This window comes from Olsenella sp. An290 (genome assembly GCF_002159535.1).
Lineage (GTDB): Bacteria > Actinomycetota > Coriobacteriia > Coriobacteriales > Atopobiaceae > Thermophilibacter.
Map to the genome: position 1 here is coordinate 1 of NZ_NFIU01000013.1, position 53,513 is coordinate 53,513.

Annotated in this window: 42 protein-coding genes; 18 read left to right on the top strand and 24 right to left on the bottom strand. The window is 68.1% G+C overall.

The window, feature by feature from the left end; all coding sequences use genetic code 11:
• Nucleotides 1–1,928: DUF2207 domain-containing protein (locus B5F84_RS07440; protein WP_087322363.1), on the bottom strand; the 1,928-nt coding region annotated here is incomplete at its 3' end.
• A 280-nt stretch (nucleotides 1,929–2,208) separates the two neighbouring features.
• On the opposite strand from B5F84_RS07440, the gene B5F84_RS07445 reads away from it, so the two are divergent.
• The 3 genes from B5F84_RS07445 to B5F84_RS07455 all read left to right on the top strand — a co-directional run bounded on the left by B5F84_RS07445 (nucleotide 2,209) and on the right by B5F84_RS07455 (nucleotide 4,636).
• Nucleotides 2,209–2,943 (top strand): hypothetical protein, encoded by a 735-nt coding sequence (locus tag B5F84_RS07445; protein ID WP_087322365.1) that lies wholly within the window; start codon nucleotides 2,209–2,211, stop codon nucleotides 2,941–2,943.
• Between the two features lie 18 nt (nucleotides 2,944–2,961).
• Nucleotides 2,962–3,966 carry a GGGtGRT protein gene (locus B5F84_RS07450; RefSeq protein ID WP_087322367.1) on the top strand — a complete coding sequence of 335 codons (1,005 nt, stop codon included), beginning with the start codon at nucleotides 2,962–2,964 and terminating at the stop codon, nucleotides 3,964–3,966.
• 235 nt (nucleotides 3,967–4,201) lie between these two features.
• Entirely contained in the window at nucleotides 4,202–4,636 is a 435-nt protein-coding gene (locus B5F84_RS07455; RefSeq protein WP_087322369.1) for a DUF1893 domain-containing protein, read from the top strand.
• Between the two features lie 429 nt (nucleotides 4,637–5,065).
• Here the strand turns inward: B5F84_RS07455 and B5F84_RS07460 are convergent, their stop codons facing one another.
• The 8 genes from B5F84_RS07460 to B5F84_RS07495 all read right to left on the bottom strand — a co-directional run bounded on the left by B5F84_RS07460 (nucleotide 5,066) and on the right by B5F84_RS07495 (nucleotide 15,290).
• Nucleotides 5,066–5,338: a hypothetical protein gene (locus tag B5F84_RS07460; protein ID WP_087322372.1), complete on the bottom strand. Its 273-nt coding sequence runs from the start codon at nucleotides 5,336–5,338 to the stop codon at nucleotides 5,066–5,068.
• 6 nt (nucleotides 5,339–5,344) lie between these two features.
• The gene (locus B5F84_RS07465) at nucleotides 5,345–6,379 is read right to left on the bottom strand and encodes an oligopeptide/dipeptide ABC transporter ATP-binding protein (RefSeq protein WP_087322374.1); all 1,035 of its coding nucleotides are present in this window, start codon (nucleotides 6,377–6,379) and stop codon (nucleotides 5,345–5,347) included.
• A gap of 1 nt (nucleotide 6,380) precedes the next feature.
• A complete protein-coding gene (locus B5F84_RS07470; protein WP_087322376.1) occupies nucleotides 6,381–7,607 on the bottom strand; it encodes an ABC transporter ATP-binding protein in 1,227 nt (408 codons plus the stop codon).
• Nucleotides 7,608–7,626: 19 nt separating this feature from the next.
• Complete coding sequence (locus tag B5F84_RS07475; protein ID WP_087322378.1) at nucleotides 7,627–9,180, bottom strand: ABC transporter permease; 1,554 nt, start codon at nucleotides 9,178–9,180, stop codon at nucleotides 7,627–7,629.
• Between the two features lie 16 nt (nucleotides 9,181–9,196).
• Nucleotides 9,197–10,183, bottom strand: a complete 987-nt coding sequence (locus B5F84_RS07480) for an ABC transporter permease (protein ID WP_087322379.1) — start codon at nucleotides 10,181–10,183, stop codon at nucleotides 9,197–9,199.
• Nucleotides 10,184–10,382: 199 nt separating this feature from the next.
• Nucleotides 10,383–12,638, bottom strand: a complete 2,256-nt coding sequence (locus tag B5F84_RS07485; RefSeq protein ID WP_087322382.1) for an ABC transporter substrate-binding protein — start codon at nucleotides 12,636–12,638, stop codon at nucleotides 10,383–10,385.
• A gap of 320 nt (nucleotides 12,639–12,958) precedes the next feature.
• Entirely contained in the window at nucleotides 12,959–13,477 is a 519-nt protein-coding gene (locus tag B5F84_RS07490; RefSeq protein ID WP_087322383.1) for a hypothetical protein, read from the bottom strand.
• 97 nt (nucleotides 13,478–13,574) lie between these two features.
• Nucleotides 13,575–15,290, bottom strand: a complete 1,716-nt coding sequence (locus tag B5F84_RS07495) for a M3 family oligoendopeptidase (protein ID WP_087322385.1) — start codon at nucleotides 15,288–15,290, stop codon at nucleotides 13,575–13,577.
• A 120-nt stretch (nucleotides 15,291–15,410) separates the two neighbouring features.
• Here B5F84_RS07495 and B5F84_RS07500 point away from each other — a divergent pair, with 120 nt between their 5' ends.
• Complete coding sequence (locus B5F84_RS07500) at nucleotides 15,411–16,295, top strand: DegV family protein (RefSeq protein WP_087322387.1); 885 nt, start codon at nucleotides 15,411–15,413, stop codon at nucleotides 16,293–16,295.
• Between the two features lie 431 nt (nucleotides 16,296–16,726).
• Here the strand turns inward: B5F84_RS07500 and murI are convergent, their stop codons facing one another.
• Complete coding sequence (murI, locus tag B5F84_RS07505) at nucleotides 16,727–17,506, bottom strand: glutamate racemase (RefSeq protein WP_087322389.1); 780 nt, start codon at nucleotides 17,504–17,506, stop codon at nucleotides 16,727–16,729.
• Nucleotides 17,507–17,679: 173 nt separating this feature from the next.
• Here murI and B5F84_RS07510 point away from each other — a divergent pair, with 173 nt between their 5' ends.
• From B5F84_RS07510 to B5F84_RS07520, 3 genes are all read left to right on the top strand, one after another.
• Nucleotides 17,680–18,030: a PadR family transcriptional regulator gene (locus B5F84_RS07510; protein WP_087322391.1), complete on the top strand. Its 351-nt coding sequence runs from the start codon at nucleotides 17,680–17,682 to the stop codon at nucleotides 18,028–18,030.
• Nucleotides 18,027–19,139 carry a hypothetical protein gene (locus B5F84_RS07515; RefSeq protein WP_087322392.1) on the top strand — a complete coding sequence of 371 codons (1,113 nt, stop codon included), beginning with the start codon at nucleotides 18,027–18,029 and terminating at the stop codon, nucleotides 19,137–19,139. Before B5F84_RS07510 ends, B5F84_RS07515 begins: the two co-directional genes overlap by 4 nt.
• Before the next feature lie 84 nt (nucleotides 19,140–19,223).
• Nucleotides 19,224–19,649: a peptidylprolyl isomerase gene (locus tag B5F84_RS07520; RefSeq protein WP_087322394.1), complete on the top strand. Its 426-nt coding sequence runs from the start codon at nucleotides 19,224–19,226 to the stop codon at nucleotides 19,647–19,649.
• Nucleotides 19,650–19,899: 250 nt separating this feature from the next.
• Here the strand turns inward: B5F84_RS07520 and B5F84_RS07525 are convergent, their stop codons facing one another.
• The 5 genes from B5F84_RS07525 to B5F84_RS07545 all read right to left on the bottom strand — a co-directional run bounded on the left by B5F84_RS07525 (nucleotide 19,900) and on the right by B5F84_RS07545 (nucleotide 27,439).
• On the bottom strand, nucleotides 19,900–21,183 hold the full coding sequence (locus tag B5F84_RS07525) for an O-acetylhomoserine aminocarboxypropyltransferase/cysteine synthase family protein (protein WP_087322396.1): 1,284 nt from the start codon (nucleotides 21,181–21,183) through the stop codon (nucleotides 19,900–19,902).
• Nucleotides 21,184–21,456: 273 nt separating this feature from the next.
• The gene (gene fumC / locus B5F84_RS07530; protein ID WP_239378311.1) at nucleotides 21,457–22,869 is read right to left on the bottom strand and encodes a class II fumarate hydratase; all 1,413 of its coding nucleotides are present in this window, start codon (nucleotides 22,867–22,869) and stop codon (nucleotides 21,457–21,459) included.
• Nucleotides 22,870–22,872: 3 nt separating this feature from the next.
• Entirely contained in the window at nucleotides 22,873–24,294 is a 1,422-nt protein-coding gene (locus B5F84_RS07535) for a CHAD domain-containing protein (RefSeq protein ID WP_158094512.1), read from the bottom strand.
• 145 nt (nucleotides 24,295–24,439) lie between these two features.
• Nucleotides 24,440–26,464: a molecular chaperone HtpG gene (gene htpG / locus B5F84_RS07540; protein ID WP_087322399.1), complete on the bottom strand. Its 2,025-nt coding sequence runs from the start codon at nucleotides 26,462–26,464 to the stop codon at nucleotides 24,440–24,442.
• A gap of 66 nt (nucleotides 26,465–26,530) precedes the next feature.
• Nucleotides 26,531–27,439: a fused MFS/spermidine synthase gene (locus tag B5F84_RS07545; RefSeq protein ID WP_239378312.1), complete on the bottom strand. Its 909-nt coding sequence runs from the start codon at nucleotides 27,437–27,439 to the stop codon at nucleotides 26,531–26,533.
• A gap of 61 nt (nucleotides 27,440–27,500) precedes the next feature.
• Between B5F84_RS07545 and yaaA the strand changes: the two genes are divergently transcribed.
• The 6 genes from yaaA (at nucleotide 27,501) to B5F84_RS07575 (ending at nucleotide 33,123) form a co-directional block, all read left to right on the top strand.
• Nucleotides 27,501–28,256 carry a peroxide stress protein YaaA gene (yaaA, locus tag B5F84_RS07550; protein WP_087322401.1) on the top strand — a complete coding sequence of 252 codons (756 nt, stop codon included), beginning with the start codon at nucleotides 27,501–27,503 and terminating at the stop codon, nucleotides 28,254–28,256.
• 4 nt (nucleotides 28,257–28,260) lie between these two features.
• Nucleotides 28,261–29,838 carry a TerB N-terminal domain-containing protein gene (locus tag B5F84_RS07555; protein WP_087322403.1) on the top strand — a complete coding sequence of 526 codons (1,578 nt, stop codon included), beginning with the start codon at nucleotides 28,261–28,263 and terminating at the stop codon, nucleotides 29,836–29,838.
• Between the two features lie 148 nt (nucleotides 29,839–29,986).
• Complete coding sequence (locus B5F84_RS07560) at nucleotides 29,987–30,805, top strand: LytTR family transcriptional regulator DNA-binding domain-containing protein (protein ID WP_158094513.1); 819 nt, start codon at nucleotides 29,987–29,989, stop codon at nucleotides 30,803–30,805.
• Between the two features lie 157 nt (nucleotides 30,806–30,962).
• Nucleotides 30,963–31,145 (top strand): hypothetical protein, encoded by a 183-nt coding sequence (locus B5F84_RS07565; protein ID WP_087322406.1) that lies wholly within the window; start codon nucleotides 30,963–30,965, stop codon nucleotides 31,143–31,145.
• Between the two features lie 11 nt (nucleotides 31,146–31,156).
• Complete coding sequence (locus tag B5F84_RS07570; protein ID WP_087322408.1) at nucleotides 31,157–31,705, top strand: LytTR family DNA-binding domain-containing protein; 549 nt, start codon at nucleotides 31,157–31,159, stop codon at nucleotides 31,703–31,705.
• A gap of 116 nt (nucleotides 31,706–31,821) precedes the next feature.
• The gene (locus tag B5F84_RS07575; protein WP_239378314.1) at nucleotides 31,822–33,123 is read left to right on the top strand and encodes an ATP-binding protein; all 1,302 of its coding nucleotides are present in this window, start codon (nucleotides 31,822–31,824) and stop codon (nucleotides 33,121–33,123) included.
• Here B5F84_RS07575 and B5F84_RS09590 read toward each other — a convergent pair.
• The gene (locus B5F84_RS09590; RefSeq protein ID WP_158094514.1) at nucleotides 33,120–34,040 is read right to left on the bottom strand and encodes a DUF5104 domain-containing protein; all 921 of its coding nucleotides are present in this window, start codon (nucleotides 34,038–34,040) and stop codon (nucleotides 33,120–33,122) included. The genes B5F84_RS07575 and B5F84_RS09590 overlap by 4 nt on opposite strands.
• Nucleotides 34,041–34,121: 81 nt before the next feature.
• Between B5F84_RS09590 and B5F84_RS09500 the strand changes: the two genes are divergently transcribed.
• The 4 genes from B5F84_RS09500 to B5F84_RS07595 all read left to right on the top strand — a co-directional run bounded on the left by B5F84_RS09500 (nucleotide 34,122) and on the right by B5F84_RS07595 (nucleotide 38,826).
• On the top strand, nucleotides 34,122–34,958 hold the full coding sequence (locus B5F84_RS09500; protein ID WP_158094515.1) for a LytTR family DNA-binding domain-containing protein: 837 nt from the start codon (nucleotides 34,122–34,124) through the stop codon (nucleotides 34,956–34,958).
• A gap of 95 nt (nucleotides 34,959–35,053) precedes the next feature.
• The gene (locus B5F84_RS07585; RefSeq protein WP_087322411.1) at nucleotides 35,054–35,914 is read left to right on the top strand and encodes a hypothetical protein; all 861 of its coding nucleotides are present in this window, start codon (nucleotides 35,054–35,056) and stop codon (nucleotides 35,912–35,914) included.
• A gap of 144 nt (nucleotides 35,915–36,058) precedes the next feature.
• Nucleotides 36,059–36,316 (top strand): hypothetical protein, encoded by a 258-nt coding sequence (locus B5F84_RS07590; RefSeq protein ID WP_087322412.1) that lies wholly within the window; start codon nucleotides 36,059–36,061, stop codon nucleotides 36,314–36,316.
• 131 nt (nucleotides 36,317–36,447) lie between these two features.
• Entirely contained in the window at nucleotides 36,448–38,826 is a 2,379-nt protein-coding gene (locus tag B5F84_RS07595) for a DEAD/DEAH box helicase (RefSeq protein WP_087322414.1), read from the top strand.
• Between the two features lie 196 nt (nucleotides 38,827–39,022).
• Here B5F84_RS07595 and B5F84_RS07600 read toward each other — a convergent pair whose 3' ends face one another.
• From B5F84_RS07600 to B5F84_RS07610, 3 genes are all read right to left on the bottom strand, one after another.
• Nucleotides 39,023–42,517 carry an InlB B-repeat-containing protein gene (locus B5F84_RS07600; RefSeq protein ID WP_087322416.1) on the bottom strand — a complete coding sequence of 1,165 codons (3,495 nt, stop codon included), beginning with the start codon at nucleotides 42,515–42,517 and terminating at the stop codon, nucleotides 39,023–39,025.
• A gap of 236 nt (nucleotides 42,518–42,753) precedes the next feature.
• A complete protein-coding gene (locus tag B5F84_RS07605) occupies nucleotides 42,754–44,466 on the bottom strand; it encodes an NADH-dependent [FeFe] hydrogenase, group A6 (protein WP_087322418.1) in 1,713 nt (570 codons plus the stop codon).
• Nucleotides 44,460–46,286 (bottom strand): NAD(P)-binding protein, encoded by a 1,827-nt coding sequence (locus B5F84_RS07610; protein ID WP_087322420.1) that lies wholly within the window; start codon nucleotides 46,284–46,286, stop codon nucleotides 44,460–44,462. Before B5F84_RS07610 ends, B5F84_RS07605 begins: the two co-directional genes overlap by 7 nt.
• 583 nt (nucleotides 46,287–46,869) lie before the next feature.
• Here B5F84_RS07610 and B5F84_RS07615 point away from each other — a divergent pair.
• Complete coding sequence (locus B5F84_RS07615) at nucleotides 46,870–47,463, top strand: hypothetical protein (RefSeq protein ID WP_087322422.1); 594 nt, start codon at nucleotides 46,870–46,872, stop codon at nucleotides 47,461–47,463.
• A gap of 148 nt (nucleotides 47,464–47,611) precedes the next feature.
• Here B5F84_RS07615 and B5F84_RS07620 read toward each other — a convergent pair whose 3' ends face one another.
• From B5F84_RS07620 to B5F84_RS09595, 5 genes are all read right to left on the bottom strand, one after another.
• The gene (locus B5F84_RS07620) at nucleotides 47,612–50,059 is read right to left on the bottom strand and encodes a homocysteine S-methyltransferase family protein (protein WP_087322423.1); all 2,448 of its coding nucleotides are present in this window, start codon (nucleotides 50,057–50,059) and stop codon (nucleotides 47,612–47,614) included.
• Nucleotides 50,060–50,101: 42 nt separating this feature from the next.
• On the bottom strand, nucleotides 50,102–50,833 hold the full coding sequence (locus B5F84_RS07625; protein WP_143786075.1) for a vitamin B12 dependent-methionine synthase activation domain-containing protein: 732 nt from the start codon (nucleotides 50,831–50,833) through the stop codon (nucleotides 50,102–50,104).
• 3 nt (nucleotides 50,834–50,836) lie between these two features.
• A complete protein-coding gene (locus tag B5F84_RS07630) occupies nucleotides 50,837–51,706 on the bottom strand; it encodes a methylenetetrahydrofolate reductase (RefSeq protein WP_087322426.1) in 870 nt (289 codons plus the stop codon).
• Between the two features lie 450 nt (nucleotides 51,707–52,156).
• Nucleotides 52,157–52,990, bottom strand: coding sequence for an HAD family hydrolase (locus tag B5F84_RS07635; RefSeq protein ID WP_158094516.1), 834 nt, complete (start codon nucleotides 52,988–52,990; stop codon nucleotides 52,157–52,159).
• Nucleotides 52,991–53,211: 221 nt separating this feature from the next.
• On the bottom strand, nucleotides 53,212–53,424 hold the full coding sequence (locus B5F84_RS09595; RefSeq protein ID WP_158094517.1) for a hypothetical protein: 213 nt from the start codon (nucleotides 53,422–53,424) through the stop codon (nucleotides 53,212–53,214).
• Nucleotides 53,425–53,513 lie beyond the last annotated feature (89 nt).

The following is a 53,513-nucleotide window of genomic DNA, read 5'->3' on the forward strand; positions in this document are numbered from 1 at the left end:
CCGCCGGAGAAGCCGCCGCCCCCGCCGCCTCCGGAGCTGAACTCGGAGCCCGCCGCCTCGGCGACCGAGACGCTGTGCGCGGTGTCAAGGTGGCCGGAGAGCGCCGCGACCGGCGCGCGCATCCCGTGACCGCCCCAGTAGAGCCAGGCGTAGGTCGGCATCACGTAGGGGTCCTCGAGCACCTCCGGCAGGGCCAAGCGCAGCTGCTCGACGACCTTGTCGGACACGCCGAGCACCACGGACATGACAAGGAGGCGCCTCCAGAGCACCACGTCGCCCGGGACCGCCTCCTCAAGGCGCGTGAACTCGCGCAGCCAGCGCTCGAGCGCCTCGAGCCGGGCACGGATCTCGACGGCGTCCCGGTTGAGGTCCTTGAGCGAGCCCCGGACCACGCCCGCCACCGCCGCGGCGCCAAGAAGCGCCAGGAAGAGCGCGATGGGCAGCCAGAACGGCGCGCCAAACGAGAAGAGCGCGAACAGCGCGACGAAGGCCGCCGCAACGCACGCGAACGCAAGGCCCGCGAGAAGCCCCCTCCCGCGCACGCGCTCGCCCTTGCCCGAGAAGCGCGTGAGGTAGGCCCCCTCGACGAGGCCCTTCCAGGAGTCGAGCGCTTCGGAGTAGCGCTTGGGGTGCTCCTTGGCACACTCCTCGATCTGCGAGAAGAGCAGCTCGGAGGCCATCTCGCGACCGCCCTTGCCCGCCACTTTCTTGAAGAGGAACGAGAGCGCCTTCTCGTCGACCCTGCGGGCGGCCTTCTCCACCCGGTCCCGAGCCTCGGTCGAGGGGGGAGCCTCGGAGAGCAGGGTGAGGCGATAGTCCTCCTCGTCCTTCTCGCCCAGAAGGCGCTTGTGCGTGGTCGTCACCCGGTCAAGCCGCACGTGGCCCTCCTCCGTGAGGCGCATGAGGGTCGCCGTGAGCTCCTTGCTCTCGACGGAGCCGCCGTTATAGAGCGCCCCGAGCACGGCGGGGTGGTCGGCCGAGGGGACGTCCCGAAAGTATGTGTCCTGGAACTGCGGGGCGAAGTCGCGGCGGTAGCGGCGCCGGCAGGCAATCGCTGTCGCCACGGTGGCCACGGCGAGCGCGACGCCCGCGACAACGGACCCAAAGTACACCGCGCGCGCCGCGGCGCGCCGAGCGTTGGCGTCGTCTGCCCAGGCCGCCTCCTCTGAGAGGATCTGGGGCAGCGCCTCGCCCGCGGTCTCCGGCAGGCCCTGGAGCCAGGCGGCCGGGAAGGTCACGCGCATCTCGGCGAACTCCTCGGTCCCCACGCCGGGCACCTCGTAGACGACGTCGTTGCCGTCAAAGCGCACCGCGGCGTCGAGCGGCCCGTGGCCCCAGGCGCGGACGGTCTCGCCCGCCCTGACGGACTCCCCTGCCGGCACGGGCAGGTGCAGCCTGCAGGTGACGTTCCGGGACTCCACGTCCCAGCCGTCCGAGACGAACTTCCAGTAGAGCTCGCCGGTGTCCTGCCAGCGGGTCGCGATGCCCGTCGCGTCATAGGCAATGGTGAAGGAGGCCGACTCGTCCTCGTGCGCGGAGTAGAGCTTGACCCTGAGCACGTCTCCCTGGGGCTGAAGCTCGTAGGTACCGTCAAGCCCGGCGTCGGACTCCTCGAAGCGCGCGAGGGACTCCCCCGCGCCCTGGCCCGCGTAGCGGACGTCAACCGACACGTCCGCGCCGTTCGAGGCGTTTTTGCCCGTGGGGATCTCCCAGTACACGCCGTTGAAGCTCCCGTCAAAGTCGAAGGTGCGGGTCTCCACCACGTGCAGCACCCCGTCCGGAGAGAGCGTCACGTCCATGTCGACGCGCGAGATCTCATAGTCGCGCGCGAGCGCGGGCGCCGGCAGGGCAAGAAGGACCACGAGCATGACAAGCGGGGCGAGCAGCGCGGCGAGCGGGGCGCGACCGCGCGTCGAACGGGTAAGCATGGCGACCTCCGTGCCTCGGGTTGGTTCGTCTCCCCAGCGTACCATGCGCGAAATGGGAGGCAGCCCCTTTTTGCGTGCAAAGGGGACAGGCACCTTTGCACACCTCGCGCGACGCAAGGGCGCGAGTTTGGGGGTTTCTCGTCCCGAGAAGGCCCCGGGTGCCGTAAACTGTGAGAAGGGCTGCCTCTTTGGGCGCCCTGGCTCTGACCGGCCTGAGGGGGCCGGCAACGGTCGCGTCGGTGCAGGGTGCGCCGGCAAGGAGTTAGGAGAGGAGCACTACATGCAGTATTCCGCAGAAGTCGAGAATATGTGCCCCGTTGCCAAGGGCGCATATCACGGCCCCGCGCCCATCCCCGAGGAGGGCAAGTGGGTCCAGGCCAAGGAGATCAAGGACATCTCCGGCCTCACGCACGGTGTGGGCTGGTGCGCGCCCCAGCAGGGTGCCTGCAAGCTCACCCTTAACGTCAAGGAGGGCGTCATCGAGGAGTGCCTCGTCGAGACCCTCGGCTGCTCCGGCATGACCCACTCTGCCGCCATGGCCTCCGAGATCCTCCCGGGCAAGACCATCCTCGAGGCCCTGAACACCGACCTCGTCTGCGACGCCATCAACGTGGCCATGCGCGAGCTCTTCCTCCAGATCGTCTACGGCCGCTCCCAGACCGCCTTCTCCGAGGATGGCCTGCCCGTGGGCGCCTCCCTCGACGACCTCGGCAAGGGCCTGCGCACGCAGGTCGGCACCATGTTCGGCACCAAGGCCAAGGGCGCCCGCTACCTCGAGCTCGCCCAGGGCTACGTCACCCGCATGGCGCTCAACGACAAGAACGAGATCATCGCCTTCGAGTTCCTGAACCTCGGCAAGTTCACCGAGGCCCTCAAGGCCGGCAAGACCCCCGAGGACGCCATCGCCGGCGCCATGGGCCACTACGGCCAGTGGGAGAACGCCGCCAAGTACATCGACCCCAGGACGGACGAGGAGACCCACACGGTCGCCAACGTCTTCCCCGTTCACGAGTAGAAAGGGAGGGAAAACCAAATGGCAGTTTCGTTTGAGGGCTATGAGCGCCGCATCGACAAGATCAACAAGGTGCTCGCTGAGAACGGCATCTCCTCCCTCGAGGAAGCCGAGCAGATCTGCCTCGACAAGGGCGTGAACCCGCGCGAGATCGTCGAGGGCGTCCAGTCCATCGCGTTCGAGAACGCCAAGTGGGCCTACGTCTGCGGCTGCGCCATCGCCATCAAGAAGGGCGCCAAGAGCGCCTCTGAGGCCGCCTCCATGATCGGCGAGGGCCTTCAGGCCTTCTGCGTCCCCGGCTCCGTCGCCGAGGACCGCAAGGTCGGCAAGGGCCACGGCGACCTCGGCGCCATGCTCCTCGGTGACGACACCGAGTGCTTTGCGTTCCTGGCCGGCCACGAGTCCTTCGCGGCCGCCGAGGGCGCCATCGGCATCGCGCTCAACGCCAACAAGGCCCGCAAGAAGCCGCTGCGCGTCATCCTGAACGGCCTCGGCAAGGACGCCGCCCAGATCATCGCCCGCATCAACGGCTTCACCTACGTGAAGACCCAGTTCGACTACTTCACCGGCGAGCTCAACATCGTCGAGAAGATCGCCTACTCCGACGGCCCGCGCGCCGAGGTCAACTGCTACGGCGCCGACGACGTCCGCGAGGGCGTGGCCATCATGTGGCACGAGAACGTCGACATCTCCATCACCGGCAACTCCACCAACCCGACGCGCTTCCAGCACCCCGTCGCTGGCACCTACTTCAAGGAGCGCGTGCTCGCCGGCAAGAAGTACTTCTCCGTCGCCTCCGGCGGCGGCACCGGCCGCACCCTGCATCCGGACAACATGGCCGCCGGCCCCGCCTCCTACGGCATGACGGACACCATGGGCCGCATGCACTCCAGCGCCCAGTTCGCCGGCTCCTCCTCGGTGCCCGCGCACGTCGACATGATGGGCCTCATCGGCATGGGCAACAACCCCATGGTCGGTGCGACCGTCGCCTGCGCCGTCGCCGTCAACGCCGCGCTCAACGAGTAGTTCTTCTCGGCATCGCGACGCCTTGGGCCGCCACCTCCGGGTGGCGGCCTTTTTGCTGTCAGGGGTCCTTGAGCGCGCTGGGGCGTGCCTCGCGCAAGCATCCCGTACGCGCTCGGGAAGAATCGCGGCACCACCCCGCCACCTTTGTCGTGATTTCACGTGAGGGAACGTTCTCAGGGCGCGTTGTGCTAAAGTGCCCTCTGGCCATGATTGTCTCGTGCGCAGGAGGATACGCATGGATGCCACCGATCTTGACCTTGCACGTGCCCTGCTCATCGCCAACAAGGAGGCGACGCTCGTCGCCGTCCGTGGCGACGAGGTCATCACCTGCACCGAGCGCGGCGTAAAGCCCCTCCTCCGCTGGGTCCGCGAGGGCCGCAGCCTCAGCGGCTTCTCCGTGGCCGACAAGGTCGTGGGCAAGGCGCCCGCGCTGCTCTACGCCATCCTCGGCCCCGACGCGGTGTTCTCCCCCGTCATGTCCTGGACCGGCCGCGCCGTCCTCGTTGCCTCCGGCATTGCGGTGAGCCATGACGCGCTCGTGCCCCGCATCCAGAACCGCGCCAAGAGCGACCAGTGCCCCATGGATGCCTCGGTCTCGAACGTCTGGGAGCCCTACGAGGCCGCCGACGTCCTCACCGAGCGTGCCCGCCAGATGGCGCTGGGCCTCTAGCACTCCCCCTACGTACAGCACGCGGCCGAGAAGAACTGTCTTCTCGGCCGCGTTTTTCTGGCTCGATGACGTAGTTGCTGCCTGCGTCGCGCACAGCGCGCGTGACTTGCGGTGAGTTTTGCTGGCCGGCTCGCTCAAAGTCACGCTTTCGAGGGCAGAAGTGTGACATTAAGCGAGTTGCGCTCACTGGCTCGCTCAAAGTCACGGTTCTAGTGCTTGGAACGTGACTTGCGGTGAGTTTTGCCAGCCGACTCACGCAAAGTCACGCTTTCGGGTCTGAAAGCGTGACTTGCAGTGAGTTCTTCTCGGCAGCTCATTCAAAGTCATGCTTTGGGCGCTTGAAGCGTGACATGCAGTGAGCTTTGCCGGCAAACTCGTCGAAAGTCACGCCTCCGCGCGCGGAAAGCGCCTCGCGCGCCGTCGCTCCCGTCAGCCCTGCAAGAACGTCCAGATACCGAGAAGAACCGCGATCGCGAGGCCGAGCACCACCACGTATATGCAGCCGATCGCGAGGCCGGCCTTGAGGGCGCCAAGGGCGGCCCAGACGCGCTCCTTCGTGGTGAGCTCGACCTTGGGCCGGCGACGCTCCTTGGGGCGGCGCTCGGGCAGATGCCCGACGAGCGACGGCCGCTCCACCGCCGACATGTCGGCGATGACGCGGCCGTCGTCCTCGAAGTCGTCTGTACGGCGCTTCGACGTCATGCGACCCTACTCGTCGTAGAGGTGGCAGGACACGAAGTGGCCCGGCTCCAGCTCGCGCTGCGTGGGGGCCACCTCGCGGCAGCAGTCCTTGGCAAACGGGCAGCGCGTGTGGAACTTGCAGCCCTTGGGCGGGTTCGCCGGGGACGGGATCGAGCCCTCGAGCACGATGCGGTTCTGCTTGGCCTTGGGATCCGGGATGGGAATGGCCGAGAAGAGCGCCTTGGTGTAGGGGTGCAGCGGGTTCTTGAAGATGTCCTCGGTGAAGCCATACTCGACCATGCCGCCAAGGTACATGACGCCCACCGCGTCGGAGATGTGCTCGACGACGGAGAGGTCGTGGCTGATGAAGAGGTACGTGAGCCCGCGGGCCTCCTGGAGGTCGTGCAGGAGGTTGATGATCTGCGCCTGGACGGACACGTCAAGGGCGGAGACCGGCTCGTCACAGACGATGAACTCGGGGTTCAGCGCGAGCGCGCGGGCGATGCAGATGCGCTGGCGCTGGCCGCCGGAGAACTCGTGGGGGTAGCGCATCTTGTGGTAGGGCTGCAGGCCGCAGTCCTCCATGACCTTGTCGATGTAGTCGTCGAACTGGTCCTTGGGCACCAGTCCGTGCTCGCGGACGGCCTCGCCGATGATCTCGCCGATAGGCAGGCGCGGCGAGAGGCTCGAGTACGGGTCCTGGAAGATGATCTGCATCTTGGTGCGCAGCGCACGAAGCTGCTTGTGGTCGAGGTCGTAGACCTCCTGGCCGTTGAAGAGCACCTGGCCGCCGGTCTTCTCGCCGGCAAGGCGCAGGATGGTGCGACCCGTGGTGGACTTGCCGCAGCCGGACTCGCCGACGAGGCCCATCGTGTGACCACGACGGAGCTTGAAGGAGACCCCGTCGACGGCCTTCACGAAGCCCTGCGTGCGGTTGAACATGCCGCCCTTGATGGGAAAGTACTTCTTGAGATCGTTGACCTCGAGGATGATGTCCTCGGTGCCAGGGGCCGCGGGGGCCTTCGTGGACGTGACGTCCACGGCCGTGTTCGTGGAAGCCATGCTACTTGTCCTCCCCCTCGTTGTCAGTGCCGGCGATGAGCTCGTCGAGAACCGCGGCGGTCTCGGTGGCCGCGGACGCGGACGCGTCGTCGTAGTAGCGGTAGCAGCTCACCTCGTGCGTGGGAGAGAGCCGCACCATGTGCGGGTACTCGCCGTCGCAGGCCTTGACGCAGAGCTCGCAGCGATCCTTGAAGTAGCAGTAGTTAGGCATGTCCACCGGGTTGGGAACCTTGCCCGGGATGGAGTAGAGGCGCTTGACCTTCTTGCCCACGACGGGCTTGGAGGCCATGAGGCCAATGGTGTAGGGGTGGGCCGGGTGGTCGAAGATCTCCTCGGCCGTGCCGCGCTCGACGATTCGGCCCGCGTACATGACCACGACGTAGTCGGCCATCTCGGCCACGACGCCGAGGTCGTGGGTGACGAGGATGATCGAGGAGTTGATCTTGTCCTTCAGCGTGCGGAGCAGGTCGAGGATCTGGGCCTGGATCGTCACGTCGAGCGCCGTGGTGGGCTCGTCGGCAATGATGATGCGCGGGTTGCACGCCAGGGCGATGGCGATCATGATGCGCTGGCGCATGCCGCCGGAGAGCTCGTGCGGGTACATCCCGTAGATGCCCTCGGAGTTGGCGATGCCCACGGTCTCGATCATCTCGATCGCACGGGCCTTGATGCGCTCGGCGTCCCAGTCCTTGCCGTCGTGGAGGGCGATGACCTCCTCGATCTGCTCGCCGATCTTGAAGACGGGGTTGAGCGACGTCATGGGCTCCTGGTAGATCATGGAGACCTCAGAGCCACGAATCTTCTGCATGGCCTCCTCGGGGGCCTTGGTCACGTCGATGGCGTGGTCGCCGAGGTTGAGGCGAATCGCGCCACCCGTGACCTGGCCCTGCGGGCGCTGAAGAAGCTGGATGAGCGAGAGGCAGGTGACCGACTTGCCGCAGCCGGACTCGCCCACCACGCCCACGGTCTTGCCCACGGGAACGTCGTAGGTCACGCCGTCCACGGACTTGACGACGCCCGTGTCCGTGAAGAAGTAGGTGTGCACGTCGTCAAACTCGACCGCGTTGTTGGGGTCGCGCATCTCGCAGGCGTACTCGGACGGGTCCACGTTCTTGCGCTTGCGCTTCTTCTCGTAGTCCTGCGTGATCTTGCGGTTCTCCTTGGAGATCCTGCGGGACTCCTTGGCGGAAAGGTAGCCCGCCTCGTCCTTCTTGCTGTTTCCGAACATGTGGCTGTTCCTCTCTGCCTTAGCGGTTCATCTTCGGGTCGAAGGCGTCGCGCAGGCCGTCACCCACGAAGTTGAAGCCAAGGACCGCAAGCAGCAGGCAGATGCCGGCGGGAATCCAGATGAACCAGTAGTTGGTCATGACGTAGGCGTTGTTGACGTCGGAGATGATGTTGCCCCAGGAGGCAAACGGGAACTTGACGCCCAGACCGAGGAAGGAGAGCGTGGCCTCGGTGATGATCGTGGAGCCGAGGCTCATGGTGGAGGACACGATCAGCTGCGGCATGACGTTGGGGATGAGGTGGCGGATGATGCGGTGCGGGATGGAGATGCCCGAGGCCTCGGTGGCCAGCATGAACTCCTGCTCGCGCAGGGAGAGGATCTGGCCACGGACGAGACGGGCGATCGAGGGCCACGAGAGGAAGCCAAGGATGAGCATGAGGTAGATCATGCGGATCCAGGGGTCGAGGCGCATGGCGTCCATCGCGGAGCCCAGGATGATGATGATCGGCATCGAGGGCAGGCAGTAGAAGACGTCGACGATGCGCATGATGAGGTTGTCGACCCAGCCGCCAAAGTAGCCGGAGATGCCGCCCATGATGACGCCCAGTCCCGCGGCGATAAACACGACGATGAAGCCAATGATGAGCGACACGCGGCCGCCGTACATGAGGCGCGTGAGCATGTCCATGCCGTTGCCGTCCGTGCCCAGCCAGTGCTCGGCCGACGGGCTCGCGTAGCGGTCATAGACGCGGTTCAGGGTGGTCTCGGTCACGTTGTAGACGCGGCTGTAGGCGTCGTAGGAGATCGAGTAGGTGCGCTCGGTCCCCTCGGCGTCGGTGTAGGTGACCTTGTCCTTGTCCTCCTCGACGGCCTCGAGCAGGTCGGTCCTCAGGTCGTCGGGAATGACGGTGTTGCCGTCGGAGGCCGACAGCACGAAGGGGCTCACGAGGGCAACGGTCTCGCCGGAGGCGTCGATGATGTCGCCAACCTCGTCGATGGTGAAGGAGGAGCCCTCGGCCTCGAAGCTCGCGGACCCGGTCGCGGCCGCGGTGATGGCGGCAACCTGCATCTCAAAGGAGGGCTGCGCCGCGCCGCTGACCGCGCTCACCACGTTGGTGGAGGCGTAGGCCACGACCTCCCCGCCCTGGCGGAAGAGATAGGCGTTCTCGCCGACCTGCTCGACCTCATAGCTCACGCCGTCGCGCTCGAAGGAGGTCGCGCCGGAGGCGATGGCGCTGTTGGCGCTCGACTGCACGAGCGCGCCGAAGGAGGCGCCGGGGGCCGCGGCGTAACGCAGCGACGTGGTCTCGGTGATGCCGGCGTACTTGGTGTCGAGCTGGGTGTCGGTGTAGAAGGACTCGTCCTGCCCATACGGGCTCACGAGGCCGCCGATGAAGGAGAACGCGAACATGACGATGAGAATGACAAGGCCCACCACGGCCAGACGGTTGCGGAAGAATCGCTTGGCGATAAGGGCGCCGGGCGAGAGGACCTTGACTCGACGGTCGTCGTTCAGGGAGTACTCCTGCTCGTCGTTCTTCTCGACGGGCGCGCTGTTCTTGACGTCGCTCATGTATGCACCCGCCTTTCTAGGAGATACGGACGCGGGGGTCGACCACCGCGTAGAGGATGTCGGTCAGGAGGTTGGAGAGGAGGGTGATGACGGCGATGAAGGTGAGGAAGAACATCGTGTAGGGGATGTCGCCCATCGTCATGGCCTGGTAGGACGTGTAGCCGGTGCCCGGGATCATGAAGAGCGTCTCGGTGATGAGGGCGCCCGAGAACAGGCCCGGCAGAGAGCCGCCGATGATGGTCACGAGCGGGATGAGCGTGTTGCGGAAGGCGTGCTTGTAGATGACCTTGTGCTCGGGGAGGCCCTTGGTGCGCGCCGTGCGGATGTAGTCGGCGTTCAGGACCTCGAGCATGTTGGTGCGGGTGTAGCGCATGAGCGAGCCGATCTGGATCACCGTCAGGGTGACGACGGGCATGACCATGTGCTTGACCATGTCGATTGCCTGACCCACGGCGTCAAGCTGGGCAAAGTCGCGCCCCATGAGGCCGTAGAGGTCGAACCAGCCCAGGTTGACCGAGAAGATCAGCTTGAGGAGCGTGGCGAAGAAGAACGTGGGCAGCGAGATTCCCGCCAGCGCGCAGGCCGAGATGATGTAGTCGGCCTTGGAGTACTGCTTGGTCGCGGCGAGGATGCCGAGCGGCACGGCGATCACCGTGGAGAACACGAAGGCGAGGCCGCCCATGGCAAACGAGATGCCGATGGTGTTCTGGAACTCGGTGATGACGGGCACGTTGAACTTCCAGGAGTCACCGAAGTTGCCGGTCAGGAAGTCGCCGAGCCAGGTGACAAAGCCCGTGAAGATGTCCTTGTCGAGGCCGTAGGTGGCGTTGAGCTGCGCGAGCCACTCCTCGTAGGGCTTGGCGCCGGGCGCCTGGGAGAGCTGCATGGCCATGGTCTCGACGTAGGAGGACGGCAGGGAGCGCATCAGGCAGTAGATGATGAAGGTCACACAGAGCAAGATGATGACCGAGATTCCGATGCGCTTGGCGATGTAGGTTCTCACGTCGCAAACGCTCCTCTCACTTGTGCCCGCTTGCGGGCAGGGCAGAGACCCCTTTTCTGCGCCGGGAGCGGCGAGTCGTGCTCCCGCCGCGGGAAGGAGGTCTCTCGTTTCCTACAGAATCAGCGTCGCCCCATAACGCGCCGTAGGGCGCGGCAGCGAGAGCTGCCGCGCCCGGAACGGTTCTCTGGGACGAAAAAGCCTACTTGAGCTCGAGCTTCTCGATCTCGTCCTTCCAGCCCCAGTACGGGGTCTGGTCCTTGACGACGGAGTCGATGTTCACGCGCGCGGTGCCGAAGAGCGTGCACTCGGAGCGCTGGTAGACGGGAAGCTCGACGCCCCAGTCGAGGATGATGTCCATGGCCTCCTTGTAGATCGTCTTGCGGCTCTCGGTGTCGAGCGTCTGACGACCGGCGACGATGAGCTCGTCGAGGCTGGGGTCGTTGATCTTGTAGTAGTTCGTGGAGCCCTGGCTGTGATAGAGCTGGTACATGTCGGGATCGGCCGTGGACTGCCAGGCGGCGCACCACATCTCGGCCTCACCGGACTGGTAGGAGGCGAAGAGGTCGGCGGAGTTGGCGATGTCGTTCACGATGAAGTTCATGCCGATCTCGGCGAAGGCGTTCTTGGCCTCCTGCAGGATCATGAAGGTGGGGTGGTCGCCCTTGCCACCGCCACCGATGTTGCACTGGTACTCGAGCTTGGCGCCCGCGGGAGCGGCGGTCAGCACGCCGCCCTCGACGGTGTAGCCCGCGGCCTCGAACCAGGTGAGGGCGCCGGCCTTGGCGGCGGCGAGGCGGTCGTCCTCGCTCATGCCCTCGGTGTAGAGCGGGTTGCCGGAGGCGTCGGTGGAGTAGCACACCGCGTAGCCCGGGTCGGTCTCGTTGGGCGAGGCCCAGGAGGACGTGGAGATCGGGTAGTTGAGGACCGAGGCGGTGTCGCCGTAGTAGGACTTCACGCCCGAGTCACGGTAGGCGGCAACAAGGGTGTCGATGGCCTTGCGGAGCGCCTTGGAGGCGTCGGAGCCCGGCTCGCCGCCCACGTTGACCTTGTCGGCGGAGATGGCCATGTAGCCGTAGCCGCGGTAGTCGTGCAGGAAGGTGGTGATGACGTCGCCGTTGACCTCACCGTTGCCGTTGATCTCGGAAATCTGGTCCTCGACCTCCATGGAGTAGGACGGGGCGGCAACGTCGAGGGTGCCGGCCTGGACGCCGGTCACGAGGTCGGCCTCCTGGGACTCCACGTAGTTCAGGTGCGCGACCTTCGGGGCGCCCTTGAAGTAGTCCTCGTTGGCGCTCATGTGAACGGTGCCGGAGGTGAAGTCGTCAAACTTGAAGGCACCGGAGCCCATGGGCTGGCCGTTGAGGCCGCGGGCCTTGGAGAGGTCGCCCTTCTTGAAGCCGAAGGAGTTGTTCTCGTAGTCCCAGAGCGACTCGTCGCCGTAGTACTTCATGGAGCACGGGGCAAAGGAGAGCTGGTAGATCATCGTGGCGTCCACGCCGTTGGTGGTGATGGACATGGAGTAGTCGTCGTTCCTGACGATGCCCGTCACGTTGGCGGCAGCCTCGCCGGTCTCGACGCCCTGGGTGCCCATGGCGTAGACGTCCTCGGGGATGAGCTCGGAGAGGGCGGTGCCGGCGGTCTCGGCCTCGCACGCGGAGAAGTTCCAGTCATAGGCCGCGCCGATGGCCTCGAAGAAGGTCGTCGCGGTGGCGTCGGCGGGAAGGTCGGGATAGTTCCAGGCCGCGGCGGCGTCGGCCACGGTCATGTCCTCGGAGCCACCGTTCTCGGGGTCCTTCACGTAGTCGACGATCTCCTGGGCGAACTTGGTGCCGCCATCGTCGACGGCCGCCCAGAAGGCGTCCTGCTGCTCCTGCGTGAAGTAGGTGAAGTCGGTGTTGTCACGGCCGGCGTTGCCGATGAGGGAGGCCAGCGTGGCCATGCCGGAGCGGTACTCGGCGAGACCCTGGATGTCGTTGGAGTAGAGGGTCGCGGAGCCGTCGTAGGTCGGGTCGAAGTAGGAGTAGAGCGTGAAGATGGCGTCGTCGATGGTGATCGGGGTGCCGTCGTGGAACTTGAGGTCGTCGCGCAGCTTCACGTTGTAGGTGACGGTGCCGTCGTCGTTCTGGACCATCTCGATGTCGGCGGGGCCTGTGTAGGTGTACTCGGTGCCGTTGTACTCCTTGGTCTCGCCCTCGATGCCGTTGTAGACCGGCTCGGCCATGCGGTCGGTGATGAGGAGCGCGATGTTGTTGAAGCTCACGACGTCCTGGTCGGCCGCGGACGCGGTGAACAGCGGGCAGAACTTGCCCTCGAGGCCGTTGGCGGCCACGACGAGGGTGCCGGACTCGCCGCCACCGTTGCTGTTGCCGCCACCGTTGTTGCCGCAGGCAGCAAGGGCCAGCGCACCCATGGTGGCCGCGGAGAGCCCGAGCATCTTCCTTCTGGTAACGAGCATCTTTCCCTACCTTTCCTCCCGTAAGTGGGGACGATATGCGCCGGGCGCCGCTCCCCAGCGGCGCCTCGGCGAAGAGCCGAACGTAAAGCGTGCGTAAGTACCTAGTATTCCACACGTTCTTGATGTTACGGTTTGGAAACGCGCAATTGAGGCCCAAGCGGCGCCCATTCACGCACTGGTTACAAAGCGCCAAGGGAGGCTGTCCCCTCCTGGCGCGCAGGCGCAGGGCCCTGCAGGCCGTACCGCAAGGCCCCGCGCGGGGCGTGCCGCAGGACTCCAGGGCATCAAGCCCTTGCCGACCGACCCTGCCCCAGCCCGGTTTAGCAGGGCTCCCAGGCAATGCCGGCCACGGAACGGCGAAGCGCCAGGAGGGCGACGGCACAGGCGGCCTCGCCGACGAAGAGCGCAAGCTCCACGGGCCCCGGTGCCTCCGACGCGAGCGCCAGCAGGACGATCTCCCCCGCAAAGGTCACGAGCGCGCAGACCGCGCCCGCCACGCAGCGCCCCGGCAGCGAGCCCGCCGTCTCACCGTGCACGTAGGCGCGCACGCGCTCGCCTGCCGCGGTGAGGCGCACGAGCGCCCAGACGACCGAGACGAGCAGCATGAGCTGCGCCACATAGGGTAGCAGCACGTACGGGCAGCCGGCAAAGCCGCGCGGGTTGAGGGCCGCGGGCACCACCGTGGCCACCGCGGCGACGGCAAGCGGCGCCCAGAGCGCGACGAGCACCGCGCGCCGGTCGGTGCCGTCGGCAAGCCGCACGTGCTCGCCGAGATAGGCGAGCTCGCCCCGCTCGTCGGTCCCGAACTTGGAGAGCCGCTCGCGCCTCTTCTTCCTCACGTTCTTCTCGCCTCCCCTCGCACCGGGCCGCGGCGGAGGGTCGGCCCTGACGCCGCGGCCCGAGGACGTGACGGTCTACCCCGCCGCCCCTGCTGCGCTACTCGATGCCGGTAAGGTCGTAGGACTCGAGCCAGGCGGTGGCGCGCTCGCAGATGCCCTTGAGGCACCCCTCGTCAAAGGGCGAGGTCATGCCGGCGTGCGCGAGCAGGTCCGTGAAGGCGCGCGTGCCGCCCTGGCGCGTGTAGGCCATGTAGTGCTCCCAGGCGCCCTTGAAGTCGTCCTGCGACATGGCCCAGAACTCGAGCGAGACCGTCTGCGCGAGGCAGTAGTCGATGTAGTAGAGCGGGTTCTCGTAGATGTGGGCCTGGCGCTGCCAGCCCTCGCCGTCGGCGTAGAAGGGAATCTCGCCGTCGAGGCACATCCAGGGCATGTACTCGCCGAGCAGGCGCTTCCAGGTGGCGTGGCGCTCGGCGGGCGTCATCTCGGGGTGCTCGTAGACCTCGTGCTGGAAGTGGTCGACCATCGTGCCGTACGGGATGAAGGTGATGGCGCCGGCCAGGTGCGCGTAGCGGTACTTGCGCGCGTCGTCGCCGAAGAACTCCTCGACCCAGGGCCAGGCCATGAACTCCATGGACATGGAGTGGACCTCGCAGGCCTCCGTCGAGGGCATGGAGAGGCCGATGGGCGTCTTGTCCGTGTTCATGTAGTAGGAGAACGCGTGGCCGGCCTCGTGCGTGACCACCTCGACGTCGCCCTGCGTGCCGTTGAAGTTGGCAAAGATGAAGGGCACGTCGTAGTCCGGGATCTGCGTCATGTAGCCGCCGCCGGCCTTGCCCTCGGTGGAGAGCACGTCCATGAGGCCGCGGTCGAGCATCATGTCAAAGAAGGCGCCGGTCTCGGGGCTGAGCGCGCGGTAGAAGGTGCGACCGGCCTCGAGCACGTCGTCGGCGCCCCCGCGCGGCGCGGGGTTGCCGGAGCGGAAGGAGAGCGCCTCGTCGGCAAAGGAGAGCGGGTAGGCCACGCCCAGGCGCTCGGCCTGCGCGCGGTAGATCTTGTCGGCCAGCGGCACCACGTAGGTGCGCACGGCCTCGCGGAAGCGCTCCACGTCCTTACGGCCGTAGGAGAGGCGTCCCATGCGGTCATAGCCGAGCGGCAGGTAGTTCTTATAGCCGAGCTTCTTGCCCATGGCGTCGCGCACGTGGGTGAGCTCGTCGTAGATGCGGTCGAGGTCCGCCTGGTGCTCCTTGTACCAGGCGCCCTCGGCCTTCCAGGCGGCCAGGCGCTCGGCGTCGTCGGCGGAGCGCTTGAAGGGCGTGAGCTGGGAGAGCGTGTAGGTGCCGCCCTCGAAGGGAATCTGTGCGGAGGCGATGAGCTTCACGTACTCCTGCGCGAGGGCGTTCTCGCGCTTCATGTCCTCCACAATCTCCGGCTTGATGGTACGGCGCTGCTGCTCTGCCTGGGCAAAGAGGAGCTCGCCGTACTTCTCGGCAAGGCGCGCGCGGAAGGGCGTGGAGAGAAGCGCCGCCTTGAAGGCGTCCTCGGCCTGCTCGAGCTCGGGCATCGCCTCGTCCCAGAAGGCGGACTCGGCATCGTAGAACGCGTCGCGCGTGTCGATGGTGTGACGGATGTAGACAAGCTCGTAGGCCGTCTGCGTGTGGCGGTCCAGCTGGTCCTTCTCGAGAAACGCGGTCTCGGCGGCCTCGAAGGTCTCGGCGTCGGCAAGCCGGGAGGCGAGCTCGGCGTAGCGGGCCTTGACCTCGGCGAGGTCCGGGCGCGCGTAGGGCATGTCCTTGAACGTAACGGGCTCGGTCATAACGTCACCTTTCCATGGGAGAACCGCAGGGCACCGGCCCGGCCATGGGCCCGGCTCTGGCGCACGTCACGGTTACATCAGCTATGATGCAAGGGATTGTACCCCGTTGGAGGAGGTTTCATGCCCGGCTACGTTCTCAGCTGCTGCTCGACCGCCGATCTCACGCGCGACTGGCTTGAGAGCCGCGACATCCAGTACCTCTACTTCAACTACTACCTCGACGGCGAGCCCTGCAAGGACGACTTTGGCGTCACCAACTCCCCCGCCGAGCTCTACGCCAAGATGCTCGCCGGCTCCGACGCCAAGACCTCTCAGGTCAGCGTTGGTGACTACGCCGAGCACTTCGAGCGGTTCCTCGCGGCCGGCCAGGACGTGCTGCACGTGACCCTCTCCTCGGGCATCTCCAGCACCTACAACTCCGCCTGCGTCGCGCGCGACCAGCTCGCCGAGAAGTACCCGGACCGCCGCGTGGTCGTGGTGGACTCGCTCGCCGCCTCCGCCGGCTACGGCCTGCTCATGGACAGGCTCGCCGACCTGCGCGACTCCGGAATGGGCCTGGACGAGCTCGCCGCCTGGGCCGAGGCGCACAAGCTCGAGGTCCAGCACTGGTTCTTCTCGTCCGACCTGACGTTTTTCGTGCGCGGCGGACGCGTCTCCAAGGCGGCCGGCCTCGTGGGCGGCATGCTCAAGATCTGCCCGGTCATGGACGTGGAGCCCGACGGCTCGCTTGCGGTGAAGGAGAAGATCCGCACCAAGGCCAAGGCCGAGAAGCGCGTGGTCGAGAAGATGGTCGAGCTTGCCGAGGGCGGGCTGGACTACTCCGGGAAGTGCTTCATCTCCCAGTCCGAGTGCGCCGACGACGCCCGCGAGGTCGCCCGCCAGATTGAGGCGACCTTCCCCAAGCTGGATGGCCACGTTGAGATCTTCCCCATCGGTGCCACCATCGGCGTCCACACCGGACCCGGCACCGTGGCGACGTTCTTCTGGGGCCACCCCCGCTCCTAGCAGAAGCTGACAAAGCGGCAGGGTGCTGGTACGGCTTGGAGCCGGCAGCGTGGCGTTGGCAGACCCTGGCCGTTAGCTCGCCCGAAGTCACGATGGCGCCTGGAAGCGTGACTTTGGGCGAGTTTTCTTTGCTGGCTCGCTGATTGTCACGCTTTTGGCGGCGAAGGCGTGACTTCGTGTGAGCTTTCTCGCGTGGCTCGCTGATTGTCACGCTCAGACGACAAGAACGTGACTTCGTGTGAGCTTTCGCCGCCAGCTCACTGAATCTCACGCTTTTGGCGACAAGAACGTGACTTTGCGTGAGTCTCCGCCACAAGCTCGCTCAAAGTCACGCTACGGACGCCAAAAGCGTGAGCTTCAGTGAGTCTTCGCCGTCAGCTCGTCGCTTCTCACGTTTTCGGGCCAGCCCCTCAGCGCGCCGCCCGCCCGGCTCATGCCTCCGCGCACTCGAAAAAGCGACGGTACAGCTCCAGCTCGCCCGGCGTGTCAAGACTCGACGCAAACGTCACGCTTCCGCGCCGCGAGCGCTCCGCGAGCAGCCCCTCGTCCGCGAGGCGCGCGCGAAGCTGCCGGGCCGTCCCCTCGCCGCCGTCAAAGAAGCGCACGCCCGGCCCCACCACGCGCGCGATCTGCCGCCTCACAAACGGGTAGTGGGTGCAGCCGAGCACCACCGCGTCGGCCCCGGCCGCGTACGGCCCCACCAGTTTCTGGAGCATCAACGCAAGGTCCGGCGCGTCCAGGTCCCCGCGCTCGATGCGCGCGGCAAGCCCGGGGCAGGGCACGGGAACGACCTCGCACTCCCCCTCCCACGTGCGCGCAAGCTCGTGGTACTTGTCAAGCCTGAGCGTGACCTCCGTGGCCATGACAAGGACGCGCCCGTGCGGAAGCGCGAGCGCCGCGGGCTTGAGCGCCGGCTCGATCCCCACGATCGGCACGTCGCGGTGCTCGGAGCGCAGGGTCGCGGCCGCCGCGGAGGTTGCCGTGTTGCAGGCAATGACGATGGCCTTGGCGCCCTCTGAGAGAAAGCGCTCGACGATTTCCCGGGAAAGGTCGAGCACCTGGCCTTCGGTCTTCTCGCCATACGGGGCGTTCGCCGAGTCGCCAAAGAAGCGGAAGTCCTCGTGCGGAAGCTCGTCCACGAGCGCGCGCAGGACGCTGATACCGCCCACTCCGGAGTCAAAGACCCCCACGAAGCCGTCGCTTCCTGCCATCGGACCGCCCCCTCTCTGACCCGTTGCTCCCGTTGGCCTCCTCAGAAGAATAGCGCATCCGCACACGGCCCCTCTCGCGGCCAAAACCCTGCCGCTCATGGTTTTCTATCTTAAAAGGTATATCGACTGACATAGTAATAGGGTAGCCTACCAACAGGAAAAGGAGGTGGGCCATGGCATCAAGAGACGCAGAGAGCGACCTCATCCGCGGCAACGTCGACGCGATCGTGCTGCATGTCCTCTCGGCAGGGGACTCCTACGGCTACGAAATCCTCAAGGAGGTCGCCGCGGCAAGCCGCGGGGACTACGAGATGAAGGAGCCCTCCCTCTACACGAGCCTCAAGCGGCTCGAGGGCCAGGGGCTCGTCACGGGATACTGGGGCAGCGAGTCCCAGGGCGCGCGGCGCAAGTACTACCACATCACCCAGAGCGGACGCACCGAGCTCGCGGAGGCAACCGAGCGGTGGGTCCGGGCGCGAACCATCATTGACAGGCTCCTTGACCAGGACGGAGGCGCAAGATGAGCGGCAGGGACGACATCAGGATGCACGTCGAGCACCTCTTCGAGGGGCGCACCCTCGACGCGGAGACCATCGAGCTCAAGGAAGAGATCTACGGCAACCTCGTGGCGCGCTTCGACGACTACGTGGCGCAGGGCATGAGCGCCGAGGAGGCGTATCGCCGCACGTGTGAGGCCGTGACCAGCATCGATGACGTGCTGGACGGCGAGAAGGACGACGCGGCCGCAACCGCGGTTGACCCCACGGTCGTGGCGCCCGTGGTCGCGCCCGCGGATGCCCCGGAGGCCGAGAAGGACGTCCCGCCGGCGCCCGTCGCCGAGCCGCGGGGGAAGCGCTGGCCAACCTGGGCGATCGTGCTTGTGGCGGTTGCGGCCGTACTGGTCGTGGGCATGATCGTGGTGACGGTGTTCAACCTCCTGAGCACGGACGACGCCCGCAACGCCTACAACAGCTCGACGGACGCGACCGTCCAGCAGATTGCGGATGACGACGCCCCGACCTACCAGGACGACGCCGATGACGCGACGACGCCCTCGACCGGCAACGGCCGCGGCAACGGGAACGGCACCGGCGACGCGCCGCAGGACGGCACGGGCAACGGTCACGGTGCCACTGCCGAGGGCTCGACCGGCCTCATGGCCGAGGTCCTGGCACACTCCTCCGAGGACCTGGCCGCCTATGCCAACACCGATGCCTCCGACACGGCTCGCCTGCAGGAGATCGTGAGCGGGCTGCCCCTGGGCGCGTACGTGAGCGAGGTCACAACGGACGCCGGAGCGAAGGGCCTCTCCGTCACCTACTCCTACCAGCAGGACCGCAACCTTCTCGCCCGCAATGACGACCACGTTGACGCGGCGCTGGTCTACGACGTGGCGGCTCTGATGTGCGCCGCGCCCGACCTCGCCTACGTGAGCGTGAAGGAGGTCGAGCCCGATGACGACGGCGGCACTGACCGCGACCTGTACGTCTTTGAGCGCGGCATGCTCGAGGGGCTTCTGGGCACCACGCTCGACGGCAGCAAGCTCTCCAGCGGGCCGTGGGAGGAGCTGCGCGCCCAGCTCATGACCGAGCGCGTCTACGACGAGGCCTGGGACCGCGCGGACCGCGACTAGGGCCCGGCGGCCGGGCTGGTACGTGCGGCACACATCTGTCAGAATCTGGGGTCGGAAACAACCGACCCCAGAGACGGGAGACCCATGAGCAACGAAGGCAAGAAGGTCAAGGTCCACTACGTGGGCACGCTCGACGACGGCACCAAGTTCGACTCCTCGCGCGACCGCGGCGAGCCGCTGGCCTTCACCTGCATGGCGGGCCAGATGATCGCCGGCTTTGACGCCGCCGTGCGCGAGATGGAGGTGGGCCAGGTCGTCGACGTGCGCCTGGAGCCTGCCGAGGCCTACGGCGAGCGCGACGAGCGCCTCGTGCAGACGCTTCCCGTGGCCGCCATGCCCGGAGCCGAGAACCTCTCGGTGGGCGAGCGCGTGATGCTTGCCTCCCCTACCGGCCAGCCCTTCCCCGCCACGGTGGCCGCGCTCGAGGACGGCAACATCACCTTTGACATGAACCACGAGATGGCCGGGAAGGCGCTCAACTTCAACATCGAGCTGCTCGAGGTGGAGTAGGCGGCGCCGCACGGAGCCTGCCGCTCGGACGGGCCTGCGGCCCCTGCGTAAAATGACGCCCAATGCGCGCGGGCCTGCGGGCAGCGGCGCGCACTGGACAATAAATTCGTCCGTTCGGACACAAATCCCGGCGAGTGCGCGCTCGGTAACGCGCACTCGCCGGGATTTTGCTACAGCCCCCGCGGCGCTACGGCACCCGCGCCGTCACAACGTCCGGGCCGTCACGGCGCCAGACGCGCAGCGCGCGACCCTAGATCGCGGCGAGCGCCTGCTCGATGTCGGCAATCAGGTCCGCGCTGTCCTCCAGGCCGCACGAGAAGCGCACCATGGCGGGCGAAATGCCCGCGGCGGCCAACTCGTCGTCGGTCATCTGGCGGTGCGTCGTGGACGCCGGGTGCAGGCAGCAGGTGCGGGCGTCCGCCACGTGCGTCTCGATGGCGGCCAGGCGCAGCGCGCCCATGAACTTCTCGGCCGCCGCGCGACCGCCCGCCAGTTCAAAGGAGACCACACCGGAGCCGCCCTCGGGCAGGTACTTCTGCGTAAGGGCGTAGTACGGGTCGCCGGGGAGGTGCGGGAAGCGCACCGACGTGACGTGCTCGGAGCCCGAGAGGTACTCCGCCACGGCAAGGCCGTTCCTGAAGTGCTGCGGCATGCGCACGTGCAGGCTCTCGAGGCCGAGGTTCAGGTAGAACGCGTTCTGCGGGCTCTGGATGGAGCCGAGGTCGCGCATGAGCTGCGAGGTGGCCTTGGTGATGAAGGCACCGGCCTGGCCGAACTTCTCGGCATAGACGATGCCGTGGTAGGACTCGTCCGGGGTGGTGAGGCCGGGGAACTTGTCCGCGTGCGCCATCCAGTCAAAGTTGCCGGAGTCCACGATGGCGCCGCCCACGCCCGCACCGTGACCGTCCATGTACTTGGTGGTGGAGTGCGTCACGATGTCGGCGCCCCACTCGATCGGGTGGCAGAAGATCGGCGTGGCAAAGGTGTTGTCCACGATGAGCGGCACGCCGTGGTCGTGCGCGGCCTTGGCAAAGAGCTCGATGTCCAGCACGTCGAGCGCGGGGTTGGCGATGGTCTCGCCAAAGACGGCGCGCGTGTTGGGGCGGAAGGCCGCCGCAAGCTCCTCCTCCGTCGCCGTGGGCGAGACGAACGTGGACTCCACACCCATCTTGGCCATCGTGTGCGCGATGAGGTTGTAGGTGCCGCCGTAGATGGCCGAGCTCGCCACGATGTGGCTGCCCGCCTCGCAGATGTTGAAGAGCGCGTAGAAGTTGGCCGCCTGGCCGGAGCTCGTGAGCATGGCCGCCGCGCCGCCCTCGAGGGCGCAGATCTTGGCCGCCACCGCGTCGTTGGTGGGGTTCTGCAGGCGCGTGTAGAAGTAGCCCGAGGCCTCGAGGTCAAAGAGCTGGCCCATGTGCTCGGAGGTCTCGTACCTGAAGGTGGTGGACTGGACGATGGGAATCTGGCGCGGCTCGCCGTCGCCGGGCGTGTAGCCGGCCTGGACGCAGCGGGTCGCGATGCTCTGGTCTGCCATGGGGATCCTTTCTGTAGGGTGCGACCATAATAGCGTGCCCGCACGGCGCCGCCTCTTTCCCCGCCGTCGCGTTGCCCAAGATTAACGCGCAAAATCTGACATTTCACAAACCCAAACCTCGGTATATATGAAATGAAAACAGATTTTGCGCGTTATTTGAGACGGGGGCGCGGATGGCGAGAAGGACCCACGGCCTGAGGCGCTGCCGGGGCGCGGCGCGCGGTGGCGAGAAGAACCACCACCCCGCGCGGCCGCGGCCACCCCGCGCGGCGGCTACACCATCTGCTCGGGGTGGAAGACCTCGTCGAAGCGCTCGGGGGTAAGGAGGCCCAGTCCCACGCAGGCGTCTCGCAGGCTCGTCCCCTCGGCAAAGGCCTTCTTGGCCACGCGAGCGGCGTTGTCGTAGCCGATATAGGGGTTGAGGCTCGTCACCAGCATGAGCGAGTCGTGCAGGTTGCGACGCATCTTCTCCCGGTTGGCCGTGATGCCGGAGACGCAGCGCTCGTCAAAGGAGAGAATCGCGTCCGCGAGCAGGCGCACGCTCTGCAGGTAGTTGTAGGCGATCACCGGCATGAAGACGTTGAGCTCGAAGTTGCCCTGGGAGGCTGCCATGCCGATCGCGGCGTCGTTGCCCATGACCTGCACGGCCACCATCGTCACGGCCTCGCACTGGGTGGGGTTGACCTTGCCCGGCATGATGGAGCTGCCCGGCTCGTTGGCCGGGATGGCGATCTCGCCGAGGCCAAGGCGCGGGCCCGAGGCGAGCCAGCGCACGTCGTTGGCGATCTTCATCAGGTTGGCGGCAAGGCCCTTCACGGCGCCGTGGGAGAACACGAGCGCGTCCTTGCCCGTGAGCGCGCGGAACTTGTTGGGGTCGGTCTCAAACGGAAGGCCGGTGAGCTCCGCAAGCTCGGCGGCCACCGCCTCGTCAAAGCCCTCGGGGGCGTTGAGGCCCGTGCCCACCGCGGTGCCGCCGAGGGCCAGCCGATAGAGCCCGGGCATGGCGGCGAGAAGTTCTTCTCGGGAGGACTCGAGCAGGCCGCGCCACCCGGAGATCTCCTGCGAGAAGGAGATGGGCACCGCGTCCTGCAGGTGGGTCCTGCCGCTCTTGACCACACCCTCGTTCTCTGCCTCGAGACGGCGCAGCGTGCCCACGAGCTGGTCGATCGCAGGCAGGAGACGCCCGGTCACGGCAAGCGCCGCGGCCACGTGCATGGCCGTGGGGAAGGTGTCGTTGGAGGACTGGCTCATGTTCACCGAGTCGTTGGGGTGAAGCGGCCGCGGAAGTGCCACCCCGCGCTCGGCGGCGAGCTGGTTGCCGCGGTTGGCGAGCACCTCGTTCATGTTCATGTTGGACTGCGTGCCGGAGCCCGTCTGCCACACCACGAGCGGGAAGTCGGCGTCGTGGCTGCCGTCGAGCACCTCGTCGGCGGCGGCGCAGATGAGCTCGCAGGCCTCGCGCCCGAGCCGCCCAAGCCGGCTGTTCGCCCGGGCCGCAGCCTTCTTGACCAAGGCAAACGCACGCACGACCCCCTCGGGCATGCGCTCGGTGCCTATCGGGAAGTTCTCATGGCTGCGCTCGGTCTGAGCACCCCAGAGGGCCCCCTCGGGCACAAGCATCTCGCCCATCGAGTCGCGCTCCACGCGCATGCCGTCCGGCACCGCGCCAATCGTCTCGTGCGTCACCTGCTACTCCTCCTCGTCGTGCCCGGCGGCCGGCGCGGGCGCGCCCTCGGCGTCGCGGACGTCGTCTGCCAGTGGGGAGGCCTCGGACGGCGCCGCGGCGTCGCGCGCGGACTCGGACTCGCCCCGCTCCCCCGCCTCCATGCGCTGGATGCCCGAGGTCAGGGCCGAGACGAGCTCCGCCTGGTCCCGCGCGACCACGCCCAGGTCGGCGCGGACTCCCCGGAAGCGCGGGCTCTTGGCGTACTCCTCGGCAAGGCGCCGGTTGCTCCAGGCGTCGGAGAGGGCGCCCAGCTCGCGCTGGATCTCGTCCATGTACGCGCTCGTCTGCGCGCGCTCCTCGCCCAGGACGGCACCCAGGCGCTCAGCCACGTAGTGCATCTCCTTGGCGTCACGGCGCGCGGAGTAGACGGCGTCGCCATCGCGCAGGTCCATGCCAAAGAGGTCCTCGTCGAGCTTGGCGAACTCGGCGTCAAAGTGCGCCTGGAAGTCCTCGGGGGCAAGGCCGCGCGCAACGACCTTGGAGCGCCAGGTCAGGTGGGCAAGGTCGTCCGCGAGCTTGGCGAGCGCCTTCTTGGCGTGGCGCTTGCGCATGAGCGCGAGCAGCGACGCGCACTCGAGCGAGCGCTCCTTGGCGCAGGCGGTGGGCAGCAGGCTGTTGGTCCCGAGCTCGCCGCTCTCCACGAGATCGGCCGCGCTCTGGGAGAGGATGTCGAGCGCACGGAGGCGCGCGGAGGCCACCTGAAGCTCCTTGAGCACGTGCTCGGAGCGACGGTTCTGCTTCTTGGTCTGCCAGGGCTCTATGAACTGGAGCAGCGAGCGCACGCGGCGAATCTCCACGCGGAAGGCGAGCAGGCGCTCGGGGTCCTCGGGGCGGTCGAGAAACGCGACCGCACGGGAGAGCAGGTCGGAGGCGGCGAAGGCAACCTCACGCTCCACGACCGCAAGCTCCTCCCACGACGTGGTCTCGGGGCCGGCGACGAACCAGCGGAGCGTGCCGTGCCCGCCCGGCCCCTCGGGCAGGGAGATGGCCGCGGAGGCACCCTTGCCAAAGCTCGGGCACGAGCCCAGCAGGCGCGCGGCCGCCTGATCGACGAAGGGAGCGTGCCCCACGGCCACGACGCACGAGGCCTGAGCGGCCTCGAGCTCGGCAAAGAACGCGGGGAGGCTCTGCGCGTAGAGGGACTGGCGGACCTCGATATCCTCGACCCCGAGGGCGTCCGCCACGATCTCGGCGGTCTCGAGCGCGCGGACGGCCGGGCTGCTCCAAACCTCCGCCTCGGCGTCGTCCCCAAGAAGGGACATCACGCGCGGCATGGCGGCCTGAAGCGAGCGGGCCCCGGAGGGCGTAAGCCTGCGGTCAAGGTCGGCCCCCGACTCCGAGGTGGCCTCGGGAGCTCCGTGCCTAACGAGTACCAGCGTCTTCACCATATGCCCCCCATCTTCGATGCCCTACCCTAGCAGCATAGCAATTCGCCGTTCGCCGATTCTCCGGGACGGGGGACGGGGGGTGGAGCCCGGCGGCCCGAGAGGGGGCGGGGCAAGAGGCGCCCGCCCCCGCTCCGCCGAGCCGCTACATCAGCTCGCAGACCTGAGACGCAAAGGCCACCGGGTCCTCGGGCAGGATGCCCTCGACGAGCAGCGCCTGGTTGTAGAGGAGCCCCGCGTAGAGCTTGACCTTCTCGGCGTCGCCCGCCTCCTGCGCGGCGCGCAGCTTCTCGAAGACCGGGTGCTTGGCGTTGACCTCGAGCACGCGCGTGGCCTTGGGGGCCTCGCCGGCCTCGGGGCCGGCCGCGAGGACCTTCTCCATCTCAAGGGAGAGCGGCCCCTCGGAGGTGATCACGGCCGGCGCGCCGTCGGCGGCGAGGCGCGTGGACACCGCGACCTTCTCGACCTTCTCGCCCAGCGCGTCCTTCATGGCGTCGAACAGGCCCTCGTTTGCCTTGGTGGCCTCCTCGGCCTCCTTCTTCTCCTCGTCGGAGGCGAGGTCAAGGTCGCCGGAGGTCACGTTCTTGAGCTCCACGGTGCGGTCCTCGACCTCGGGCTCGGCGCCGTCGGCCACGGCCTTCTCGGCCGCCTCGCGCGCGGCATCGTCCTCGTAGGTCTTGGGCAGGCCCTTGGCCGTGAAGTCGCGCATGGCCTGGAAGCAGAACTCGTCCACGTCCTGCGTGCAGAGGAGCACGTCGTAGCCCTTGGCGAGCACGGCCTCCACCACGGGCATCTTGGCCAGGCGCTCGCGGTCGTCACCGGCGGCGTAGTAGATCGCCTTCTGGCCCGCGGGCATGGCGGCCACGTACTCCTGGAGCGTGACCATCTTCTGCTCGCGCGCGCTCCAGAAGAGCAGCAGCCCGGCAAGCTCGTCCTTCTTCATGCCGTAGCTGGAGTAGATGCCGTACTTGAGGCCGCGGCCAAAGTTCTCGAAGAACTTCTCGTAGGCCTCGCGGTCGTCGTTGCGCATGGCCTCGAGCTCGCCCGTGATCTTCTTCTCGATGCGGCGGGCCATGGCCTGGAGCTGGCGGGTCTGCTGGAGCGTCTCGCGGGAGATGTTGAGCGAGACGTCGGCGGAGTCCACGACGCCGCGGACGAAGTTGTAGTAGTCCGGCAGGAGGTCGGCGCACTTCTCCATGATGAGGACGTTGGAGCTGTAGAGCTCGAGGCCCTTCTCGTAGTCGCGGCTGTAGAGGTCAAAGGGCGCCTGGCCGGGGATGAAGAGCAGGGCGTCGTACTCGAGCGTGCCCTCGGCGTGCAGGCTGAAGGTGCGCGCGGGGTCCACCCAGTCGTGGAAGGTGGACTTGTAGAACTCCGCATACTCCTCGGACGAGACCTCGGAGCCGCGCTTCTTCCAGATGGGCGTCATGGAGTTTATGGTCTCGAGCTCGGTGTAGTCCTCCCACTCCGGCTTGTAGTCGTCACCGGCGTCGGCGGGCCGCTCCTTCTCGCGGCTCTTGGTCACGAGCATCTGGACGGGATAGCGCACGTAGTTGCTGTACTTCTTGATGAGCTCGCGGAGCTTCCACTCAGAGAGGAACTCGTCGTAGTTGGCCTCCTCGGCGTTCTCCTTGAGGGTGAGAACGATCGTGGTGCCGCAGGAGTCGCGCCAGGCGGGGTCGTCCGCGGGGACGGGCGCGATCTCATAGCCCTCGACGCCGTCCGAGGTCCAGCGGAAGCACTCGTCGGAACCCCAGGCGCGCGTGACCACGCTGACCTCGCGCGCGACCATGAAGGCGGAGTAGAAGCCCACGCCAAAGCGGCCGATGATGTCCACGGCGTCGCCCTGGGCCTCGGCGTTGGCCGCCTTGAACTCCTCGGAGCCGGAGTGGGCGATGGTGCCGAGGTTCTTCTCGAGCTCCGCCTCGGTCATGCCGATGCCGTTGTCCGAGACGGTGATCGTGCGGGCGTCCTTGTCAAAGGCCACGTTGATGGCGAGGTTGGCCTGGTCAACCTGCACGGAGCTGTCCGTGAGGCTCTTGAGGTAGAGCTTGTCGATCGCGTCCGAGGCGTTGGAGACGAGCTCGCGGAGGAAGATCTCACGGTTGGTGTAGATGGAGTTGATCATGAGGTCGAGCAGCTTCTTGCTCTCAGTCTTGAACGTGCGCATGCGACGCTCCCCTTTCCTGAAGCCTTTTTGACGAGAGCTAGTCTACCCTTTTTTAGATAATCTCAGTCAAGAGCGCTTAGATAATGTGAAGCGACGCGCAGGGGCAGGGCCCGGCGAGAAGGACGAGGCGTCGAGAAGGACCTCCCCGAGAAAGTCCGCGTCAAAGGGGATCGCGTCCGCAAGGCCGAGCGGCCCCGTCGAGGCGACGACGAGGTAGTTGTCCTCCTCGGCATGGCGCTCGTCGGTCGCGGGCGCCACCTCGACGTGCGGGAAGACCGTGAGCGCCGTGGCCACGAAGGAGCGCAGGAACCCCACGTCCGCCCCGCCCGAGCGCGACACCACGTTCGCCAGGCAGACCCCGCCGGGCGCGAGCGCGCGGCGGACGAGCCGCAGGGCCTCAACGGTGGCGAGGCGGCGCACGGGCTCGGCCCCCACGAAGGCGTCGAGCACGACGGCGTCAAGCGAGGCGGGCTCGGCGCGCTCGAGCACGGACCGGCCGTCGTCGCAGACGACCGTGAGGTCACCGCCCGCCGCCCGGGCGCGCGCGACGGCCTCGTCCAGGAAGAACCAGCGCCGCGCCGCGCGGATGACGGCCGGGTCGATCTCTGCCACCTCGGTGCGGACGCCGGGGTGCCCGGCCGCCACGAGCTTGGGGAAGGCAAACCCGCCGCCGCCCACCACAAGGAGCCGGTGGGCATCCGGTCGCAGGTCAAAGACGCGCGCGAAGGCCCGGTAGTAGGCAAAGGGCGGCTCCATGCGACGCTCGCCGAGGTAGGTCGCGGACTGGAAGACGCGGCCCGTGCGCATCACGCGGACGCGCTCGCCCGCGTCGTCGCGCATGGTGTAGACGAGCGCGAGCCCGCAGCGCCCACGCACCAGATGGGGGTCGAGCGCACGGACGCGCAGCGCCACCGCCCCCGCCGCGGCAAGGGCCGCGCCGGCGAGCGCGCAGCGCGTGACAAGGCCATCCCTCACGTCTCCCCCTCTCCTCGCCTCCATGATACCCACCTGCTACGATTGGCCCGAAGGAGGAGGCATGTCACTCAGAGTCATCATCTCGCCCGCCAAGAAGATGCGCACCGTCGACGAGGAGCCCCGGCCCCAGGGCACCCCCGCCCTCCTTGGGCGGACCCGACGGCTCATGGAGGCCGTGCGCGCGCTCTCCCGCGAGGAGGCGCAGGCCCTCTGGGGCTGCAGCGACCGCCTTGCGGACCTCAACTACGAGCGCTTCGGGCGCATGGACCTCGCGCGCGACCTCACGGCCGCCGTCATCTCCTACGAGGGCATCCAGTACCGGCACCTGGCCCCGCAGGTCATGGGCGTAGACGAGCTCGCCTGGCTCCAGGGCCACCTGCGCATCCTCTCGGGCTTCTACGGGATCCTCCGGCCGCTTGACGGCGTCGTTCCCTATCGCCTTGAGATGCAGGCGCGCCTGGCGGTGGACGGCGCCCCCGACCTCTACCGCTTCTGGGGGCGCGAGCTCTACGAGAGCCTTGCGGGCGAGGGCTGCTCGCTTGTGGTCAACGCCGCGTCGGTCGAGTACGCGCGGGCGGTCACGCCCCACGTCCGCCCGGATGGCCCGCAGGTCGTGACCTGCCTCTTCGGGACCGTGCGCGACGGGCGGCTCCGCCAGCAGGCCACCGAGGCCAAGGCAGCGCGCGGGACCTTCGTGCGCTGGTGCGCGGAGAGGGCCGTCGAGGGCGCCGACGAGCTGCGCGCCTTTGACGAGCGCGGCTACCGGCTCGACGAGGGGCGCTCCGACGACAGGACCCTCGTGTTTGTGAGGGGGTAACGACATGCCCGGCATCGACGACATCATCGAGCAGGTCCTGGCCGCGGCGCGCGGGCGACTCGAGCGCGGCGTCGAGACCTCCCGGGCCTACGGCGACGAGCCGATCCTCATGCGCGGCTCCCAGCTGGCGAGCTACCAGCCCGAGCCCATCCGCCAGATGCGCGCCCTTGCGCGACGCCCCGAGGCGCGCTCCTGGACGGACGCCCGCCTCTTTGTGGAGCAGGCGCGCCTCATGAGCGGCTACGAGGACGACTTCCCCTCCTCAGAGCCCCTCCTGAGCTACTTCCCCACCTATGCCGCGATGAGCAACCGCCAGCTCAGGAGCTACTTCACCTGGCGCACGCACGTGCGGGCGGGACGGGTCGAGAAGACCTCGACGTCGTATGCCTACGTCTATCTCTACGAGCTCATCAACGGGGTCGGCGCGGAGCCCGGCGAGGAGGCGTTCCGCGCGATCGAGGCCTTCTGGCAGGCCTACCGAAAGTTCGATTCCGGCCTGGACCGCTACGTCCGCGCATGGCTCGTCGACTACGCGGTCTACCACGACCTTGACCCCGCGCTCGCCCTCCCCTACGTCGCCGTCGAGCACGACTGGGCGGTCGCCGTCCTCGCCGAGGCCGAGCGCCGCGCGCTCGAGCTGGCTGCGCCCCGCAGCCGCCGCCAGGGGCCCGGCGACCTCCCCGTGCCCGAGGGCGAGGCCACGAGGCTCTTTGACGCCCTCGAAGAGCTCTCGACGTACCGCCTCGCGCACGCGCGGCTCTACCGTGAGCGCCCCGAGGAGCTGCGCGACGTCACCTACCTCGTCTTTGGCCGCCTGGCACGCTACTATCGCTCCAATCGCACGCAGGGGCTCACCGAGAGCCTCTTCGGCGCGCGACGCGAGATGCCGCACCTCATGTTTGCCTCCGCCGTGTTCTACCCTGGCGAGCGCCATCCCGACGCCACCTACGACCTTGCCGGGACGCGCCGCTATGCCTGCCGCGGCGGGCTCTGGACCTGCGACGCCCTTCACGACGGGGGCGCCCGCAGCTCAAAGCTCGGTCAGGTCCTGCGCGCCGTCGACCGGCAGCTGCGCGTGGCGCTCGACTACCCCCATCAGCTCAAGGAGCGAGGCGACCCCAAGTACCTCGTGAGCCTCGTCGACCGCGCGATCGGAGACTACCTCTCCTGGCGGCGCGCCCACGCCCCCGTCCGCGTGGAGATCGACCTCTCCAAGCTCGCGGGCATCCGCGCGGGGGCGGCCCAGACCCGCGAGGCCCTGCTCGTGGACGAGGAGCGTGAGGACGAGAAGGACCTCGCGCCCGCGCCCGCCACATCCGGGGCCGCGAGCGGGCCGGCGCCCGCGACGGCCCCCGGCCCGTCCGACCCCGCCGCAGGCGTTGGCCTCCTTCCCGAGGAGCGCGCCCTTCTCGCCGCGCTGCTCGACGCCAAGGAGGCTCCCGCCGGAACCGACCTGCTCGTCGACTCCATCAACGAGCGGCTCTTTGACCTCGTCGGCGACACCGTGCTCGAGTTTGACGACTCTGGCCGACCCACGATCGTCGAGGACTACGTCGACGAGGTCCGCTCTATCCTGGGTTGACGCGCCCTGCGCCCCGCGGGCCGTCGCCCCTGCCGTTCCGCCTTTCGTTCCCCGTGAGCGTTCTTTTGTTCGCGAGACCTTCAATGATCCATTTTGGGGAATGAAAATGTCTTTCTCGCGCACCAACGGGCCGAAGAAGGGAGAGATTGTGCCCAGCACAGACGTCGTTGGCAAGAGCGGTCTTCCGAAGCTCGCCTCCCGCCTTGTCACTGCCTACTACCAGAAGGACTACGACGCCATCCTCGCGTACCTCACGCCTGACTGCCTGTTCATCGGCGCAGGTTCCGACGTCACCTACGGAGCGCGAAGCCTGCCGCACGTCATCGCTGCCAACGCCGCCATGCCCACCTTCCTCGTGCGCGACGCCGAGTTTCACCTCGTCGAGACGAGCTCTCCCAACGAGGCCGTCATCGTGGGCTTCTACACGATCTACTCCGACGCCGACCACCGCATGCTCTCCTCGGAGCGACAGCGCCTCACCGTCAACTGCCGGTGTCAGAACGGCGCCTGGAAGGCCTACCTCGTCCACGCCTCCAACGAGTGGGGCCCGCTCGACGAGGGCGTTGCCTTTCCGGTGCGCGTGAGCCGCCAGACGTATCGCTACGTTCAGGACATCCTCCGCGCGAGCCGGAGCCGCGCGGACAGCTCCTCCGAGAGCATCACCCTGCCCGTCGAGGGCGGCACCGCCTTTGTGAACCCCGCGCAGATCATCTACGCCGAGGCAAGCGCGAAGAAGGCGCTCCTGCACCTCACGGATCGCACCATCACGGTGAAGCTCCTGCTCAGCAACGTGATTGACCTGCTTCCCCAGCAGTTCACGCGCGTGCACCGCAGCTACGTGGTGAACCGCAACCACATCGTGTCGCTCTCGGGCGGGGAGATCGTCATGTCCAACGGCGACCACATCCCCATCCCCAAGCGCAGGAGGCGCGAGATCGAGCTCGAGCTCTCCCGCAGAGCCGAGTAGCCGGATGCCCAAGAAGAGCGCGCTCGCCCATTGGGCGCGGACGCGCGACGGCGCGAAGCCTATACTTCCACCTACCGGACAGGGCCCGGGCACGCACGGGCCGCGGCGGCTGCGCAGCTGCGCGGCCGCGCACGAGATGGCCGGAAAGGGGTGAGACATGGATGCCAGCCTGAGCAGACGGCAGCTCGTCGAGCAGGTCAGAGACCGCATTCTCGCCTGCCTTGCCCAAGACCGCGCGGGCTTTCTCGACCTGATGGACGAGCAGAGCGTCGTGATCCTGGCGGGGTCGCGGGTCTACCGCGGGAGAAGCTCCGTTGAGAGATACCCCCCCCCAGCCTAAAGGGCGTGAGAGTGAGCGACGCGACCTTTCGCGCCCTTGACATCGACAAGAGGGACGAAGCCGTCATCTTGGGCACCTACCTGCTGAGCGGGCCCTGCGCCGACGGGACCGTTCGGCAGCGCGTCACGGCGGGGCTGCGCCTCGTCGACGGGAGCTGGAAGATCGACCTCGCCCACTTCTCCAACGAGTGGAGCATGTCCGAGACGGCGGGCGAGAAGGCCCCCGAGGGCACGCGCCGCCTCCAGCTGCGCTCGGAGGACGGCCTGGTCTTCGTTGACCCCGACGACCTCATCTACGCCGAGTCGGCCGGAAAGCGCTGCGTGCTGCACCTCACGGACCGCACCGTGACGGTCAGCGCCCTTCTGGGCGAGCTGTGCGACCTCCTCCCCGGGCAGTTCGTCCGGGCGGGCCGGTTCTACACGGTGAACGTGGGCTACGTCCAGAGCGTCGGGCGCGAGGGGATCGCGTTCACCACAGGGGAGACGATCCCGGTGCCGGCCCGTCGCGCACGGGAGATTCAGGCGGAGATCTCGGCCGCCATCACCCGCCACTTCGGCTGACCGAAGAAGGGCGGCCCCATCACCCCGGCTCGGACGGGACCGTTTCCCTTGAGTCCTTTGAGTCAATGCGAACATATGTGCTATACTTGCGCTCCCGAGACAACGTGGAGAGGAGCATCGTGAGCGAGGCACCCAAGGTTCCCAAGCGCATAGCGGCGGTCATCATCAACTCGCTCAAGGGCGGCGTGGTCCCGCGCATCGGGCTTCCCTACGTCACCGTGGGGCGCGAGCGCGAGATTCAGGCGCTCCTGCACGACCTCGACCTCGTGGCGGACGGCGGCGCAAGCTTCCGCTTCCTCGTGGGCCGCTACGGGGCGGGCAAGAGCTTCCTCCTGCAGACCATCCGCACGCACGCCATGGGCAACGGCTTTGTGGTGGCCGACGCCGACCTCTCCCCCGAGCGCCGCCTCCAGGGCGGGCAGGGACAGGGCCTCGCCACCTACCGTGAGCTCATCCGCAACCTCTCCACCAAGACGCGGCCCGAGGGCGGGGCGCTCCAGCTCGTGCTCGACCGCTGGGTGGCCGCGCTGCGCGAGCAGCCGGACCCCGAGGCCGCGCTCGCGACGCAGCTGGCGCCCATCCAGGAGCTCGTCTGCGGCTTTGACTTCACGCGCGTGCTGCGCCTCTACCGCACGGCCACCCTCGAGGGCAACGAGGAGCTCCGTGCCGGCGTGGTCAAGTGGCTGCGCGGCGAGTTTCGCACCAAGACCGAGGCGCGCGGCGAGCTGGGCGTCAACGCCTGCATAACGGACGACACCTGGTACGAGTACCTCAAGCTCTTTGCGCAGTTCCTCGTGGGGGCGGGGTATCAGGGCCTCATCGTGCTCGTGGACGAGCTCGTGAACCTCTACAAGATCCCCAACGCCACCTCGCGCCAGTACAACTACGAGAAGATTCTCACCATGTACAACGACACGCTCCAGGGCAAGGCGCGCCACCTCGGCATCATCATGGGTGGCACGCCGCAGTCCGTTGAGGACCGCCGTCGGGGCGTCTTCTCCTACGAGGCCCTCCGCAGTCGCCTCACGCAGGGACGCTTTGCGAGCACCGGCCTCTCCGACATGCTCGCCCCGGTCATTCACCTGGAGCCCCTCAGCTACGAGGAGCTGCTCGTGCTCATTGAGAAGCTGGCAGACATCCACGCCGGCTACTTCGGCTACGAGCGCACGCTCACCGAGGCGCAGCTCGTGAGCTTTCTGCAGGTCGAGTTTGGCCGCGTGGGCGCCGACACCCACCTCACTCCGCGCGAGGTCATCCGCGACTTCATCGAGCTGCTCGACATCGTCTGCCAGAACCCGGGGGCAGACGTGGACGCGCTGCTCAGGACCGACGCGTTCTCCGGGGCCGTCGCCGCCGCCCCGGCCGTTGCGGCGGGCGAGAAGGACGTGGATCCCGCCTTCGCCGAGTTCACGATCTAGGCGCCGCCGTCGTCATCCCATACCTTCTCGACCACGTCACGCTCGCCCACTACATACGCGGAGTAGATGGGTTCATCCGAGAAAGCCGCACTGACCTCGAGGTACCGAGGCTCGCCGTCCTCTTCGGGCAGCTCGTAGTAGACGACGCCGTCACCCGTCCACGAGACACAGCAGGGCCGACCAAAGCGCTCCTCGAATTCGTCCAGGGTCTTTCCGCCCTCGTCGAGAAACGCCGCGGCCTCGCCGACGTCGGAGATGGCGTCACCAGCCTCGTAGCGCAGCGGGTCGTCGTACACGAGGCGCGTCTCCCACTCCAGGGGATAGTCCAACCGAAGGCGCAGGCCCGTCCCCTCGGGCCACTCCGCCCCACTCGCTTCGTAGAGCATCGCCGAGTACGCGTCCTCCGACCACACGACGATCCTGGAGACGCCCACCTCCGTTTCGTCGAAGTCGTTCTCGCTCACGAGCGTCATGAAGCACCAGTAGTTCTCGTCGTCGAGGGCAAACGAGAAGCCTGCCGAGAGCTCGACGCGGCGCCTGCCGTGATCGACACTCACGGACTCCTGGGGCATCGTCACCGAATGGGAGTCCAGGTATTCGACGTGGCCGGAGCAGCGCGCCACCAGCTCGTCGGCCTGCGCCTCAAGATCATCGGAGCTCGCCCGGGCCTTGGGCGAGAAGAGCGCGACGACCGCCCCTCCATCTCCCGTCTCGAGAGCACCGAGAAGACCCTCCGCCGCGTCGAGGCAGGCCTGTCCCCGCGGGCTCACGTACTCTTCGCCGCTCAGCTCGCTGTGAAGCAGGCGCCAGAGCGTGTCGGCCTGCTTCGCGCACCCCGGACAGACGACGAGCAGGCACGCCCCCAGGGCCACGGCACAAAGGCGCCCGATGACGTGCGTCGACGCGTTCCTGCGCACGGGGCCCCCTTTTGGTCGGCGCAATCGGGTAGAGTGTCTCTGACGGAAACCGGACCTCCTGAAAGTATAGATGAGCTTGTCATGACGGCAGTTGTGGTTCGCAACATCGTGGGCTTCCTCGTGCAGGTCGCGCCGGCGGGGTTTGCCGAGCAGAGCGATGGCTTCATGTACTATCCCCCGCGCCTCGTGGTGCTCGCGCTGACCAACGCGGTCTTCTTCGGCGCGATGGCCGCCATCATGCGATCCGTGAGGAGGTCGCTTGCCGCGCGCCTTGCCGACTCCACGTGGTGGCACATGACGGCGCTGCTGCTCACGATCGTGGGCACGCTCCTGCTGGGCGCGTGGCTGCCGCCGCTCGACTACGCGGGCATCTACTTCACCCTGTGCTTCGTCATCGCCATCGACTGCGTCGCTCTCGTCGGGTGGCTGCTGCGGACGATTCGCGAGGCGAGCGAGCAGGCCGAGCACCAGGCGACGCTCGAGCGGGCGCTGCGCCACACCGATCGCGCCCGTGACGAGCTTGCGGGTGAGCTCGCCCGCGCCCACGAGCGCGTGGCGGAGCTGGAGCGCCGGGGCGCCGCCGATCCCGATGAGACGCCGGTCGTGCTCGCCACCCCCGCCCAGGCGGTGAGCTTCCTGCCCGACGAGGTCTCCTACGTCGACTCGCTCAACCGGGTGCGCGCCATACACTTTGCCGACGGAGAGTCCATTCAGACGAACATGACGCTCGCGCAGATAGCCGAGGCGCTGCCGAAGGGGCACTTCGCCTACTGCCACCGCTCCATCGTGGTGAACCTTCGCCATGTGCGCTCAGTGGGCCCGACCAGTCTCGCACTCAATGACGGAACGGAGCTTCCGGTGAGTCGTCGTCGTCTTGCCGAGCTGTGGGAGACCCTGAGCGGCATCCAAGCCGAGTAGGCTACCGTTCGGTCGCCAGAACGACCATTGGGTAAAAGGGCTGCTCATCTCCCACATAATGGCAGGGTTCCCGACACGAGGAAAGGAATCTGCCTATGAACCTGGCAGGCACCCTGTTCGCCCGTCAGGCCCGCTCACCCAGGGCCCAGCGTCCCGTGCGCAGCGCCGCCGCCTCGGCTCTTCTCGCGGTGACGCTCGTTGTCACGTCGGCGCTCTTCGCCACCCTCTTTGCGATGCCTCAGCCGGCGCGCGCCGCAGTGCCGGTGAGCTTCAAGGTGACGGGCGGTCAAGAGGACGTCAACTACCGTCTCACCGCCTACAACGAGCTCTATATCATGACGACGACGCTCACCATCTCCACGACCGAGCCGATCGGAGCCGACCACATCGTGGTTGACACCGGGGCGACGGACGACCCCGCCCGCCTGACCTTTGACGGCGTCACCATCATCAGCGGAGACTGTCCCATCAACATTCTTGTCGCCCCCAACCCCGCCACGTCCACCGACTACCCGGTGCTCGTTGGCAGCGAGGATCTCTATAAGCCCTCGACGCTCCAGCTCGTGCAGGATGCCGTCACCACCTATGATGGCTCCGCGGTCACCAGCGACGAGGTCGTGGCCCAGGCAAGCCAGGGCGCTCGGGACGTGACGGGCGAGCTCGTCGTCTCGTACGCCCCCGAGGGGACCGACGACTTTGCCGAGGGGCTTCCCCGAGACGCCGGGACCTACCGCGTGCGCGTCTCCCTTCCCCAGCGCCTGGTCGAGGGCGTCTGGTACTCCCCGGCAACGGCTGAGACCACGCTCACCGTCCAGGCCGCAACGCCCACGTTCCAGGTGACCAACCAGAAGCTCGCGGACGATGCCATCCTGTCTGACGTGCGCGCCCCCGAGACGGGCGCCGGCGTCACGCTTTCCGACGGAACCGTCGAGACGGTGACGGGAACCCTCACCTGACACGCCTCCTCCGACCTCTCGGACGAGCTCGCGGCTGACACCCCGCTCGCCTCCCTTGCCCAGGACGACTTTGTCACGCTGTGGTGGAGCTTCGAGCCCGACTCCGCGAACTACGCGAGCCCCGTCACGGGAAGCACCGTCATCGTGCTTGAGGAGGCCGTTGAGCCCACGCCCGACCAGCCCTGCGATGATCCCGCCGAGAAGCCTGGCAGCCAGACGACGCAGCGTCCTGCTGAGGGGTCCGGCCAGCCCTCCCCCTCTGCGCCCATCGCGTCGAACGCGCAGGCCGTCCCCGAGACCGGGGACCCCGGCGCCGCTCAGGCGCTGCTTGCCGGCTGCGTGGGCATCGCGCTCTCCGGCATGGGGGCGTTCCTGAGAGGACGTTCTTCCCGCCGCGCCTAACCCCTTGTGAGCGCAAGGAGGCCGAGCCGCCCGCATCCACGATGCGGGCGGCTTTTTTGGCAAGCGCCGACCCCAACCCTTGCATTATGAAACATCTGTTCGTATACTTGGCCTCGAGGAGAGGGGGAGGCATGGGCGTCTTCGACCGATACGCGCCGTTTGTGCAGGACTTCATCTACGCGCACGAGTGGGAGAGCCTGCGCGGGATCCAGGTTGCCGCAGGCGAGGCCATCTTCGACACGGACGACCACGTACTCCTGTGCGCCTCCACGGCGTCGGGCAAGACCGAGGCGGCCTTCTTTCCCATCCTCACCGAGTTCTGGGAGGACCCTCCCTCCTCCGTGGGCGCCCTTTACATCGGACCCACCAAGGCGCTCATCAACGACCAGTTCTATCGTCTGACCGACCTCTGCGAGGAGGCGGGAATCGCCGTCTGGCACTGGCACGGGGATGTCTCCTCCTCGCACAAGGCCAAGCTCATGAAGCGCCCCTCAGGCATCCTGCAGATTACGCCGGAGTCCCTCGAGGCCATGCTCATGCGCCGCCACGCTGCCGTCTCGAGGCTCTTCTGCGACCTTCGCTACGTGGTCATAGACGAGGTCCACGCGCTCCTGCGCCAGGACCGCGGCGGCCAGTGCCTCTGCCTCATCGAGCGCCTGGCACGACTGGCGGGCGTGCGGCCGCGGCGCATCGGCCTCTCCGCCACCATTGGGGACCCAAAGGCCGTGGGCGCGTTTCTCGCCGCGGGCACCGGGCGCAACACCGTCATCCCCCGCGTGGAGGAGCCGCCGCGCACCTGGCGCATCTCGATGGAGCACTTCTACAACACCGACCCGCAGGCCGACGAGTCCGAAAACCAGACAACGAGAAATGTGGTCGAGGCAGACGTCGTCTCGCTGGAGCCCCAGGAAACCTCGCCAGAGGACCAGGCGCTATCGCCGCGCGCAGCTCTGCAGCCCGAAGGGCAGGGCTGTTTGAGCACGGCGGTAGTCCCCGGCCCTCCCGAGGCCCCCACGGACCTGGCGCCCGCGAACGCCGACCCGGGCATCGGCTACATCTTCGAGCACACGCGCGGCCGCAAGTGCCTGATCTTCTCCAACTCCCGCGAGGAGGCGGAGGAGGTCTGCACGACCCTGCGCTCATACTGCGAGTTCAACGGGGAGCCCGACCGCTTCCTCATCCACCACGGCAACCTCTCGGCGGCCATCCGCGAGAGCGCCGAGGAGCAGATGCGCGACGACGCCGCGGACGTCAGCATCGTGGCCACCTCAACGCTCGAGCTCGGCGTGGACGTCGGGCGCCTCGAGCGCGCGTTTCAGATTGACGCCCCGTTCACGGTCTCGAGCTTCCTGCAGCGCATGGGTCGCACCGGCCGGCGCGAGGCGCCCCCCGAGATGTGGTTCGTCATGCGAGAGGAGCAGGCGGAGGCGCGCACGCTGCTTCCGGAGACCATTCCCTGGAAGCTCCTTCAGGGCATCGCCCTCATCCAGCTCTACCGAGAGGAGCGCTGGGTGGAGCCCCCGCGGCTCGATCGGCTGCCCTACAGCCTGCTCTGCCATCAGACGCTCGCCACCCTCGCCTCGGAGGGGGAGCTCTCCCCCGCCCAGCTCGCAAGCCGCGTCCTTACGCTCACCTACTTCCATCGCGTCACCGCAGATGACTTCCGCGAGCTCCTGCGGCACCTCATCCGCAACGACTTCGTCGAGCAGACCGAGACGGGCGGCCTCATCGTGGGTCTTGCCGGGGAGCGCGTCACGAGCTCCTACAAGTTCTTCGCCGTGTTCCAGGAAAACGTCGAGTATGCGGTCCGCTCCGGCTCCGAGGAGATCGGGACGCTCTGCGCGCCGCCGCCGCCCGGGGAGAAGGTCGCCATCGCAGGTCACGTCTGGATCGTCGACGAGGTGGACCACGAGCGCCACCTGCTCTACGTGACGCAGGTCAAGGGCAAGGTGCCCGCATACTTTGGCGAGGTCGCGGGGGACGTGAGCACCCGCGTCCTCGAACGCATGCGCCGCGTGCTGGAGGAGCACGCGGCCTACCCCTACCTCATGCCCCACGCCCGCGCGCGCCTTCGGCAGGCGCGCCACGTGGCCAGGTCCTCCTGCCTCACGGACGGCCCCCTCATCTGCCTGGGAGAAAACAGCAGGGAACAGACCATGTGGTGCCTGCTGCCGTGGCTTGGGAGCTACGCCTTTCTCGCCCTTGAGCGCCTCATCAAGATCAAGTGCGCCGACGAGCTGGGGATCAAGGCCTTCAGCTCGTCGCGGCCCTATTTCATCACCTTTGTGATGAGGGCGGACGAGAGGGCGTTCTTCTCGGTGCTGTGTGACGCCGCCGAGCGGCTGGGGGACCCCAACGAGCTCCTCTATCCCGCCGAGATCCCCTATTTCGAGAAGTACGACGAGCTGGTGCCGGAGAGCCTCATCCGCAAGGGCTTTGCCGAGGGCGTGCTCGACGTCGCAGGCATGAAGGCCCGCGTGGCCGAGTGGGGACGTCGCGCCCTCCCCTAGCAGGCGCGCGACGGCTGGCCTCCGGCGCCGGGCAGCGCACATGCCCAGCCGCCCCAGCCGCCCCGGCCGGCCAAGGACCTAGGGCGTCGCTTGGCGCTCCTATAGAGCGCGAGCGCCCTCTGGGCTGCTTTCTCGCATGCCCAAAGGGCGCTCTCGGCGCACCTGCCGCAGGGGCGGCTCTTGTCAGACGAAGTCCCTAGTCACGCCCGGGTCGCACCTTCGAGGAGGCAACGAGAAGGACGGCGCCCAGAGCTCCGGAGATGACCAGCACGCCGGCCTGCGTGGCATCACCGGTGCTCGGAATCACGTTCTCGCCCTTCTGCGGCGCAGGCTTGGCGGAGCCAGCGGGTGCCTTGGGGGCATCAGCGCCGTCGTTCTTATCGCCGTCGCCCTGGCCGGGGGCATCGGTGCCGTCGCCCTCGTCGTCGCCGGGAACGTTGCCGTCATCGTCACCGGGGACGTCGCCGTCGTCGCCCTCGTCAACCGGAGTCCACTTGGCGTAGAGCGTGATGTCTTCCGTGACGACGTCGTTCTCGAAGTCAAACGCGATCGTGCACGCCGCGTCGGTGAACCAGCCGCCAAACGTGTAGCCATCGCGGACCGGGTCGCTCGGCCTCTCCACGCGGCCGGTCTCGTCAGCCTTGAGGACCTCGGTCGTCCCGTCGCCAAAATCAAGAGTGACCTCAGCGGAATCGGGCTCAGGCTCGGGCTCGGGGTCCGGGTCAACGACGGGCTCCGCAACCGTAAACGCAACGGTGTACGTCTTCTCGGTGCCGTCCTCGGCCGTGACCGTCAGCGTCGCCGTGGCGGCGCCATCAACCAGCTCGACCGGGAGGGCCTCGGTGCTCGCGACGTCGCTCTCCGCGACACCGCTCAGGACCACCTGGCCCGTCGTGCCCTCGGGAAGCTCGACCTCGTAGCGAGTCTCGTCCGCCGAGAAGCCCTCAAGGGCAACGGCAGTGCCACCGTTCAGCGCGTAGGAGAGCGAGGCGAGGTTGGCGTTGGAGTCCCTCACCACCTCCTTCTCGTGGAAGACCTTGAAGCAGTCGATGTTGAAGGAGTTGCCTGTGGCGGAGGGGTTCTTGAGGCCGTTGTTCTCAAGACGGATCGTGTGCTCCCCCTCCTCGTCGAACACCACCGTGAAGGCGCGCTTGTTGAACTGCTGGGCCGAGGTGTACTGGTCGTCGACGCCGACCTGCTCCCCATCGACGAGAATGTCGATCGTGCCCGCCCCGGGGCCGGTCTTGGTGTAGACGGAGATGGCCTTCCCGGTGAACGTGTACTCGACGAAGGTGCCCGTCTGGCTGTAGTAGATGTGGGTGCCGCCGTGTCCCTGGGACCCGGTCACGAGGTTGTAGCCGTCGCTCTTCTCGACGCGGTCATCCTCGGCCTCCACGTACTCGACGTCATAGTCGTCCTCGCTGGGCTCGTCGTCGCTGCCCTCGCCCGGGCGAAGGTCGGGGTTGCCCTCGTCGGGCACCACGTCCACGGACTCGCCGTTGTAGATGCCGGCGTTCGCCTTCCCGTCGATGACCGCCGGGTTGCCGTAGAAGTCCTCCTGGACGCCCGCGTCGGTGAGGACGTCCGTGTTACCCATGCCGATCGCCGGGGAGCCGTGGACGAGCTTCGCCATCTCCATGGCGTCCTCAAGGGACTCGATCCCGTAGAAGGTTCCCGCGAGGGGCGAGTCGTCAACGGAGACGTTGCCGCTGTTGGCGCCTGCGTTCTGCGGCTCGCTCGGCGAGTGGGTGCCTGCGAACACGTTGTTCTTGAAGGACGTGTTGGGGCCGAGGTCGTAGGCGTCCGCCTTCGAGGCCATGCCCTCGTTGGGGAGGTAGAAGACGTTGTTCTCAAAGAGGATCTCGTCGCCCTTGTAGACGGGGTGCACCACGTTGGTGTTGACGAAGGTGTTGTTGTAGACCTTCGCGTTCTGGATCTTGGTGCTGGCGTCCTCGCCCACGCACACGAGGATGGCCTGGTGGGCGGCATAGCCCGCCGTGTCGTTCACGCTCAGGTTGTAGCGCACGGTGTTGTTTCGGTTGTAGGAGTTGGTCCTCACGTGCAGCATGATGCCGCCACCCACGTTGTTGTGGGAGTAGTTGTACTGGATGACGCCGTTCTCGGTCATGTCATCGAGGTTGAACGCCATGCCGTCCATGGTGTTCCTGCCGTTGCACACCTCGTTGTACTGGAAGAGCATGTCGTTCGCGCGGTCGCACCAGATGCCGCAGCCATAGCCCGCGTAGGACTGCTGGAAGGTGTCCACGAGGTTGCCCTCCACGAGGACGCCCGAGGTGTAGAGCGGCACGATGCCCGCGCGCTGAACGTTTTTGACCTCGTTGTTCCTTATGACAACGTTGGTGTGACGATAGGCCCTGTCATCGAGCTCGCCGCGGATGTTGGTGGTGGTGATGCCGTTGGAGTGGCAGTTCTCGATCTTGTTCCCCTCGATGAGGACGTCATCGAAGATCGTGGGCCCCTCGTCGAGGACCGCGCCCGCCGTGGAGGGGCTCGTCGCCTGGCTCAGGTCGCGCTCGGTGTAGCTGACCACGTTGATGCCACCGGTGCGGTGCGTCGTGCGGGCGCCGTAGAACGTGGTCCCGCCGCCCTGCGGCACCACGTCCCAGATGGAGTCCTGGCCGTTGTAGCCGCGGATGTCAAAGATCTCGCAGTTCTTGATGTGGATGTGGTGGTAGGTGCCACCGCCCCAGGCCTCCACGCGGATGCCGCTGCGCTCCTTGTCCTGGCCGTCGTCGCTCCAGTTGGTCACGCGGAGGTTGTTGATCTCCCAGTACTGCTGGTTGCAGAGGTAGACCGCCGAGCCCGCCTCGCCAAACGGGCCGTTGTCGCGGAAGCTGGGCGCATCGGAGCTGCGGCCGTCGCCGTCAATGAGGGGCTTCTCGCCCTCGCCGTACATGTCAACGACGATCGGGGCGTCCGCGGAGCCGCTGCCCTTGGGGTAGAGCTGACCGCGGAACTCGGACCCCGCCTTGATCATGATCTTGTCGCCCGGGGCAAACGCGATGCCGTTGACGTCGTCGAGCGAGTCAAAGGCCGCGTCCTCGCTCAGGCCGTCGCCGTCCGCCGCCGCGGAGGAGTCGAGGTAGTAGGTCGTGTTGCCCGGGGACTGCACCGTGTCGTCGACCGTGGTCTCGTCAAGGCTGATGACCTCGAAGTAGTCGAAGTTGAAGTTGCCCCGCTCTCCGGCGAGCGTGGTGAGCACGATCGTGTGCGACTCGTTCGTCTCGCTGAGGTCGGTCGCCTCGAAGAGCTGCGTCTGGAAGGTCGCGGTCGACGAGTTGATGTACTCGTCGATCTCCCCGAACGACGTCCCGTCAATGGAGACGGAGAGCTTGCCGGCGCCGTTGCCGCACTTTGTAAAGAAGCGCACGCCCGTGCCCTCAAACTGCAGCGTCACGGTTGCGCCGATCGCCGAGGTCTTGAGGTGCGCGCCGCCGTTGGAGGCGGGCTCGGCCTCCCGCACGAACTGCGTTGCCATGCTGGAGCCGATCTCATGGCTCAGCACGGCATCCTCCGCCTGCACGGTCGTGGTCTGCAGCTCCGCGCCGGTCCCCGCCTCGACGGCGGCGAGCGCCCGACCATGCGGCATTACGCACGCGCCCATCACGGGCGCCGCCGTCAGGGCGATAAGAACGCCCATCAGGACACGAGACACCGTTCTCTTCTTCATCCTCTGAACCTCTGTTCCTCAGACGTGTTTCCACAAGTGAGCGAAAATCGTAGCAACTGGCCGGCGTCTTCTTGGCCGGCTCTCTGCCATAGGTAGCAAATGAGCCGTAAGCGTGCCTGCGGGCCTGGGGGGAGGTCGACGGGGGCGTGGGGCGGCGCTGAGAGACGGAACGGGCCCGGACCGTGGGGGTGACGGTCCGGGCCCGGATGTGCAAAGGGGACTGTCCCCTTTGCACGTTAGGCGTGGTGGTTGGTGTGGAGGAGCTCCTCGGCGCGCTCGGAGTTGGGCTCGCCCAGGTAGTCCTGGTAGATGGCCTGAATCGCGGGGTTCTCGTAGGAGTTGCGGAGCTTGGCCCTGCGGTCGAGGCCCCAGAGGACGTCGCCGCGGACGCCCGCCAGCTCCTCGCCGTCGTGGATGGGCTGGCCGCCGCCGCCCGCGCATCCGCCGGGACAGGCCATGACCTCCACGAAGTCGTACTCCACGGCACCCTCGGCGAGGGCGTCCAGCAGGAAGGCCGTGTTGGCGAGGCCGTGGGCCACCGCCACGCGCACCGGCGTGCCCGCGAGGTCGAACGTGGCCTCCTTCCAGCCGTCGAGGCCGCGGATCTCAGAGAACGCGTCCGGGCGCGGGGTCTCGCCCGTCACCACGTGGTAGGCGGTGCGCAGCGCCGCCTCCATGACGCCGCCCGTGGCGCCGAAGATGACGCCCGCGCCGGTGGCGGTGCCGAGCGGCTGGTCGAACTCCTCCTCGGGCAGGGTGGTGGCGTCGATGTGCTCGGCGCGAATCATGCGGTCCACCTCGCGCGTGGTGAGCGAGACGTCAACGTCCGGGTCGCCGCAGGCGTCGTTCATGACGGGAATGGCCACCTCGGCCTTCTTGGCCGTGCAGGGCATGATCTCCACGCAGAAGATCTTGTGCGGGTCGATGTCCTTGAGCTCGGCGAAGTAGCTCTTGGCCACGGCGCCGAACATCTGGCCCGGGGACTTGGAGGTGGAGAGCTGGTCCACGAGCTCGGGGCGCACCGCCTTGACGTAGCGCACCCAGCCCGGGCAGCAGGAGGTGAACATCGGGAACGTGTTCTCGTCGCGGTGCGCGAGCTTGTGCAGGAGCTCGGTACCCTCCTCCATGATGGTGAGGTCGGCCGAGAAGTCCGTGTCAAAGACGTAGTCCACGCCCATCTGGCGCAGCGCCGCCACGAGCCGTCCGACGGTGGCCTCCTCGCGCGGCAGGCCCAGGCTCTCGCCCCAGGCGGCGCGCACCGCCGGCGCGATCTGCACCACGACGACCTTCTCGGGGTCGGCGAGCGCGTCGAAGACCTTCTGCGTGTCGTCGCGCTCGCGCAGCGCCCCCGTCGGGCAGTGCGTGATGCACTGGCCGCAGAGGGTGCAGTCGGACTCGGCGATCGAGCCGCCGCCGCGGACGTTCACGCTCGTGTGCGTGGCGCGGTTGGCGAGGTCCCACACGCCGAGCCCCTGGATCTTCTCGCACACCTGGATGCAGCGCAGGCAGTTCACGCACTTGTCGTTGTTGCGGATGAGCGGGAAGGACTTGTCCCACGGGTCGTGCATGAGACGCTTCTCGTAGGGCAGCTCGGAGATGCCGAGGTCGTTGGCGAGCGTCTGCAGCGTGCAGTTGCCGGAGCGCACGCAGCTCGTGCACTCGGAGTCGTGCGTGGCGAGCAAGAGCTCCACGTTCATGCGCCGCGCGGCGCGGACCTTGGGGCTGTTGGTGCGCACGACCATGCCCTCGAGCACGGTGTTGTTGCACGCGGCGACAAGCTGGTCGATGCCCTCGATCTCCACCACGCAGACGCGGCAGGCGCCGATCTCGTTGAGGTCCTTGAGGTAGCAGAGCGTGGGGATCTTGATGCCCACGGTGGCGGCGGCGTCGAGGATGGACGTGCCCTCGGCCACGCTCACGGCGCGGCCGTCGATGGTGAGGTTTACCACTGCTCGATCCTCCCCCCGCGGAACGCGCCAAAGCCGAAGTGGTCGCAGCGCAGGCAGCGCGAAGCCTCCTGGTGCGCCTCCTCGTCCGTGAGGCCGTTCTCGACGATGTCGAAGTCATGGATGCGCTCGGCCGCCTCGCGCTCGCGCATCTCGCAGCGCGCGCAGGAGATCTTGCCCTTGAACTGCACGGGCGGCAGCTCCACGTCGAGCTCGATCTGGTGGTTGTAGCCGAGGTAGTTGTCGATGTTGCCGGCCGCGACCTTGCCCGCGTTGATCGCGCGGATGACGGTGGCCGGGCCGCTCTGGCAGTCGCCGCCGGAGAAGAGGCCGTCCTGGCCGGGCACGGCACCGTCGGAGTCCGTGACGATGCGGCCCCACTTGCAGGGCACGCCCCGCTCCTCAAAGGTGGCCGAGTCGATGTCCTGGCCAATGGCCACGATCACGCGGTCGCACGGAACCACCACGTCGCCGCCCTCGGCCGCCCTCGGCGCGGGGCGCCCGCGCTTGAGGCCGCCGATGATCTGCGGCTCCACCTTGAGGCCGGCCACGCGCCCGGCCTCGTCCACGACGACCTCCTTGGGCGCGTGCAGGTCCATAACCTCGCAGCCCTCGGCCTCGGCGCCGGCGATCTCCTCGTCCTGGGCCGTCATGTCGGCCACGCGGCGACGATACGCAATGATGACCTTCTCGGCGCCCAGGCGCACGGAGGTGCGGGCCACGTCCATGGCCACGTTGCCGCCACCCACCACGGTGACCGTGAGGCCGCGGAAGTCGGGCGGGTTGTTGTCTCCCATGTCGCGCAGGAGCTTGACGGCGGACATGACGCCCTCGGCGTCCTCGCCCGGAAGGCCGAGCTTCTTGTCCGCGTGCGCGCCGATGGCCAGGTAGACGGCATCATAGTCCGCGCGCAGGCGCTCGAGCTCCTCGCCGTCGACCGCATGGTTCTTCTCGACGTCGATGCCGCAGTCCAAGATCCACTGAATCTCGGAGTCGAGCTGCTCGCGCGGCAGGCGGTAGTTGGGGATGCCGTAGCGGAGCATCCCGCCGAGGTGCGCGCGCTGCTCGAAGATCGTGACCTTGTGGCCCATGAGCGTGAGGTAGTACGCACAGGAGATGCCGGCCGGGCCGCCGCCCACCACGGCGACGCGCTTCCTCGTGGGGGCCTTGATGACGGGGCGGTAGTCGCCGGCGTGGTCCACGGCGTAGCGCTTGAGACCGCGGATGTTCATCGGGTCGTCCACCATGCCGCGGCGGCAGTGCATCTCGCAGGGGTGCTCGCACACGAGGCCGCAGACCAGCGGCAGCGGGTTGTCCTTTCGGATGAGGCGCACCGCCTCGGTGTAGCGGCCGGCCTCGACGAGCGCTATGTAGCCGGGAATGTCCACGCCGGCCGGGCAGCCGGAGACGCAGGGCACCGTCTGGTGCTGCGAGAAGCCGCAGGCGTGCTTGGTCACGTGGTGCTCGAAGTCGTCCCGGAAGCCGCGGATGGCCATGAGGGCCACCTCGCCGGCCTCGTAGCCGATCGCGCAGTCGCTCGAGAGGTAGACCGTGCGCGCGGTGGACTCGATGAGATCGAGCGTCTCCAGCGTGGCGCGGTTGTTGAGGACGTCGTTGAACAGGTGGCGCAGCATGCGCAGGCCGTTTCTGCACGGCGTGCACTTGCCGCAGCTCTGCGTGGCGCACATGGCCACGTAGGAGGCCGTGAACTCGACGGGGCACGGAGCGAGCGAGCTCACCGAGAGGCGCTTCTCGAGCATCTCGTGCATGCTCGACATGATCGCCTGGGACTCGCTCTGCTCCATGACGTGCATTCTTGCCATAGGCCCTCTCCTTGCACATCCGGAGGTGTACGGGTGCCGGCGCCCCTCAGCGCGGCACATTTGTCTGAGCGTAGGCGCGCCGCCCGCGCGGGCGGCCGGGCATTCGGCGAGCAGCACCGTTTGGGTTGGCGGACGGCCGCCCGCCCCGTGCCCGCTTGACGCGACTGCTCGGCGCGCTCGCCTGGCGCGACAAGAACCGCGCCGGGTGCGCGGGGGCGGGGCCGGGGCCGCTGCCAGGAACCGCGCCGGGTGCGCGCCGGGCTGCGCGCACTCGACAAAACCCGTGTCCGCACGGACACAAAACGCCCCGGGTGCGCGCCCGGGGCGCCGGGCGGGCGCGCACCCGGCGCGGTTCCTGGCAGCGCGGCCCGCGGCGGGCCCCGGGCCGGAAGCGCTGCCGCGCGCAACCCGCCCGCCGGGCGAGAAGGACGCGCCGCGCCCAAGAGTGAGGGGTACAATTGCCAGGAGAGGAAGATTCTCTGCATATATGAAGCGCTGAACTGGCAGTTTTTAGTAAGAGAACTTAAATAAGTATGTAAGCGGCGCGTCATGGGGACGCACCGCCCGACGGAAGGGAGCGCTCATGAGAGCCACCTTGAGAGATCGTGTCCTGCACGGCGTCGTCTGCTCCATCGCCATCCTGCTCGCGGTCTGCGCCGGCGTCGCGCTGGGCGGCTGCTCGAGAGAAAACCCCGAGCAGGAGATCAGGGCCGACCTCACGGCGAACTTCGATGAGATCAAGGAACTCGACGAGGCGACCGTCTCCGAGATCTCCTCCGGCATGGACGCCTCCGCGTTCGAGGCCTACGGCATCGCGCCCGAGGACGTGGTCCGCCTGCTCCTCGACGGGTTTGACTACGAAATCGGCACCGTCAGCGTTGACGAGGACGGCAAGACGGCCACGGCGGAGGTCTCAGTCACCTGCAAGTCGGCCACCGGGGTCAGCGACGCGGCCGCCCAGGCGGCGACCGAGCTCATGGAGGAGATCATGACGGACCCCTCCGGGGCAGAGCTGCTCTCCGACGAGGACGCCATGAACGCGCGCATCGGACAGGTCGTGCTGGCCGCCCTCGACGCGCTCGAGATCCGAGAGACCACGGTCGAGGTTCCCTACGCAAAGACCGACGGCGTCTGGCAGGTCTCGGACTCCTCGTGGATCGCGGGGATGTTCCAGTAAGGCCCGCGGGGCGCCGGGCCGCAGGCCGCAGGCCGCGGGGCGCCGGGGGCGCAGCGGGCTGCTGTCCGCCGTCTCCCGGCGCCCCGTCGCGTCCCTTGCGAGCCGGCGTCCCCGGGCGCAAAACGTGACCCCTACCCTGCCTCCTCCGTCATGAAACGAGGGTGGAGGCTATGCGGGCGGCGTCCGTGGCGTCCTTGGCGTAGAAGTCCGCCCCCACCATGCGGGCGTACTCGGGCGTGAGGACCGCGCCGCCCACCATGACCTTGCACCAGGGCGCGCGCTCGTGCAAAAGCTCGATAGTCTCCGCCATCGCGGGGACGGTCGAGGTCATGAGCGCCGAGAGCCCCGCCAGGGGCGCGTGGCGCTCCTCGACCGCGGCGAGCACGGTCTCCGGCGCCACGTCGCGCCCCAGGTCAACCACGTCAAAGCCATAGTTCTCGAGCAGCATGCGCACGATGTTCTTCCCGATGTCGTGAATGTCCCCGCGCACGGTGCAGATCACCACGGGACCCTTGCCGGCCGCAGGGGCGCCGTCCCTCCCGCTGGCCGCGCGAATCACCTCAAAGCCCGCCTTGGCCGCCTCGGCGGAGGCCATGAGCTGCGGCAGGAAGAACGTCCCCGCCTCAAAGCGCCGGCCCACCTCGTCGAGGGCGGGAATGAGGATCTCGTCGATCGCAAAGAGCGCGTCATGGGCGAGAAGAACCTCGCGCATGGTGTCGGCCATGGGTCCGTCACGCCCCACGAGCACGAGCTCGCGAGCGCGCTCGACAGGATCGTCCGAGAGGCCCGCGGCGGACGGCGGGAGGTTCTTCTCGCCCGCCGGCGAGGGCGCGCCCGCGGGGGCGACGTCCGAGCGATCGGCGTAGTGCTCCACGTAGAAGCGCGCCTGCGCGTCCTCCCCCGAGAGCACGCGCCAGGAGTCGACGACGTCCATCATGCGGCGGCTCCCGGGGTTGATGATCGCGAGGTCAAGCCCCGCGGAGAAGGCGGCCGCCAGGAAGGTGGCGTTGAGCAGGGGACGGAAGGGCAGGCCAAAGCTGATGTTGGAGACGCCCAGGACCGTGCGGACGCCGGGGAGCTCCGCCTTGACGGCGGCGATGGCGTCCAGGATCGCGCGCGGCGCGCGCTGGTCGGTCGAGGCCGCCATGGCGAGGCAGTCGATGACGACGTCGTGGCGCGGGATGCCCGCCGCGTCCGTCGCCGCCACGATCGTGCGCGCGATCTCCACGCGGCCGGCGGCCGTGTCGGGGATGCCGGTCTCGTCGAGCGTGAGGCCCACGAGCGAGCAGCCGTAGCGCGCGGCGAGGGGCACCACGGCGGCAAGGCTCTCGGCCTTGCCGTTCACCGAGTTGATGAGGGGCTTGCCGGGGTAGCCGCGCACCGCGGCCTCGATGACCGCGGGGTCGGAGGCGTCGATCTGGAGGGGCAGCGTGGTCACGCCCTGGAGCTCCGACACGAGCTGGCACATGACGGCGCGCTCGTCGATCTCGGGGAGGCCGGCGTTGACGTCAAGGATCTGGGCGCCCGCGGCCTCCTGCGCGATGGCCTCGCCCATCACGAAGTCATGGTTGCCGCTGCGCAGGGCCTCCTTCATGCGACGCTTGCCCGTGGGGTTTATGCGCTCGCCAATGACGCCCACCTGGCCGGGCGCGAGGGAGACGAGCCTCTGGGGGCCCGCCACGGCAAAGCGGTCGCGGCGCGGCCGCGGGGCGGGGCGGCGCGCGTCGAGCAGGGCGCGCTCGGCGGCGATGTGGGCGGGGGTGGTGCCGCAGCAGCCGCCCGTGATGGTGACGCCCGCGTCGAGCATCCCGGCCACCGCCTCGGCGTACGCCCCGGGGTCCACGTCAAAGACCGTGGCGCCGTCCACCACGTGCGGCAGGCCCGCGTTGGCCTGCACCATGACCGGGCAGCTCGCCCAGGGGAGCATCCGCTCGACGAGCGGCGCCACCTCGTCGGGGCCGAGCGAGCAGTTGACGCCCACGGCGTCGGCGCCGAGCGAGGAGAGCGTGAGGGCCGCGACCTCCGGCGTGGTGCCCAGGAACGTGCGGCCGTCCTCCTGGAAGGTCATCGTGACGAGGACGGGCAGGTCGGCGTTCTCGCGGGCGGCCAGGACGGCGGCCTTGGCCTCGGCGAGGTCGGCCATGGTCTCCACGACGACGAGGTCGGCGCCGGCCGCCGCGGCCGCGCGGACCTGGCGGGCAAAGAGCTCGTAGGCGTCGTCGAAGGCGAGCGGGCCCATCGGGGCGAGGAGCTGGCCCGTCGGGCCGATGTCGGCCGCCACGTAGCGCGGGCGGGCGGCGCGGGCGCAGGCCACGGCCGCCGCGAAGACCTCCTCCACGGAGGCGGCGTCGCCGAGCTTGTCCGCGTTGGCCCCAAAGGTGTTGGTGGTCACCACGTCCGCCCCGGCGGCCACGTAGGCGGCATGGACCTCCGTCACCACCTCAGGGTGCGTGAGGCACAGAAGCTCCGGCAGCTCGCCGGCCGCAAGGCCGCGGGCCTGGAGCTCGGTCCCCATGGCTCCGTCAAAGAGCAGCAGGGCCTCGCCGGCGAGCGCGGCGCGCAGGAGGTCGGTGTGGGCGTTGGTGGACACGGGCATCCCCCTTGGTCGAGGTGTCTGACGACGGTCTTTTGTGACAGATTACCCTGTCGCCCCTGTCAGGTCGCGGCAGGTGGAGCCGGTGGGGCGAATCTTGCAGAAGTCGCGGCTGAGGCACTCGTCGCAGGCCACGTAGGCGCGCTCGCGCGGCTCCTCGAACAGGCCCACCACGGCGGTGACGCTCTTGGTGGGCGACATGAGCAGCGTGGCCGAGAGGGTGATGCCAAGCGCGCGCTGCGCGTCGAGCGAGGACAGGAGGACCGGCTGGGTGGCAAGCGGCAGGTCGCCGTAGCCGGGCGAGAAGCGCGAGCCGGTGTAAAGGCCGCGCGCGGCGGCCTCGGCCACGATGTCCGCCTCGGCGGCGTCGGCCGCGCGCTCCACGAGCGCCGAGCCCGCGGCGTCAAAGACCACCTCGGCCACGCGGTCGGTGAGCGAGAGGCGCCTGAGCTCAAGGTCGACCCCCATCCCCGCGGTCACGGCGAGCACGCCCACGGCCACGGCCCCGTCAAGGTGCCGCGCGATGGAGCTCCCCTCGAGCGCGAGGGCCGTGCCCGCGAGCTCGATCACGGGGCGCCCGTCCCTCCTGCCGCGCCGCGCCACGTCAAAGACGCGCGTCACCCCACGGGGGCGCGCCGCCGCCAGGCAGCGAGCCACGACCTCGTCGATTCGCGCGTCGAGCTCCGGGACGATCTTCTGCCCCGAGTGCCCGAGGTAGCGCAGGACCTCCCCGCGCTCCACCGAGGCGATCTCGTAGGCCCGAGCGACCCCCGCCACGCCCTAGGCCCCCAGGTAGCCGCAGGCGAGAAGGACCTCGCGGGCGGCATGGGCCACGGAGGGCTTGTTCATGCTGTAGACGTGCAGGCCGTCCACGCCGTTGGCCGCAAGGTCCGCGAGCTGCTCGCAGGCGTACTCGAGGCCCGCGCGGGCCTGGTCGGCGGGGTCGTCCCCGGCGAGCACGAGCCGCTTCACGACCTTGGCCGGGATGGACGCGCCACACGTGAAGGCCATGCGCTGGATCTGCTTCACGCTCGTGAAGGGCATGATGCCCGCCACGATGGGCAGGCGCACGCGATGGCGCAGGCACTTCTCGCGGAAGCGGTAGAAGTCCTCGTTGTCAAAGAAGAGCTGGGAGACCAGGTAGTCGGCGCCTGCCTCCTGCTTGAGGTAGAGCGCGCGGTAGCTCTCCTCCTCGTCGGGCGACTCGACGTGGCCCTCCGGGTAGCAGGCCGCGCCGATGCAGAGCTCCGACCCGCTCGCACGCAGGTACGCGATGAGGTCGGACGCGTGTGCAAAGTCGATCGGATCGCGTCCCGGCGCGCGGTCGCCGCGCAGGGCGAGCACGTTCTCCACGCCCGCCTCGGCAAGCGACGCCACGTAGGCGTCCACGTCCGCGCGAGAGGACCCCAGGCAGGTGAGGTGCGCGAGCGCCGTGACGCCGAGGTCTCGCTCGATGGAGGCCGCAATGGGAACGGTGTTGGCGGAGTTGCCCGACCCGCCCGCAGAGTAGGTGACCGATATCCAGTCGGGTCGGTCGGCTGCCATCTCGCTCGCCACCGCGTACGCGCTCTCGAGGGGCATCTCGCCCTTGGGCGGGAAGATCTCGAAGGAGAACGTCTGGCGACGGGCGAGCTTCTCGGTGATTCTCATGCGGTCCCCTTTCCTCTGCGACCGACCATTGTACGGGCAGGCCGCCCAAACGCCCGGGGACACGGGCGATTTGTCACGGGGCCGCAATCGTTCCGGCGGCGGGAGCGCGGCGCCCGTCCTTCTCGCCCGCCGCCGGCGCAGCACGCGTAGCCTGCGTTTGCCGCCGGCGCAGCACGCGTAGCTTGCGTTTGCCGCACATTCCGAGTTACGCGTGCAAAAGATCGAACCACCGGATGCGCAACCTCTGAAAAGGGCGCAATCTGCACGGAAATCCCGGGTTACGCATCCTTCACCCCATGCGTAACTCGCAATGCGCGCACATCGTGAGTTACGCATGCAAAGTGAGTTACGCATGCAAAGACGTCGGGGGCGCGGGTGATTTTCGCGCGGCCGGCAGGGAGGCACGGCGCTCGCGAGGTTCTTCTCGCCCGGCTGAGGCGCCGCATGCCCCTACGCCATGAAGGAGGGCATGCGCCCGGCCGTCGTGGCCTCGGCGATGTCCTCGAGCGCACGGGCCACCGAGTCCTCGCACGCGGGGCCGATGCGCCAGCGCGCGGTCGCAAGGACCGAGGGGACCGCGTTGGCCACGGCCACCGAATTGGGGTAGTGGCGAAGCAGCGCGAGGTCGTTGTCCGCGTCGCCGAAGCAGCAGACCTCCTCCGGGACGAGCCCAAGGCGCTCCATGAGGAAGTCGCCGCCATGGTCCTTGCCCACGCCGCGCGGCATGACGTCGATGTGGGGCGTTCCCGGCATGGGCAGCAGGAAGTCGAGGTCGGGGCAGGCCCGGTCGAGCTCGGCGGCGAGCTCCTCGCAGCGGGCAAAGCTCCCGGCAAGCCGCACGTTGGCCTTGTAGCAGGGCTCCGCGGGGACCTCGGGCACGCTTGCGGAGACGCCCCAGAAGGTCTCCGGATGGGCGCGCACGAACTCCAGGTCCCGAGCCACGATCGTCTTGTCCTCGCCGATCTCCACCACAAGGCCCGCGGCCGGCTCCCCGGCGAGCAGGGCCGCCAGCCCGCAGAGCGCCTCGCGGGGAAGCGGGACGCGCTCGACGAGCTCCCCGTCCAGGTACACGAGCTGGCCGTTGCTCGTCACCGCGGTCGAGCAGGCCGCGGCGTCTCCGTCGAACATCCAGGGGAGGTCGCGGAAGTGGCGCCCGGTGCAGGGCACCACGCGCACGCCCGCACGCTGCGCCCGCCTGATAGCGGCAAGGGCGCGGGCGGAGACCACGTGGTCCTCGCGCCAGATGAGCGTGGAGTCGAGGTCGGTGAGCACGAGCCTGATCACAGGTCCTCCAACAGGGTCGGGCCGCGCGGGCACGGAGAAGAGCTCCCAACGCCGTGCGCTCGCGCGCGGCCCTGCGCCCTCCGGGGTCGGGGGCCGCCGGGTGGCGCGCTGGGTGCCGAGCGTTGGGATCCCCGGCGCCACGTCCATTCTAGGCGCAGGCGCGCCGGGCGGGGGCGCGGGACGCCAAAGTCCCGGCCGACGGCGCGCGGGCGGCCGTGGGCTCACCCCCGCCCGCACACGATGGCCAGGGCCGCCAGCGCGATCCCGGGCGCAAGGGGCAGGGAGGGCGGAAACGCCGCGCGCACGTCCGCCCGACGACAGAGCGCCCCCACCGCAAGCCGCGCCAGCCCAAGGAGCGCCCATCCCGCCACGGAGACCAGGCAGGACGCCATCACGGCGAGAAGCCCCGCGAGCGGGCCCGTCCAGACCCCCACGGCACTGCGCGATCTTTCCCACGGAGTTCGGCCCTGCCGTCGTGGTGGTTCTTCTCGCCTCCATGGCGGTGAAGCTCTGGATGGCCGCC

Excerpts from the sequence above, each read along its gene's own strand:
- B5F84_RS07445 (WP_087322365.1), top strand. The coding sequence starts at position 2,209 with ATGCAGTATTCCGCAGAAGTCGAGAATATGTGCCCCGTTGCCAAGGGC.
- B5F84_RS07450 (WP_087322367.1), top strand. The coding sequence starts at position 2,962 with ATGGCAGTTTCGTTTGAGGGCTATGAGCGCCGCATCGACAAGATCAAC.
- B5F84_RS07455 (WP_087322369.1), top strand. The coding sequence starts at position 4,202 with ATGGATGCCACCGATCTTGACCTTGCACGTGCCCTGCTCATCGCCAAC.
- B5F84_RS07460 (WP_087322372.1), bottom strand. The coding sequence starts at position 5,338 with ATGACGTCGAAGCGCCGTACAGACGACTTCGAGGACGACGGCCGCGTC.
- B5F84_RS07465 (WP_087322374.1), bottom strand. The coding sequence starts at position 6,379 with ATGGCTTCCACGAACACGGCCGTGGACGTCACGTCCACGAAGGCCCCC.
- B5F84_RS07470 (WP_087322376.1), bottom strand. The coding sequence starts at position 7,607 with ATGTTCGGAAACAGCAAGAAGGACGAGGCGGGCTACCTTTCCGCCAAG.
- B5F84_RS07475 (WP_087322378.1), bottom strand. The coding sequence starts at position 9,180 with ATGAGCGACGTCAAGAACAGCGCGCCCGTCGAGAAGAACGACGAGCAG.
- B5F84_RS07485 (WP_087322382.1), bottom strand. The coding sequence starts at position 12,638 with ATGCTCGTTACCAGAAGGAAGATGCTCGGGCTCTCCGCGGCCACCATG.
- B5F84_RS07495 (WP_087322385.1), bottom strand. The coding sequence starts at position 15,290 with ATGACCGAGCCCGTTACGTTCAAGGACATGCCCTACGCGCGCCCGGAC.
- B5F84_RS07500 (WP_087322387.1), top strand. The coding sequence starts at position 15,411 with ATGCCCGGCTACGTTCTCAGCTGCTGCTCGACCGCCGATCTCACGCGC.
- murI (WP_087322389.1), bottom strand. The coding sequence starts at position 17,506 with ATGGCAGGAAGCGACGGCTTCGTGGGGGTCTTTGACTCCGGAGTGGGC.
- B5F84_RS07510 (WP_087322391.1), top strand. The coding sequence starts at position 17,680 with ATGGCATCAAGAGACGCAGAGAGCGACCTCATCCGCGGCAACGTCGAC.
- B5F84_RS07515 (WP_087322392.1), top strand. The coding sequence starts at position 18,027 with ATGAGCGGCAGGGACGACATCAGGATGCACGTCGAGCACCTCTTCGAG.
- B5F84_RS07520 (WP_087322394.1), top strand. The coding sequence starts at position 19,224 with ATGAGCAACGAAGGCAAGAAGGTCAAGGTCCACTACGTGGGCACGCTC.
- B5F84_RS07525 (WP_087322396.1), bottom strand. The coding sequence starts at position 21,183 with ATGGCAGACCAGAGCATCGCGACCCGCTGCGTCCAGGCCGGCTACACG.
- htpG (WP_087322399.1), bottom strand. The coding sequence starts at position 26,464 with ATGCGCACGTTCAAGACTGAGAGCAAGAAGCTGCTCGACCTCATGATC.
- yaaA (WP_087322401.1), top strand. The coding sequence starts at position 27,501 with ATGTCACTCAGAGTCATCATCTCGCCCGCCAAGAAGATGCGCACCGTC.
- B5F84_RS07555 (WP_087322403.1), top strand. The coding sequence starts at position 28,261 with ATGCCCGGCATCGACGACATCATCGAGCAGGTCCTGGCCGCGGCGCGC.
- B5F84_RS07565 (WP_087322406.1), top strand. The coding sequence starts at position 30,963 with ATGGATGCCAGCCTGAGCAGACGGCAGCTCGTCGAGCAGGTCAGAGAC.
- B5F84_RS09500 (WP_158094515.1), top strand. The coding sequence starts at position 34,122 with ATGACGGCAGTTGTGGTTCGCAACATCGTGGGCTTCCTCGTGCAGGTC.
- B5F84_RS07585 (WP_087322411.1), top strand. The coding sequence starts at position 35,054 with ATGAACCTGGCAGGCACCCTGTTCGCCCGTCAGGCCCGCTCACCCAGG.
- B5F84_RS07595 (WP_087322414.1), top strand. The coding sequence starts at position 36,448 with ATGGGCGTCTTCGACCGATACGCGCCGTTTGTGCAGGACTTCATCTAC.
- B5F84_RS07600 (WP_087322416.1), bottom strand. The coding sequence starts at position 42,517 with ATGAAGAAGAGAACGGTGTCTCGTGTCCTGATGGGCGTTCTTATCGCC.
- B5F84_RS07610 (WP_087322420.1), bottom strand. The coding sequence starts at position 46,286 with ATGGCAAGAATGCACGTCATGGAGCAGAGCGAGTCCCAGGCGATCATG.
- B5F84_RS07615 (WP_087322422.1), top strand. The coding sequence starts at position 46,870 with ATGAGAGCCACCTTGAGAGATCGTGTCCTGCACGGCGTCGTCTGCTCC.
- B5F84_RS07620 (WP_087322423.1), bottom strand. The coding sequence starts at position 50,059 with ATGCCCGTGTCCACCAACGCCCACACCGACCTCCTGCGCGCCGCGCTC.
- B5F84_RS07630 (WP_087322426.1), bottom strand. The coding sequence starts at position 51,706 with ATGAGAATCACCGAGAAGCTCGCCCGTCGCCAGACGTTCTCCTTCGAG.